49 protein-coding genes and 1 pseudogene (1 of these 50 running past the window's edge) are annotated in these 56,910 nt (G+C 73.3%); 20 read left to right on the top strand and 30 right to left on the bottom strand.

The features are described 5' to 3' along the window. The 5 genes from ACZ7HQ_RS13520 to ACZ7HQ_RS13500 form a co-directional block, all read right to left on the bottom strand. Positions 1-855: the 5' portion of a lactate 2-monooxygenase gene (locus ACZ7HQ_RS13520; protein WP_470988194.1), read on the bottom strand. It extends 315 nt beyond the left edge of the window; only the first 855 of its 1,170 coding nucleotides appear in the window; the start codon lies at positions 853-855; the stop codon falls past the left edge of the window. Between the two features lie 67 nt (positions 856-922). Next, positions 923-1,618, bottom strand: a complete 696-nt coding sequence (locus tag ACZ7HQ_RS13515) for an alpha/beta fold hydrolase (RefSeq protein ID WP_470988192.1) — start codon at positions 1,616-1,618, stop codon at positions 923-925. A gap of 64 nt (positions 1,619-1,682) precedes the next feature. Beyond that, positions 1,683-2,354 carry a cyclase family protein gene (locus ACZ7HQ_RS13510; protein ID WP_470988190.1) on the bottom strand — a complete coding sequence of 224 codons (672 nt, stop codon included), beginning with the start codon at positions 2,352-2,354 and terminating at the stop codon, positions 1,683-1,685. After that, entirely contained in the window at positions 2,351-3,946 is a 1,596-nt protein-coding gene (locus ACZ7HQ_RS13505) for a purine-cytosine permease family protein (RefSeq protein WP_470988187.1), read from the bottom strand. Before ACZ7HQ_RS13505 ends, ACZ7HQ_RS13510 begins: the two co-directional genes overlap by 4 nt. Positions 3,947-4,099: 153 nt before the next feature. Continuing rightward, positions 4,100-4,663 (bottom strand): hypothetical protein, encoded by a 564-nt coding sequence (locus ACZ7HQ_RS13500; protein WP_470988184.1) that lies wholly within the window; start codon positions 4,661-4,663, stop codon positions 4,100-4,102. A 324-nt stretch (positions 4,664-4,987) separates the two neighbouring features. Here ACZ7HQ_RS13500 and ACZ7HQ_RS13495 point away from each other — a divergent pair, with 324 nt between their 5' ends. After that, positions 4,988-5,422 carry a protease inhibitor gene (locus tag ACZ7HQ_RS13495; protein ID WP_470988181.1) on the top strand — a complete coding sequence of 145 codons (435 nt, stop codon included), beginning with the start codon at positions 4,988-4,990 and terminating at the stop codon, positions 5,420-5,422. A 198-nt stretch (positions 5,423-5,620) separates the two neighbouring features. Here the strand turns inward: ACZ7HQ_RS13495 and ACZ7HQ_RS13490 are convergent, their stop codons facing one another. The 5 genes from ACZ7HQ_RS13490 to ACZ7HQ_RS13470 form a co-directional block, all read right to left on the bottom strand. Continuing rightward, positions 5,621-5,830 (bottom strand): CDGSH iron-sulfur domain-containing protein, encoded by a 210-nt coding sequence (locus ACZ7HQ_RS13490; protein WP_470988178.1) that lies wholly within the window; start codon positions 5,828-5,830, stop codon positions 5,621-5,623. Continuing rightward, positions 5,811-6,485, bottom strand: coding sequence for a HemK2/MTQ2 family protein methyltransferase (locus ACZ7HQ_RS13485; RefSeq protein WP_470988174.1), 675 nt, complete (start codon positions 6,483-6,485; stop codon positions 5,811-5,813). The genes ACZ7HQ_RS13490 and ACZ7HQ_RS13485 overlap by 20 nt, the downstream gene beginning before the upstream one ends. Beyond that, positions 6,486-7,499 carry an iron-containing redox enzyme family protein gene (locus ACZ7HQ_RS13480; protein WP_470988168.1) on the bottom strand — a complete coding sequence of 338 codons (1,014 nt, stop codon included), beginning with the start codon at positions 7,497-7,499 and terminating at the stop codon, positions 6,486-6,488. It lies immediately after the preceding gene. Between the two features lie 57 nt (positions 7,500-7,556). Next, on the bottom strand, positions 7,557-7,733 hold the full coding sequence (locus ACZ7HQ_RS13475) for a hypothetical protein (RefSeq protein ID WP_470988165.1): 177 nt from the start codon (positions 7,731-7,733) through the stop codon (positions 7,557-7,559). Positions 7,734-7,949: 216 nt separating this feature from the next. Further along, entirely contained in the window at positions 7,950-9,455 is a 1,506-nt protein-coding gene (locus ACZ7HQ_RS13470; RefSeq protein ID WP_470988162.1) for an MFS transporter, read from the bottom strand. 193 nt (positions 9,456-9,648) lie between these two features. Here ACZ7HQ_RS13470 and ACZ7HQ_RS13465 point away from each other — a divergent pair, with 193 nt between their 5' ends. The 4 genes from ACZ7HQ_RS13465 (at position 9,649) to ACZ7HQ_RS13450 (ending at position 12,941) form a co-directional block, all read left to right on the top strand. Beyond that, entirely contained in the window at positions 9,649-10,176 is a 528-nt protein-coding gene (locus ACZ7HQ_RS13465) for an SRPBCC family protein (RefSeq protein WP_470988159.1), read from the top strand. A 165-nt stretch (positions 10,177-10,341) separates the two neighbouring features. Further along, positions 10,342-11,193, top strand: coding sequence for an SDR family NAD(P)-dependent oxidoreductase (locus ACZ7HQ_RS13460; protein WP_470988157.1), 852 nt, complete (start codon positions 10,342-10,344; stop codon positions 11,191-11,193). A gap of 6 nt (positions 11,194-11,199) precedes the next feature. Continuing rightward, entirely contained in the window at positions 11,200-12,120 is a 921-nt protein-coding gene (locus tag ACZ7HQ_RS13455; protein ID WP_470988154.1) for a DMT family transporter, read from the top strand. A gap of 50 nt (positions 12,121-12,170) precedes the next feature. Further along, positions 12,171-12,941 carry a polysaccharide deacetylase family protein gene (locus ACZ7HQ_RS13450; protein ID WP_470988152.1) on the top strand — a complete coding sequence of 257 codons (771 nt, stop codon included), beginning with the start codon at positions 12,171-12,173 and terminating at the stop codon, positions 12,939-12,941. 68 nt (positions 12,942-13,009) lie between these two features. Here the strand turns inward: ACZ7HQ_RS13450 and ACZ7HQ_RS13445 are convergent, their stop codons facing one another. After that, positions 13,010-14,098 carry an MGDG synthase family glycosyltransferase gene (locus ACZ7HQ_RS13445; RefSeq protein WP_470988977.1) on the bottom strand — a complete coding sequence of 363 codons (1,089 nt, stop codon included), beginning with the start codon at positions 14,096-14,098 and terminating at the stop codon, positions 13,010-13,012. 202 nt (positions 14,099-14,300) lie between these two features. Here ACZ7HQ_RS13445 and ACZ7HQ_RS13440 point away from each other — a divergent pair, with 202 nt between their 5' ends. Beyond that, a complete protein-coding gene (locus ACZ7HQ_RS13440) occupies positions 14,301-15,119 on the top strand; it encodes a ribonuclease BN (RefSeq protein WP_470988150.1) in 819 nt (272 codons plus the stop codon). Here ACZ7HQ_RS13440 and ACZ7HQ_RS13435 read toward each other — a convergent pair. From ACZ7HQ_RS13435 to ACZ7HQ_RS13415, 5 genes are all read right to left on the bottom strand, one after another. Continuing rightward, complete coding sequence (locus tag ACZ7HQ_RS13435; protein ID WP_470988148.1) at positions 15,116-17,941, bottom strand: NHLP bacteriocin export ABC transporter permease/ATPase subunit; 2,826 nt, start codon at positions 17,939-17,941, stop codon at positions 15,116-15,118. The genes ACZ7HQ_RS13440 and ACZ7HQ_RS13435 overlap by 4 nt on opposite strands. Position 17,942: 1 nt before the next feature. Continuing rightward, positions 17,943-20,165, bottom strand: coding sequence for an NHLP family bacteriocin export ABC transporter peptidase/permease/ATPase subunit (locus tag ACZ7HQ_RS13430; protein WP_470988146.1), 2,223 nt, complete (start codon positions 20,163-20,165; stop codon positions 17,943-17,945). Next, positions 20,162-20,968 (bottom strand): hypothetical protein, encoded by an 807-nt coding sequence (locus ACZ7HQ_RS13425; RefSeq protein ID WP_470988143.1) that lies wholly within the window; start codon positions 20,966-20,968, stop codon positions 20,162-20,164. The genes ACZ7HQ_RS13430 and ACZ7HQ_RS13425 overlap by 4 nt, the downstream gene beginning before the upstream one ends. 101 nt (positions 20,969-21,069) lie before the next feature. Further along, complete coding sequence (locus tag ACZ7HQ_RS13420; protein WP_470988140.1) at positions 21,070-21,285, bottom strand: type A2 lantipeptide; 216 nt, start codon at positions 21,283-21,285, stop codon at positions 21,070-21,072. 455 nt (positions 21,286-21,740) lie between these two features. After that, a complete protein-coding gene (locus ACZ7HQ_RS13415) occupies positions 21,741-22,154 on the bottom strand; it encodes a PaaI family thioesterase (RefSeq protein ID WP_470988138.1) in 414 nt (137 codons plus the stop codon). A gap of 199 nt (positions 22,155-22,353) precedes the next feature. Here ACZ7HQ_RS13415 and ACZ7HQ_RS13410 point away from each other — a divergent pair, with 199 nt between their 5' ends. Beyond that, the gene (locus tag ACZ7HQ_RS13410) at positions 22,354-23,787 is read left to right on the top strand and encodes a S1 family peptidase (RefSeq protein ID WP_470988974.1); all 1,434 of its coding nucleotides are present in this window, start codon (positions 22,354-22,356) and stop codon (positions 23,785-23,787) included. Positions 23,788-23,908: 121 nt separating this feature from the next. On the opposite strand, the gene ACZ7HQ_RS13405 is transcribed toward ACZ7HQ_RS13410, so the two are convergent. Beyond that, the gene (locus ACZ7HQ_RS13405; RefSeq protein WP_470988971.1) at positions 23,909-26,059 is read right to left on the bottom strand and encodes a SpoIIE family protein phosphatase; all 2,151 of its coding nucleotides are present in this window, start codon (positions 26,057-26,059) and stop codon (positions 23,909-23,911) included. Between the two features lie 420 nt (positions 26,060-26,479). On the opposite strand from ACZ7HQ_RS13405, the gene ACZ7HQ_RS13400 reads away from it, so the two are divergent. Further along, a complete protein-coding gene (locus ACZ7HQ_RS13400) occupies positions 26,480-27,088 on the top strand; it encodes a response regulator transcription factor (protein ID WP_470988135.1) in 609 nt (202 codons plus the stop codon). Here ACZ7HQ_RS13400 and ACZ7HQ_RS13395 read toward each other — a convergent pair. The 4 genes from ACZ7HQ_RS13395 to lanKC form a co-directional block, all read right to left on the bottom strand. Next, a complete protein-coding gene (locus tag ACZ7HQ_RS13395) occupies positions 27,018-28,937 on the bottom strand; it encodes an ATP-binding cassette domain-containing protein (RefSeq protein ID WP_470988133.1) in 1,920 nt (639 codons plus the stop codon). The genes ACZ7HQ_RS13400 and ACZ7HQ_RS13395 overlap by 71 nt on opposite strands. 5 nt (positions 28,938-28,942) lie before the next feature. After that, on the bottom strand, positions 28,943-30,787 hold the full coding sequence (locus tag ACZ7HQ_RS13390; protein ID WP_470988130.1) for an ABC transporter ATP-binding protein: 1,845 nt from the start codon (positions 30,785-30,787) through the stop codon (positions 28,943-28,945). Between the two features lie 100 nt (positions 30,788-30,887). Further along, complete coding sequence (locus ACZ7HQ_RS13385; protein ID WP_470988128.1) at positions 30,888-31,001, bottom strand: SapB/AmfS family lanthipeptide; 114 nt, start codon at positions 30,999-31,001, stop codon at positions 30,888-30,890. A 38-nt stretch (positions 31,002-31,039) separates the two neighbouring features. Next, positions 31,040-33,682 (bottom strand): class III lanthionine synthetase LanKC, encoded by a 2,643-nt coding sequence (lanKC, locus tag ACZ7HQ_RS13380; protein WP_470988125.1) that lies wholly within the window; start codon positions 33,680-33,682, stop codon positions 31,040-31,042. Between the two features lie 193 nt (positions 33,683-33,875). On the opposite strand from lanKC, the gene ACZ7HQ_RS13375 reads away from it, so the two are divergent. From ACZ7HQ_RS13375 to qcrB, 3 genes are all read left to right on the top strand, one after another. After that, positions 33,876-36,338, top strand: coding sequence for a SpoIIE family protein phosphatase (locus tag ACZ7HQ_RS13375; RefSeq protein WP_470988123.1), 2,463 nt, complete (start codon positions 33,876-33,878; stop codon positions 36,336-36,338). A gap of 69 nt (positions 36,339-36,407) precedes the next feature. Further along, the gene (locus ACZ7HQ_RS13370) at positions 36,408-36,683 is read left to right on the top strand and encodes a hypothetical protein (RefSeq protein WP_470988121.1); all 276 of its coding nucleotides are present in this window, start codon (positions 36,408-36,410) and stop codon (positions 36,681-36,683) included. Then, a complete protein-coding gene (gene qcrB / locus ACZ7HQ_RS13365) occupies positions 36,680-38,173 on the top strand; it encodes a cytochrome bc1 complex cytochrome b subunit (protein ID WP_470988120.1) in 1,494 nt (497 codons plus the stop codon). Before ACZ7HQ_RS13370 ends, qcrB begins: the two co-directional genes overlap by 4 nt. Here qcrB and ctaF read toward each other — a convergent pair. Both ctaF and ctaD read right to left on the bottom strand, forming a co-directional pair. Beyond that, positions 38,109-38,492 (bottom strand): aa3-type cytochrome oxidase subunit IV, encoded by a 384-nt coding sequence (gene ctaF, locus ACZ7HQ_RS13360; RefSeq protein ID WP_470988117.1) that lies wholly within the window; start codon positions 38,490-38,492, stop codon positions 38,109-38,111. The genes qcrB and ctaF overlap by 65 nt on opposite strands. After that, complete coding sequence (gene ctaD, locus ACZ7HQ_RS13355) at positions 38,489-40,153, bottom strand: aa3-type cytochrome oxidase subunit I (RefSeq protein ID WP_470988968.1); 1,665 nt, start codon at positions 40,151-40,153, stop codon at positions 38,489-38,491. Before ctaD ends, ctaF begins: the two co-directional genes overlap by 4 nt. A gap of 114 nt (positions 40,154-40,267) precedes the next feature. Between ctaD and ACZ7HQ_RS13350 the strand changes: the two genes are divergently transcribed. From ACZ7HQ_RS13350 to ACZ7HQ_RS13335, 4 genes are all read left to right on the top strand, one after another. Further along, on the top strand, positions 40,268-40,636 hold the full coding sequence (locus ACZ7HQ_RS13350) for a DUF6479 family protein (protein ID WP_470988115.1): 369 nt from the start codon (positions 40,268-40,270) through the stop codon (positions 40,634-40,636). 72 nt (positions 40,637-40,708) lie between these two features. Beyond that, positions 40,709-40,894: a hypothetical protein gene (locus ACZ7HQ_RS13345; protein WP_470988112.1), complete on the top strand. Its 186-nt coding sequence runs from the start codon at positions 40,709-40,711 to the stop codon at positions 40,892-40,894. Between the two features lie 127 nt (positions 40,895-41,021). Then, positions 41,022-41,885 carry a dTDP-4-dehydrorhamnose reductase gene (rfbD, locus tag ACZ7HQ_RS13340; RefSeq protein ID WP_470988965.1) on the top strand — a complete coding sequence of 288 codons (864 nt, stop codon included), beginning with the start codon at positions 41,022-41,024 and terminating at the stop codon, positions 41,883-41,885. Continuing rightward, positions 41,886-42,689, top strand: a complete 804-nt coding sequence (locus ACZ7HQ_RS13335; RefSeq protein ID WP_470988109.1) for a class I SAM-dependent methyltransferase — start codon at positions 41,886-41,888, stop codon at positions 42,687-42,689. It begins immediately after the preceding gene. Here the strand turns inward: ACZ7HQ_RS13335 and rfbC are convergent. From rfbC to ACZ7HQ_RS13310, 5 genes are all read right to left on the bottom strand, one after another. Next, positions 42,679-43,287, bottom strand: coding sequence for a dTDP-4-dehydrorhamnose 3,5-epimerase (gene rfbC / locus ACZ7HQ_RS13330; RefSeq protein WP_470988107.1), 609 nt, complete (start codon positions 43,285-43,287; stop codon positions 42,679-42,681). The genes ACZ7HQ_RS13335 and rfbC overlap by 11 nt on opposite strands. 4 nt (positions 43,288-43,291) lie before the next feature. Beyond that, complete coding sequence (locus ACZ7HQ_RS13325) at positions 43,292-45,256, bottom strand: glycosyltransferase family 2 protein (protein ID WP_470988105.1); 1,965 nt, start codon at positions 45,254-45,256, stop codon at positions 43,292-43,294. A gap of 123 nt (positions 45,257-45,379) precedes the next feature. Beyond that, positions 45,380-45,964: a hydrolase gene (locus tag ACZ7HQ_RS13320; protein ID WP_470988103.1), complete on the bottom strand. Its 585-nt coding sequence runs from the start codon at positions 45,962-45,964 to the stop codon at positions 45,380-45,382. Between the two features lie 7 nt (positions 45,965-45,971). Next, positions 45,972-46,718 carry a hypothetical protein gene (locus ACZ7HQ_RS13315; RefSeq protein WP_470988101.1) on the bottom strand — a complete coding sequence of 249 codons (747 nt, stop codon included), beginning with the start codon at positions 46,716-46,718 and terminating at the stop codon, positions 45,972-45,974. After that, the gene (locus tag ACZ7HQ_RS13310; protein ID WP_470988099.1) at positions 46,715-47,152 is read right to left on the bottom strand and encodes a MarR family winged helix-turn-helix transcriptional regulator; all 438 of its coding nucleotides are present in this window, start codon (positions 47,150-47,152) and stop codon (positions 46,715-46,717) included. The genes ACZ7HQ_RS13315 and ACZ7HQ_RS13310 overlap by 4 nt, the downstream gene beginning before the upstream one ends. Before the next feature lie 140 nt (positions 47,153-47,292). Between ACZ7HQ_RS13310 and ACZ7HQ_RS13305 the strand changes: the two genes are divergently transcribed. From ACZ7HQ_RS13305 to ACZ7HQ_RS13290, 4 genes are all read left to right on the top strand, one after another. Next, on the top strand, positions 47,293-50,337 hold the full coding sequence (locus ACZ7HQ_RS13305; protein WP_470988097.1) for an FAD-binding and (Fe-S)-binding domain-containing protein: 3,045 nt from the start codon (positions 47,293-47,295) through the stop codon (positions 50,335-50,337). A gap of 9 nt (positions 50,338-50,346) precedes the next feature. Continuing rightward, on the top strand, positions 50,347-51,456 hold the full coding sequence (locus ACZ7HQ_RS13300; protein ID WP_470988094.1) for an enolase C-terminal domain-like protein: 1,110 nt from the start codon (positions 50,347-50,349) through the stop codon (positions 51,454-51,456). A 14-nt stretch (positions 51,457-51,470) separates the two neighbouring features. Beyond that, a complete protein-coding gene (locus tag ACZ7HQ_RS13295; RefSeq protein ID WP_470988091.1) occupies positions 51,471-52,481 on the top strand; it encodes an SDR family oxidoreductase in 1,011 nt (336 codons plus the stop codon). Between the two features lie 84 nt (positions 52,482-52,565). Then, complete coding sequence (locus tag ACZ7HQ_RS13290; protein WP_470988088.1) at positions 52,566-53,066, top strand: metallophosphoesterase family protein; 501 nt, start codon at positions 52,566-52,568, stop codon at positions 53,064-53,066. A 24-nt stretch (positions 53,067-53,090) separates the two neighbouring features. Here ACZ7HQ_RS13290 and ACZ7HQ_RS13285 read toward each other — a convergent pair. Both ACZ7HQ_RS13285 and ACZ7HQ_RS13280 read right to left on the bottom strand, forming a co-directional pair. Then, positions 53,091-53,192: pseudogene (locus ACZ7HQ_RS13285) on the bottom strand (carbon monoxide dehydrogenase); the annotation flags it as partial. 21 nt (positions 53,193-53,213) lie between these two features. Beyond that, positions 53,214-54,317: an XdhC family protein gene (locus ACZ7HQ_RS13280; RefSeq protein WP_470988963.1), complete on the bottom strand. Its 1,104-nt coding sequence runs from the start codon at positions 54,315-54,317 to the stop codon at positions 53,214-53,216. Positions 54,318-54,648: 331 nt separating this feature from the next. Here ACZ7HQ_RS13280 and ACZ7HQ_RS13275 point away from each other — a divergent pair, with 331 nt between their 5' ends. After that, a complete protein-coding gene (locus ACZ7HQ_RS13275) occupies positions 54,649-56,673 on the top strand; it encodes a GTP-binding protein (RefSeq protein ID WP_470988086.1) in 2,025 nt (674 codons plus the stop codon). The last annotated feature ends 237 nt before the right edge of the window (positions 56,674-56,910 follow it).

Below are 56,910 nucleotides of genomic sequence, written 5' to 3'. Positions count from 1 at the left end.
GCCGTGGTTGGACACCACCACGCCGTCCACCCCGGCGTCGGCGGCGAGCCGGGCGTCGTCCGGGTGCAGGACGCCCTTGAGCACGATCGGACCGTCCCAGTGCTCCCGCAGGTACGCCAGGTCCGGCCAGGTGTGGCCCGGGTCCCCGAACAGGCCGAGGAAGTGCAGCACCGCCGCGTTCGGGTCCTCGTGCACGGGCCTCGCGAGTCCTGCCTGGAACGCCGGGTCGGTGAAGTAGTTGGCGGTGCCCACCCCGTGCAGGAACGGCAGGTACGCCTGGTCCAGGTCGCGGGGCCGCCACGCCAGCAGGGGGGTGTCCAGGGTGACCACGAGCACCGAGAACCCGGCGGCCCTCGCCCGGGCCAGGAAACTCCGGGTCACCTCACGGTCCTTGCCCCAGTACAGCTGGAACCACCGCTCGGCGTCCCCCATCGCCTCGGCCACCTGCTCCATCGGCGTGCTCGAGGCCGAGGACAGGACGTACGGCACACCCTGGGCCGCGGCGGCCCGGGCCGCGGCGGACTCGGCGTCCGGATGCATGATCGACAGCACGCCGACGGGGGCCAGTGCCAGCGGCGCCGGCAGCGGTCGGCCGAGCACCTCGACCGACAGGTCGCGCGCGGACACGTCCCGCAGCATGCGCGGCACGATCCGCCGCCGGGCGAGCGCGGCCCGGTTGGCGCGGGCCGTGCTGCCGTCGCCCGCGCTTCCCGCCACGTACCCCACCGGGCCCGGGCCGAGCCGGTGTTCGGCCAGCTCCTCGAGCCGGGTCAGGTCGGTGGGGAGCCGGGGCACGGCACCCGTCATCCCGTTCAGATAGATCTCGTACTGGAAGTCCGCCCAGTGCTTCGCCATCCGGCCGTCCGCCTCTCGTCGCTGAGTACGCGTGCGGCCCGACCATACTGGCGGGTAGGGCAGGGGCTCAGCCGCGGGTGGCCGCCTCGTCCAGGATCCGGGCCAGGTCCCGGGGCGTGGAGAACATCGGCCAGTGCCCGGTGTTCAGCTCCACCAGTTCCCAGCGGCCGCCCTTGAGCGCCTCGGCCACCGCGGGCAGCGGAGCGCGGCCGTCCAGCACACACTTGACGTACGTGGCCGGCAGCTCGTCCAACGGCCGACGCAGGACGGCCGGTTCGGTGAGGGTGGCCGCGGGGTGAGGGGTGCCCTCGGAGCGGAGCCGGTCGATCTGCTCGTTGGTGAGGTCCTGGTTCGCGTAGGCGGCGGCGGGCAGCAGCGGCCACACGTCGCCGTGCTCGGCGAGCTCCTTGCGGATGTGGTCGCTGGGAAAGCCGTCGAGGAACGACACCCCGTCCGCCGGCACGTTGGAGTCGACGAACACCACCCGGCGCAACCGGTCGCCGATCCGCTCGGCCGCCTGTCCGACGGGCACGCCCGAGTAGCTGTGCCCGACCAGGACGACGTCCCGCAGATCCAGCCGCTCCACCTCGTCGACGATGTCCTGGACGTGGGTCTGCTGTCCCGCGGGCACCTCCCGCTTCTCGGCCAGCCCGGACAGGGTCAGGGCGTGCACCGCATGGCCGGCGGCGCGCAGGTCGGCCGCCACCTCGTCCCACGCCCACGCGCCCAGCCAGGCGCCCGCCACCAGTACGAAATCGGTCATGGGCGTCAACGTACCGGATGAAGGTGACAACCACCCGTCATCGCCCCGGAGTTGAGCATTCCACTCAGCAGATCCGGGCCACCGCCCGCACGGGGGCGCCGTCCGCCCCGGGGAGCCTCAGCGGGAAGAGGAACACCTCGACCGGCTCCGCCCCGACCAGGCGGTCGAGGCCGGTGAGGTTCTCGGCGATCACGCCGCCCGCGCCGCACAGCACCCGGTGCGCCGGCAGGCCGTGCCCGGCGGGGGAACCGTCCGGCCGGCGCGTCGGGTCCACGCTGAGCGCGTCCACGGCCACCGTGCGGACGCCGGCCCCCACCACGGCCTCGGCGGCCTCGGGGGTCAGCCACGGGTGGTCGAGGTAGGCGTCGGTGCCCCAGTGCGCCGACCAGCCCGTGGCGAGCAGCAGCAGCGCGCCGGCTGCCTCGGCGAGGGCGTCGAGCGCGGGGGACAGCAGGGCCGGCGTGAGGGGTGACCGGGGCGGCAGCCCCCGGACGTCGGCCACGACCGCGGGCCCGGCGAACCGGCCCAGCGGCAGCTCGTCCAGCCGGGGCCAGGCGTCGTCGAGGTGGTACGGCGCGTCGACGTGCGTGCCGGACTGCGAACCCAGGTGCAGCGACAGGACGTTGACACCGTCGGCCGGGGCCCGCAGGGCGGGGGAGACCGTGACCTCCGGGTCACCGGGATACACGGGCATCCCGGTGACCACGGGCACCGACAGGTCGAGCCAGGCGCTCATCGGCCGCCCTCGGCCGCGAGCGCCTGCGACACGTCGTCCGCGGGGGCGCCGGGACCGGTGATCGGGGGTACCGGAGCCTCGACGGTACGGGCCAGCCGCGGTCCCTCGGGCCCGTACGCCACCCGGGGCTCGGGGAAGAGCCGCAGCAGCGCCAGGAACAGGACGGCGGCCACCGCGAGCGACAGGGGCAGGCTGATGTCGACCCCGTTCGCCAGGTTCCCGAGCGGGCCGACGAACTGGCCCGGGATGTCGGTGAAGAGCACCCCGATCACCGCGGAGACCCACCAGGCCGTCATGCCGCGCCAGTTCCAGCCGTGCGCGAACCAGTAACGGCCGCCGCGCTGACGGCGGTTGAAGACCTGCAACGCGTCGGGGTCGTACCAGCCGCGCCGGGTGTGGAAGCCGAGCATCATGACGACCATCCACGGCGTGGTGCAGGTGATGATCATCGTGGCGAACGTGGAGATCGACTGCACGAGGTCCAGACCGAACCGGCCGACGAAGATGAACGCGATCGACAGCACGCCGACCAGCAGCGTCGCCTGCACGCGCGAGAGCCTCAGGAAGACCGACGAGAAGTCCAGACCGGTGCCGTACAGCGAGGTGGTGCCCGTCGACATGCCGCCGATCAGGGCGAGCAGGCACACCGGCAGGAAGAACCAGCTCGGCGAGATCGCCAGCAGCCCGCCCACGAAGTCGGGCGCGGCCGGGTCGACGTACTTCGGTGCCTTCGTCGCGATGATGCTCGCGGTCGCCAGCCCGAAGACGAACGGCAGCAGGGTCGCGATCTGGGAGAGGAACGCGGCGCCGACCACCTTGCGGCGGGGCGTGTTCGCCGGGATGTAGCGCGACCAGTCGCCAAGGAAGGCGCCGAACGACACCGGGTTGGACAGCACGATCAGGGCCGCACCTGTGAACGACGGCCAGAAGAGGGACCGGGTCGAGGCGTCCGCCGAGGCCGTGAACACCCCCGCGTACGACGGGTCGAAGTCACCGGCGAAGGCGATGGCGCCCAGCAGGAACAGCACGGTGGCCGAGGCCACGGCGATCTTGTTGACGAAGAGCATGAACCGGAAGCCGTACACGCACACCGCGAGGACCAGCCCGGCGAACAGGGCGTACGCGACGACGTACGACGGCGTGCCGCGTTCCAGGCCGAACAGCCGGTGCGCGCCGCCGACCAGGGCGTCGCCGGAGCTCCACACCGAGATCGAGAAGAACGCGACGGCCGTCAGCAGCGACAGGAACGAGCCGACCACCCGGCCGTGCACACCCAGGTGGGCCGAGGACGAGACCGCGTTGTTCGTGCCGTTCACCGGCCCGAAGACGGCCATCGGGCAGAGGATCAACGCGCCCGCGACGACCCCGAGGAGGGTGGCCGCGAGCCCCTGCCAGAAGGAGAGCCCGAACAGGATCGGGAAGGCGCCCAGCACGCAGGTGGAGAAGGTGTTGGCGCCGCCGAAGGCGACCCGGAACAGGTCGAGCGGGGTCGCGGTGCGGTCGGCGTCGGGGATGCGCTCGACGCCGTAGGGCTCGACCTCGGTGAGGGACGGCGGCGGCGCGGTGGGCGAGTCGGGGGACTGACGGGTCACGGGGGCTCCAGCGGGGACGCGGCGATGGAGCGCTTGGTGGCGCGGCGGTGGCGAACGGCCGTCGGCGCCACGGGGTGTGCGGCGCGGGCGCGGGCCGTCCGAAGGGGTCTGCCGACGGTACGGCGCCGGCGAAGACCCCTGCCAGAGGACGAATCATCCATCTTCACCGTCCTCGGTGGAGGAATCGGCCACCTCCTCCGCGTCGGGCCCCTGCGCCCGCACCCGCTGGACGTGTTCCAGCGACTCACGCAGCTCGGTCAGCCAGTCGTCGGTGTGGCGCTGGACCAGGCGCACGCACCAGGCGAGGGCGTCACTGCGACTGCGCGCGACGCCGCCCGCGATGAGGGTGTCCAGGACCTGGCGCTCCGGCTGGCGCAGCCGGGTCATCACCGGCGCGGCCACATGCGTGAACAGGGCCCGCTCGGCGCCGCACACCACGCCCCAGGAGACCTTCCGGCGGAACAGGTGCTCGGCCTCACGGGCCACCTCCACCCGGTCCTCGCGCGTGCGCTCCCGGAACTCCTGGATCCGGGCGCGCAGGGCGGTCTCCCGCTCGGCGTCCGAGGCGCCCTCGGCGAGGCGCGGCTCGGGGATGCGCCCGATCACGGTGATCTCCTCGCGGTCGGCGGTCACCTCGACCAGTTCCTCGAAGAGCGCGTCGGGCAGCCGGCCGGCGAACCAGCCGCGCAGCTTCTCTCTCTGCTCTGTCGTAATCATGTAATGAGAATTACGCTGATCAATTCATGAACACAAGGGGTCACGAAGGGGTTCGCCGAGGGCGGAGCCGGAATGTTTCAGGACGATTAACGAAGCGCTGATTTTCGGCCATCCGGAAGGCCGGGGAGACCGGGACCCGCTCAGTTCCGGGGTCACGGTGTGCGGATTCCGTGACTTCACGCCACTGCTTCAACACGAAAGGTTACCGAAACCCATGTGTTCGATGTGAGTTTCGACGGCGGACTCGGCAGAGTGGCGCTCGCCGCCCCGGTCCGACCGGGTCCGGGCCGGCACCTCGTCTGTTCGAGCGGAAGGATGCACACAATGCGGAACACCGCGCGCTGGGCAGCGGCCTTCGGCCTCACGGCCGCCGCCGTTTGCGGACCCCTGACAGGGGCCGCCGTCGCTGCACCGGGCGCCGCCCCGTCGTCGCTCTACGCCCCCTCGGCGCTGGTCCTCACCACCGGCCACGGCAACGACGTGGCCACGGCCACCCCGGAGCGCGCCGTCACCCTGACGTGCGCCCCCACGGCCTCCGGCACCCACCCGGCCGCGTCCCAGGCCTGCGCAGAACTGCGCGGCACCGGCGGCGACTTCGACGCCCTGAAGCCGGCCAGTGATGTGTGGTGCAACAAGCTGTACGACCCGGTCGTCGTGACCGTCCAGGGCGTCTGGCAGGGCAAGCGCGTCTCCTACGAGCGCACCTTCGGCAACTCGTGCGTGCGGGACTCCGTCGGCGGCGGCGTCTTCGCCTTCTAGGACCGGGATCGCAAACATCCCCGTATACACCGGATCAGGTCCGCAACTGGGGAGTGCGGCCCCTGGAACGGGGAACCTGCGATCTCGTACCGGAACCGACGGGCGGAGTGGGGCCGCCCGCCGGGCTCCGGGCACACAGCCGCTCCCCGGGCGGGCCCGTGGGGGGCCTTCCCGGGGAGCGGCGAAAAACAAGCGGTTTCAGCCGGTGTCCTTGCTCTTGTGTCGGTGACTCGTGTCGCACCAGGGGTAACGGCGACTGCGCCGGCAGGTACACAGAGCGACACGGAACCGGTCCGAGGAGACGGTGGTGCCGTCCTCCAGCTCTATCTCGACCGGCCCCTCGACCAGCAGGGGTCCCTGCCGCCGCACGGTGATCCGGCGGACCCGGTCAGCGCGTTCGTTCGGCACGGACCACCACCAGTTCCTCCCTGTTCTCGTCCGGCGCGAGCAGCCCGCACCGGCGCAGCCAGTCCTCCCGGGAGCGCAGCACCGGTCCGAAGGCGATCCACCGGCGCCGCACCACCGCGGCCTTCAGTCCGGCGGCGCGCAGCAGGTGCAGCGTCCGGTAGGGGTCGCTCAGCGTGGAGTGCACGGTCAGCAGCACGCCTCCGGGGCGCAGCAGTGCGGGCACGTCCCGGCAGATGCGGTCCAGCAGCAGCCGCCCGTCCCGCCCGGCGTCCCAGGCCCGGGACCTGCCGCGCGGACCGCGGCCGGCCTCGGGTGCCGGAACGTAGGGCGGGTTCGCGAGGATCAGATCGTACGTGCGGCCCCGGACCGGTCCGAAGAGGTTGCCGCGCCGGATCCGTACCGGCAGCCGGGCCAGCCACGCGTTCACCCGTACCGTCCACACGGCCATCCGGGACACGTCCACCGCGGTCACCTCGGCGCCGTGCCGGGCCGCCTCCAGGGCCAGGGCTCCGCTGCCGGTGCCGACGTCGAGCACACGGGCACCGGGCGGCGGAGCCTCTGCCCGGAGGGCCTCGGCCAGCAGTTCCGTGTCGTCCTGAGGGGCGTACACGCCCGGGAGCACCACAGCGATCACATCGCGCGAGTACCCCGACATTCAGGATGTATGGGCTATTTCGGGCTCCAGGGGTGTCCGTAGCGAGGAGCGGCCGGCGCGCCAGTCTCGGAGCAGCCGCCGGGCCAGACGGTCCTCCAGATACTCGGTGGCGTCGATCCCGAAGGCCACGTCCGCCGCGAGTTCCGGTTCCTCGGCGAGCAGTCCGCCGATCACCTCATGGCGTACGACCTGTTCATGGACGGCGTCCGCCTCGACGTGCTCGTCGTAGAAGAACTCCGCGGCGGCTCCGGCTCCGGTGCGGCGCATGGCCTCGGCGAGCCGGCGGGAACCCGGCGAGGAGGTGATCTCCACGTCGGCGAAGTGGCCCACCAGCGCGGCGCGCAGCCCGCGGTGCAGGCCGAACAGGGACATCAGATTGACGACGGCCAGCATCTCCGCGCGGGCCGCGTCCAGATAGCGGCCGTAGGCGGTGTCCAGGCCCAGGTCCCTCATCAACGCGGCGAACAGGTGTGCGTGGACCCGGTCGGCGCGGCCGCCGCCGAACTCGTCGAACTCCACCGCCGCCATCGCCGCTTTGGCCCGCCCCCACAGCCGGGGCAGCACCCAGGCGTGCGGGTCGGCCTCCTTCAGGTGGTACAGGGAGCGTTGGGCGGCGTACTCGCGAAGGTGCCACAACTCGCCCTCGGCGCACAGGAAATGCGTGACACCGGTACCCTCGGCCGGTTCCACGAGCAGCGCGGCGAGCGCGTCGTCGAGGCTTTCGTGGCCCGGGGCGTCGGCGCGCAGCGCGGACAGGAAGCGCCGCTCCAGGGCGGCACGGACGCGCAGCAGGTCCGGGTCCCACTCGAACTGCGGGCCGACGCCGGCGAAGCCGCGGTAGTGCAGCTCGTAGCACAGGTACAGGGCGAGGTGCGGGTCGTCGCCGTAGGGGTCCGCCGCCTCGGCCTCGGCGGGGCGGGGAAGAGGGCCGGTGCCGGACAGGTACCCGATGACCGCCGCGGACAGGGGGCCTCGGGGCGGGGGCAGCCGGGGGCCGGGCTCATGGCTGTTCATGAGACTCGGGTACCCCCGCCCCGGGGAAGGCACGGACGGTCCCGCGTCCCGGCCACCTCAGTCCCCGTCCGCCTGCTCCTGGGCTCCGGTGTTCGGCGTGATCGCGTCCCCGGCCTTGCCGCCCGCGTCCTTTTCCTCGTCGCGCTTCTCGGCTTCCTCGACCTCTCGGAGCACCTCCTCCAGGGCCGTGTCGAACTGTTCCTTCGCGTCCTTCTCGTCTTCCTTGCCGGACATGACCTCTCCTTCCACCGTCATGCTCCTGATCAGCTGAGTTACCCGCCGACGGCGTCTCAAGCGTCCCGACGGGGGCGGCAGGGCGCCAGGGCGAGGGCGAGGAACGGGGTGCCGCCGTGTGCCGTCGGCGCCGTGCGTGTGCCTCCACCATGACAGGCCGAGGGGCCGCCGTCCCCCTGCGGACGGCGGCCCCTCGGGCTCGGACGGGCCCGGCGGTCACATGTGGACGACCTGCGCGGCGGTCGCGTCCTGCCGGGGCACCCCGCGCCGGTAGAGCAGGAAGGCGAGCAGCGCGCCGGCGGCGAAGAAGCCCGCGGACCACCAGAAGGCGGTGGTGTAGCTCTCGATCGTCGCCTGTGCCCGTACCAGCTTGCTGGTGGCGTCCCGGCCGGACAGGTAGTCGGTGGCGGCGCTCGCGGCGAGGGTGTTCAGCAGGGCCGTACCGATCGAACCGCCCACCTGCTGCATGGCGTTGACGGTCGCGGAGGCCACGCCCGCGTCCTCGGCGGCGACCCCGCCGGTGGCCAGCTGCATGGCCGGCGGCATGACCAGACCGAGGCCCACGCCGATCACGATCAGCTGCGGCAGCACCGCGCCCAGGTAGTGCGAGCCGAGGCCGATGCCGGTCAGCCAGGCCATGCCGGCCGTGGCGACGGCGAAGCCCAGCGGGATGACCGCCTTCGGGCCGATCCTGGGCAGCAGGAGCGTGGTGCCCACCTGCGCGGTCACCATCAGCGCGCCGACCATCGGCAGGAACGCCACACCGGTCTTCGTCGGGCTGAAGCTGAGGTTGAGCTGCAGGTAGTAGGTCAGGAAGAGGAACACGCCGAACATGCCCGCGCCGGTGATCAGCACCGCGAGGAAGGAGGCCGCGCGGTCGCGGTCGAGCAGGATGCGCAGCGGCAGCAGCGGGTGCGCGGCGCGGGTCTGCCACCACGCGAAGGCCGTCAGGAGCACACCGCCCGCTATCAGGAAGCCCCAGGTCAGCGGCGAGCCCCAGCGGTGGGTCTCGGCGTTGGAGAAGCCGTAGACGAGGGAGAACAGACCGGCGGCCACCAGCACCGTGCCCGGCACGTCCAGCTTGGCGTTCTCCGCGTCGCGGTGGTTGCCCAGCAGGATCCAGCCGCCCGCGAAGGCGACGACCGCGATGGCCACGTTCACGTACAGGGTCCAGCGCCAGTCCAGCGCGTCGGTCAGCACTCCGCCGAGCAGCAGGCCCACCGCGCCGCCGGCACCGGCGATCGCGCCGTACACGCTGAAGGCCCGGGCCCGTTCCCGGGCGTCGGTGAACGTGGTGTTGAGCAGCGACAGGGCCGCGGGCGCGAGCAGCGCGCCGAAGGCACCCTGCAGGGCGCGGGCGGCGACCAGCATGGTGAAGCAGTTCGCGGCGCCGCCGAGCGCGGAGGCCGCGGCGAAGCCGACGACGCCGGCGAGGAAGGCGGGCTTGCGGCCGAACAGGTCGGCGATCCTGCCGCCGAGCAGCAGAAGGGAGGCGAAGGCGAGGGCGTACGCCGTCACGATCCACTGCCGGTTGCCGTCGGAGAACCCGAGGTCGCTCTGGGCGGACGGCAGGGCGATGTTCACGATCGTGGCGTCGAGCACGACCATCAGCTGGGCGATGGCGATGACCGCGAGGATCCACCACCGCCTCGGCGAGGCCGCGCCGTGTTCGAGCGCGGCGGCTTTGGCTCGGGAGCCGTCGGCCAGGGTCTTCTGGGGCATGAGGAACCACTCCAGGGAAGGCGTCCACCGGGTCGTAGAACGAAACTGTTTCGTACACAACGAGCGTAGGGCACTCTCAGCGAAACGGCAACGTTTCGCTGGGTCCGGACGGTGGAACCGCAGCCTGGACACCCTCGTCCGGCGCCTCGGCGAGACGCCGGACACCACCGCACCCCCGAAGGACTGAAACACCATGCCCGTCGACGTCACCGGCACCTTCCTGACCCTGGACGACGGCCGTCCCGCCGTACGGTTCAGCCGCGCCTACGACCACCCCGTGGACCGCGTCTGGCGGTTCGTCACCGATCCCGGTGAACTGGCCCAGTGGTTCCCCTCACGCGCCGAGATGGAGCTGCGTCCCGGCGGCACCGTCCGTTTCAGCGGCGACCCCAACATGCCCGAGTCCACCGGCCAGGTGATCGCCGTGGACCCGCCCCGGCACCTGTCCTTCGAGTGGGGCGGCGACGAACTCCGCTTCGATCTGGAAGCCGTCGGCGCCCAGCGCACCCGGTTCACGCTGACCAACGTCCTCGGCGCCACGGACACCGCCGCCCGCAACGGCGCCGGCTGGGAGGTGTGCCTCGCGGCCCTCGACGCCAGGAACCGCGGCGAGCGCTTCGAGGGCCCGCACGCCGGGCCCAGCACCACCTGGAAGGAGTTCTACGACGCCTACGTCGGCGCCGGAGTGCCCTCCGGCGCCCCCGTGCCCGGCCTGGACTGACCCGCGCCGCGGCGCACGGCACGGCATCCGCGGCGAGAGCCCTGGGGCGTTCGGCGGGGTCCCGCCGTGCGCGTTGTTTCAGTGTGTGGCGCCCTGGATACACCGCGAGGGTTCGGCCCCGGAGCTCGCGAGCCCGTGCACACACGTCGCAGTGAGGTCGTCACCATGTCCCATGCCCCGCCCCCCGCAGGACCGTCGAACCGCACCGGGCCGGTCGCGACCTCCGTCCCCGAGGCGGGTCCCGCTCTCGGAACCGGCGGCCGGGCCGGCCGGGGCCGCACCGCCCTGGTGACCGGTGCGTCCTCGGGCATCGGCGCCGTCGTCACCCGCCGGCTGGCCGCCGAGGGAGGCTGGCGGCTGGTCCTGAACGGACGCGACGCCACACGTCTCAAGCAGGTGGCCGCCCAGGTCGACGGCCTGGCCCTGCCGGCGGACCTGACCCGGCCGGGCGCCGGCCGCCTGCTCACCGACCTCGTCCTGGACCATGCGGGCCACCTCGACCTGCTGGTGGCGAGCGCCGGCGTGGGCTGGGCCGGCGACTTCACCGGTATGCCCCACGCCCGCATCGACGACATCGTCGGCGTCGACCTGCTGGCCACGCTGCACCTCGTGCGCGCCCTGCTGCCCCACATGGTCGCGGCCGGCTCGGGCCGCATCGTGCTCATCGGGTCCGTCGCGGGCAGCCTCGGCGTACGCGGCGAGGCCGTGTACTCCGCCGCGAAGGCCGCGCTGGCCGCCTTCGCCGACGCGCTGCGCTACGAGCTGCGCCGTACCGGGGTGGGCGTGACCCATGTGATCCCCGGTGCGGTCGCGACACCCTTCTTCGAGCGGCGGGGCACCCCCTACACCAGGACGTGGCCCCGGCCGGTTTCACCCGAACGGGTGGCGGACGCCGTCTGGAGTGCCGTCCTGCACGGCACCGACGAGGTGTACGTCCCCGGCTGGCTGCGCTTCCCCGCCCGGGTGCGCGGCGTCACCCCCGGGCTCTACCGGCGGCTCGCCGCCCGCTTCGGATGAACGGTCATGACCGCCGTCACCGTGCTGCTCGCCCTGCTCGCGGCGCTCTCCAACGCGTCCGCCTCGGTGCTGCAGCGTCGGGCCGCGGTGCAGGAAGCCGACGAGGGCAGCGGAGCGCGGGCCGCCCTGCGCCGGCTCACCCATCTGCTGCGACGCCCGAACTGGCTGGCGGGCACCGGGCTGCTGGCGCTGTCCAGCGTGTTGCAGGGCGGGGCGCTGGCCACCGGCAGCCTGTCCCTCGTCCAGCCCCTGCTCGCCGCCGAGCTGCTGTTCACCCTGGTCGTGGGCAGTGTCGTCTTCCGGCGCCCACCGGACCCGCGGACCTGGCTGGCGTTCGCCGCCCTCGCCGTCGGGCTGGCCCTCTTCCTCGTGGCGGCGTCGCCGTCCGCGGGGCGGCCCACGGCGTCGCCCGGCTCCTGGCTGGTGGGCGGCTGCGGGGCGCTCGGTGCGGTGGTGCTGCTGGTCGCGGTCGCCCGTCCGACGAGGGGCGCCGCCCGGGCCGCGCTGCTCGGGCTCGCCTCTGCCGTGTCCTTCGCGACCACCGCCGCCCTGCTCAAGGAGGCCGTGGGGCGGCTCGGCCAGGGGCCGGGCGCGATGTTCGGCCACTGGGCGCTGTACGCCACCGGAGCCGTCGGGCTCATCGCGTTCCTGCTGCTGCAGAGCGCGCTGAGCGCCGGTTCCCTGACGGCGTCCCAGCCCGCCCTCACCCTCGGCGACGCGATCACCAGCGTCATCCTCGGCTGGGTGCTGTTCGACGAGGTGATCCATCTCGGGCTGCTCGTGATCCCGGAAGTGATCGGCATCGGACTGATCGGGGCGGGCAGCCTGGGTCTCGCCGGCTCGTCGGCCGAGGGCCAGGAGTGGGACACGCACGCGCGCGACGGCCGGGACGGCAGGGCAGGCCACTCGAACCGGGTACACCGTTAGAACGCCGTCGTCAGCAGACGGAGCTCCACCACGAGGAAGGCGGTTCGGCGATGACCCTGATGTCCGGCCGTCCGTGGCGGAAAGCGGCCCTCCTGCTGCCGGTCGGCGTCGCGGCCGCGCACATCGGACCGGCGGCCACCTGGCTTCCGGGCGTGCGGCTGCTGATGTTCCCCGGGCTGTCCGGCACCGGCCGCCGCGGGCACGTCGCGCTGACCTTCGACGACGGTCCGGACCCGCGGTCCACGCCGCACTTCCTCGACGCGCTGGACCACCTCGGCGTGCGGGCGACCTTCTTCGTGCTCGGCGAGAGCGTGGTGCGCCATCCCGCGCTGGCCCGCGCCACCGCCCGGCAGGGCCACGAACTCGCGGTGCACGGCTGGACGCACGACCGTCCCTGGTGGCCCGCCCCCGGCCGGGACGCCGAGCAGGTCGCGCGGACCGTCCGTGCGGTGCAGGACGTCTCCGGCCACCGGCCGCAGTGGTACCGGCCGCCCTACGGGATCCTCACCTCCGGACGCTGGCTGGCCGCACGGCGGGCCGGGCTGCGGCCGGTGCTGTGGTCGGCCTGGGGCAGGGACTGGACGGCCGACGCCACCCCGGCGTCCGTGCGGGCCCGGGTCGCGGCGGACCTGCGCGGCGGCGGCACCGTCCTGCTGCACGACTCCGACCGCCTCGCGGCGCCGGACTGCTGGCGCTCCGCCCTCGGCGCGCTGCCCGCCCTCGTCGAGGGCTGCCGAGAGGCAGGACTGACGGTCGGGCCACTCCGCGACCATCGCCCCGTCACGGCCGGTGTCACCTCCGCGCCGACGCCCTGCGGCTGACGGCTGGCAGGCGCCCGTGCCATGGGCGCGACACCAACCGTGACGAGGCGACCATGTCACCGCGCGCGTCACAGCCCCGTCACGTACGCCATCGGATCGCCCCGGAACAGGGCGTGCCCCCGGGCCACCCGTTCCGCTCGGGTCCGGTCGTTGTCGGTGAGTCTGCCGAGGGCCGTCAGCAACGTGGGGCCGTCCGGGGCCAGTTCCGAGACGCCGAGGGCGGCCATCTCGCGGACCCCGTCCAGCCCGTGGCCGGGCAGTGGCCGGTAGCCGATCACGGGCAGCCCGGCGGCGAGGGCCTGTACGGCGGTCTGGCCGGCCGCGTTGTCCACCAGGGCGTACGCGGCGGACAGCAGTCCGGGCATGTCGTCCACCCAGTCCAGGGCGAACACCCCCGGCACCCGGGCCACCCGCTCCCGCAGCCGTGCGTTGCGCCCGCACAGCACCACCGGCAGATACCCGGCCCCGCTCAGCAGCCGGACGGTGGCATCGGCTCGGGACGCCGCCCCCCAGGCGCCGGCGGACAGCAGGACCGGCGGCCGGCCGGGCGCCCGCCCCCGGAAGCGCTCGCGCCACCGGGCGGCACCGGGCGCCGGCGCACGGAACCGCGGCGCGACCACCGGGCCGGTCGTCACCGCGGGCCTGCCCACTGCCCGGCGCACCTCGGCCGCCGCCCTGTCGGTGAGGCACAGGTACTGGTCGTTGCCGGGATGCAGCCACTGCCGGTGCACCGCGAAGTCGACGAGGAAGACGGCGCTCGGGATCCGCAGCAGGCCCCGGCCCCTGAGATGACCGGTGAGCTGCGCGGCCAGGTGGAACACGGACACCACCACGTCGGCGTCCAGCCGCCGCACGAGGTCCGTCAGCCGGTCCCCGGCGAGCCGGGCCAGCGGCACCCCGCTCGGGCGCGGCCCTCCGCCGCCGCGCAGGAACACGCCGTAGACACCGGCGTACGCCCAGGGAAAGTGCCGTACGGACGCCTGGTACGAGCGGCGCAGCCCGTCCCCCAGGCCGTACGGCAGCAGCCGCAGGACGTCGGCCACGTGCGGCTCGTGTCCGTACGCCGCGGCCCGGCGCGCCAGCTCGGCGGCCACGGTGTCGTGACCGGCCCCCATGCTCGCGCTCAGGATCAGCGGACGCCGCCGGACGCTCGGCATGGCTTGTTCCGCGGAGGGCACCTCGGCAGGAGTACGCACGGGTCCCGATTCTCCGGTGCGCCGCGCCCGCAAACCGCACACTCCGCCGCCGTGTCACAAAGGCGCGGGAACGCGACACGGCACCGGTGTGAGTTGCCCCGGCCGCGCAGGGGTGGATGAATCGGCACAGGACAGCGTGTGGGCGGCGAGCACGGGAGGAGCCGTGAGGCGGTTGCGGCGCGGCCTGCACCGCGCTTGGGAGTGGCTCAGGGTCGGGGCCCTGTTCCAACACGGCGGTGAGCTGGAACTGATGCACCGGGCCATGGGGTTCGCCACCCTGGCGCTGGTGACGCTGGCGCCGCTGCTGATCGTCGTCGCTGCCGCCGACCCCCTGGTGCGGGGCGGTTTCGCCTCCTGGCTCACCGACGGGATGGGCCTGTCCGGCCGGTCCGCCCACGTGATCACCGACGTCGTCAGCCCCCCGCGCAACGTCATCGGCACGACCAGCGTCTGGGGCGGTGTCCTGCTGGCCGTCTTCGGCGTGTCCTTCGGCGGCAGCGTGCAGAACGCCTACGAACGGATCTGGGGCCTCGCCTCCGGGCCCTGGCACCGGGTCTGGCGGCAGGCGACCTGGCTGGTCGCGCTCACCGCCTACCTCTACCAGGAGGTGGCGACCAAGAACGCGCTGCACGGCGGCCAGCGGATCGCACTGTCCACGGCGAGCGGCATCCTCTTCTTCTGGTGGGGGCAGCGCTTCCTGCTGGGCGGGCAGATCCACTGGCGCTCGCTGCTGCCGGGCGCGCTCGCCACCGTCCTCGGCCTGGCCGGCCTGAGGGCCTTCTCCTACCTCGTCTTCACCCCGCTCATCGTCACCAACGCGCTCAGCTACGGCGCCGTCGGGACGGTGCTCGTGGTGGAGTCCTGGCTCATCGGCGTCGGCTTCGTCATCTACGGCGGTGCCCTGTTCGGCCGCTGGTTCTGTGAACACCACTGGATGCCGCACCACGAGGAGCACCCGGAGGACGGCGAGGAGTCCGGTTAGGCCAGCTGCCGGCGCACCAGCTCGTGCAGGCGGCCGCTGGTGTCGGCGAGCAGTTCGGCCGGCGTGCCGTGCTGGACGACCTTTCCGTCCTCCATCACGATCACCCGGTCGGCGTCCAGGACCGTCGACAGCCGGTGCGCGATGACGACCCGGGTGGCGTTCAGTTTGCGGGTGCTGTCGATGACGATGCGCTGCGTGTCGTTGTCCAGGGCACTGGTGGCCTCGTCGAAGAACAGGATGCGCGGGCGCCGGATCAGGGCCTGGGCGATCATCAGGCGCTGCCGCTGCCCGCCGGAGATCGCCCCGTTGCCCGCCACGATCGTGTGCAGGCCCATCGGCATCCGCTTGATGTCCTCCGCGAGCCCGGCCATCTCGGCCGCGGCCATCGCCTCCTCCGGCGTGTACGGCTCGGTGCCGCAGATGACGTCCAGGATGGAACCGGTGAACGGCTGCGCGTGCTGGAGCACCACCCCGCACTGGCGGCGCACCGCCGACTGGTCGAGCGCCGCGAGGTCCTGGCCGTCGTACAGGACGCTGCCGGAGACCGGCTTGTCGAAGCCGATCAGCAGCCGCAGCAGCGTGGACTTGCCGCAGCCGCTCGGGCCGACGACCGCGACGAACTCTCCGGGCCGGACGGCGAAGGACACGTCGTCCAGGACCAGCGGGCCGTCGTCGGCGTACCGGAAGGACAGCCGGCGGGCCTCGATCGCGCCGGACAGCGGACCCGGCCGGGTGCTCGACGTGCGCACCTCGGGGGTCGCCTCGAAGACCGGCTTGATCTCCTCGAAGAGCGGCAGCGCGGCGACCGCCGACACGAAGGATCCGGTCAGCTGGGTGACCGAGGTCAGCACCATGGTCACCGAGGTGTTGAAGGTGAGGAAGTCCGCCGCCGACATCGCGCCCCTGGCCGGGCCCGCCAGCAGCATGAACATCAGCAGCGTGCACACCGGCAGATAGATCCCGCCGAGCACGGTGGTGAGGTTCTTGATCCGGCCGACCTTCTGCTGCAGCTCCCGGCTGCGCGCGAACTCCCGCGCCCAGGCCGCGTAGGCGTAGTTCTCGGCCGCGGCCACCCGCAGCTTGGGCAGACCCCGCAGGGTCTGGAAGGCCTGGTTGTTCAGCTTGTTGCCGAGCACCGTCAGCTTGCGCTGCCAGCGCACCTGCCACAGCCCGAGCCCCAGGAACACGGCCGCGATGACGACGAGCATGCCGATCGCCGCCAGGGCCATCGACGGGCTGTACCAGAACAGCAGGCCCAGGTTCATCGCGCCGACGGTCACCGACTGCGCGACCACCGGGCCGACACCCGCCAGCAGCCGGCGCATCGCGCTGATGCCCATGGCGGCGCTGGCGAGTTCACCGGTGGAGCGCTGGGTGAAGAACCGGGTGGGCAGCCGGAGCAGCCGGTCCCAGACGGCCGGCTGCAGCGCCGCCTCGATCCGGCCCTCCAGGCGCAGGATGGACAGGTTCTCCAGCAGCGTGAACGCCGCCGCCACCACCCCGCTCACCATCACGGCCAGGCACACCTGGACGATCAGGCCCTGCTGCGCCCGCGGCACGTACTCGCCGAGCACCTTGCCCGTCGCGACCGGCACCAGCGCGCCGATCGCCACCGTCACCAGCCCTGCCAGCAGCAGGGCGAGCAGATCGCCCCGGGTGCCGCGCAGGCTGAACCGCAGCAGACCGAACGGCGTCAGCGCCTTGTCGGGCAGCGGCCGGTAGAACATCACCGCGCGCGGCTCGAACTCCTCCGCGTTCGCCTTCTCGATCGGGGTCTCGCGGCCTGTGCCGGGGTGGACGGCTACATACCCGCCGCGCCGCCACAGCAGCGCGACCGGCGCCCCGGACAGCGCCCGGTGACCGACCAGCGGGCCCACGTTCTCCCGCCACCAGTGCCCCTGCAGCCGTACGGCCCGGGTGCGCACCCGGGAGGCGAGCGCCACCCGTTCGACGGGGTCGAGGCGTTCGCTCTCGGTGCCGGTCTGCGCGGGCTCGGCGAGCGTGATCCCGGCCGCCTCGGCGACCAGCTTGCAGGCGGCGTAGCCGGCGTCGGCGTCGGCGGCCGTCGTGCGGCGGGCCGAGCGCTTGCCGATGGACGCCAGCAGCGTCTGGTCGGCCTGGGCGCGCACGGCCTCACCGGCCTTGATGCCGGCGGCCGTGCGGGTCTCGTGGGTGCGCTCCAGCTGCTCGATCCACCGGTCCAGCGCGGTCAGCAGCCGGTACTGCTGGTCGACCATGGACTGCCACAGCGCCGGGTCCATCAGCAGGTCGGCGGCGGCCTCCGCGCCGTACAGCGAGCCGTACTGGACGCTGCCCGGCGGCACCTGCATCCAGAACACGTCGTCGTCCGTGGGAGTGGCGGTCCGCTCCTCGGCCATCGGCGCCTGGAACAGGACGGACAGGCCACGGCCGACGCCGAGCGCGACCGCGTACTCCAGCGGGCTGGTGGCGGGCGGCACGTACTGCGGGTTGCCGTACTCGTCGTACGACCAGGTCTGGGTGTGGGCGGGCTGGTACAGCTCGCGCAGGTTGACGCGGTGGACGACGCAGTCGCGCACCGGGCGGGCCACCAGGGTGTGCTGGGGGCCGGCGACCGGGCCGAGCAGCAGCGCGCCCGCCTCCAGCCGGCCCAGGTGGTGCCAGTGGCCCTGCTGGACGGCGTCCACCGCGAACAGGTCCAGCGCTCCGGCCGCGACCAGCCACAGCACCTGCGGGCCCTCGAGGTCCAGGCGGTTGGAACCGGCGCAGTCGATGCGGCTGCCCATGGACCCCAGCGCACCGAGGACGAGGTCGCCTTCGTACCCCTCCTGAACGGCTGTCATCTCATCGCTCCCTGACCAGCGCGGCGTACGCGCCGCCGTGCGCCACCAGTTCCTCGTGCCGCCCGCGCTCGACGACCGTGCCGTGCTGGAGGACGACGATCTCGTCGCTGTCGCGGACCGTGCTGAGCCGGTGCGCGATCACCACACAGGCGCAGCCGCGCCGGCGCAGGTTGTCCATCACCACCAGTTCGGTCTCCGCGTCCAGCGCGCTGGTCACCTCGTCCAGGACGAGGATGCTCGGCCTGCGGACCAGGGCCCGGGCGATCTCGAGCCGCTGGCGCTGACCGCCGGAGAAGTTGTGGCCGTCCTGTTCGACCCTGCTGTGGATGCCGCCCGGGCGGCGCATCACCACGTCGTACAGCGCCGCGTCCTTCAGTGCCTCCACCACGGCCTCGTCCGGGATCGACGGGTCCCACAGGGCGATGTTGTCGCGCACCGAGCCCTCGAAGAGGAACACGTCCTGGTCGACGAAGGAGACGGAGGAGGCGAGCGCGCCGCGCGGGATGTCCTCCAGCCGGCGGCCGTCGATGCGGATCACCCCGTCCCACGGCGCGTACAGGCCCGAGATCAGCCGGGACACCGTGGACTTGCCGCTGCCGGAGCCGCCGACCAGCGCCACCTGCTGCCCGGGGCCCACGGTCAGGTCGAACCCGGTCAGCAGCGGCTGGTCCAGCGGGCTGTAGCCGAAGGTGACGTTCTCCAGCTCGACGTGCCCGTGCAGCCGGCGCGTCGAATCGGCGCCGCCCGGGCGGGCGTACAGCGGGTCGGCCTGGAAGTTCTCCACGTCCTTCAGCCGGGCCACGTCGGCCGCGAAGTCCTGGATGCGGCCCGCGACGCCGTTGAGCCGGGTCAGCGGGGCGGTGAACCGGGTGACCAGTGCCTGGAAGGCGACCAGCAGACCGACCGAGATGTGCCCCTCGACCGCGCGCAGACCGCCGATCCACAGGATCAGCGCGCTGTTGAAGGTGGCGAGGGTGGGGGCGACCACACCCAGCCAGGCGCTCGGCACCCCGAGCCGCTGCTGCTCCTCCAGGGTGGTGGCGTGCTGTCCGGCCCACTTGCGGAAGTAGCCGTCCTCGCCGCCGGTCGCCTTCATCGTCTCGATCAGCTGGAGACCCGTGTACGAGGTGTTGGTGAGCCGTGCCGTGTCCGCGCGCAGCTTCGCCGTACGGGTCGCGCGCAGCCGTACCACCAGCCGCATGGCGACCACGTTGAACAGGGCCACGCCGATGCCGACGAACGTCAGCTGCGGGTCGTAGGTGTAGAGGAGCGCCGCGTACAGGACCACGACGATCGCGTCCACGCCCGCCGCCGCGAGGTCGCGGGCCAGGGTCTCGGCGACCTGGTCGTTGGACTGCAGCCGCTGCACCAGGTCGGCGGGCGAGCGCTGGGCGAAGAACGTCACCGGCAGCCGCAGCAGATGGCGCAGGAAGCGGGCGCTGGAGAGGGTGGAGGAGATGATCCGGCCGTGCAGCAGGTTGGCCTGCTGCAGCCAGGTCAGCACCAGGGTGAGCAGGACACAGGCCGCCATCGAGGCGAACAGCACGCCCAGCAGGGAGGTCCGGCCGCCGATGAGGAACGTGTCGATGTAGGTGCGGCTGAGCGCGGGCACCGCGGCGCCTACCGCGACCAGCAGCAGGCTGGCCAGGACGGCGGCGGGCAGGGTGCCGGCGGTGCCGCGCAGCCGGGCCGGCATCGCGCCGAGCACCCCGGGCCTGCGGCCGCCCTTGGTGAAGGACTCGCCCGGCTCCAGGACCAGCACCACACCGGTGAAGCTGCCGTCGAACTCCTCCATCGGCACGAACCGGCGGCCCTTGGCGGGGTCGTTGATGTACACGCCCCGGCGGCCGAAGCGGCGGCCCATGCCGTCGAAGACGACGTAGTGGTTGAACTCCCAGAAGAGGATGGCCGGCGCCCGTACCTCGGCGAGGGCGGCCAGGTCCATCTGCATGCCCTTGGCGGTCAGGCCGTAACTGCGGGCCGCCTTCAGCAGGTTGGAGGCGCGGGAGCCGTCACGGGAGACGCCGCAGGCAATGCGCAGCTCCTCCAGCGGGATGTGCCGGCCGTAGTGTGCGAGGACCATCGCCAGGGAGGCGGCGCCGCACTCGACGGCCTCCATCTGGAGCACGGTGGGCGTACGGACGGTGCCGCCACGGGGCTTGGGGACCGGCCGCTTGGCCGGGGCGGCGCGTCTGCGGCCGCGGGTTTCCTGGGCGGCGGTCACGGGAGGAGCCAATCGACGGGATGCTGGTCGGCCAGCTTGATCGAACCGGAGGCGAGTGTCATGGAGTCGAGCCGGAACGGCGGCCCGTCGGTGGTCGACCAGCGGTAACCGCTCTTCGTGCGCCGCGACGTGTCGAGCGTGACCAGGACGGCCACCGGGCGGCCCTTCCGGGTGAACTGCTCGCCCAGCTGGCTGTCGCCGAGGAACGCGGCGATCGACTGGGCGGACTGCGCGGCGCGGTCCACCGACTTCACATGCCCGCGCAGCACGCCGTACGTCTGGGTCGGTACCGAGGAGACGGTGAGGTCGACGGAGGCGTGTGCCGGGATGGCGGCGGCGTTCTCGGCGGGCACGTACACGGTTGCGTACAGCGGGTCGGAGGCGTGGGCGACCTTCTCCACGGCGGCCACGTCGGTGCCCGTCTGGATGATCTGCCCGATGGTGGCGGCGAGCGTGGTGACGCGGCCCGCGGCGACCGTGCGGACCACGGAATCGCCCTGAGTGGTACGGACCTTGAGCACGGGAGCGCCCGCGGGGAGCCGTTCGCCCTGTTTGGCGAGGACGGCCGTCACCTGGCCGGACACCGGGCTCTGCAGCAGATAGCTGCCCTGCCCGTGGGTGAGGATGGCCGGTGCGCCGACGGTGGAGGCGACCGAACCGGTCACGGCCCAGACGGAGGCGGCGGCCATGACGACGACGGTGACCCCCAGGGCGAGCCAGCCCTGCGGGCGGGCCAGCCGCACCGGAAGGTCCAGCTCCTCCGGCGACTGGAGCTTGGCGAGGGCCTGTTGGCGGAACTGCACGGGACTTCCCTCACCTGTGGGAGAGACGCTGGTGTTTCAGGGCATCCGAGAGTCCCGGAGCCGAGGGACGGCTCCGGGACTTCCGATGCAGCGGGGTGCGATCAGAGACCGGCGACCAGGTCGGTGACCGGCTGGACGTTCAGGCCGGTGACACCCTCGACGGTGCCGATGGCGGTGTTGACCGTGCTGGAAACCGGGGCGATGCCGTTCACGGCGCCGGTCACGCTGTTGAGGGCGTTCACGGACAGACCGCCGGAGACGTTGTCCAGCTCGGCGTCCGAGATCTCGACGGTCTCAACCTGGGGGGTGGAGTTCATGGTGGAACTTCCCTTCCTGATGGATATTTCACAAGGGGGAGAGCGGCCCCCTCTGGGGACAGACGGACGGCCGCGACCGCGGGCGCCGGGCCCCCGTCTCCGGGAGCCCGCCGCGACCCCCGCGGTGCGATGGATCAAAGCACGCAGGCAGCGCGCGCTTCCAATCAACCAGTGCTCTCACCTGGGCACTTGACGCGCGGAAGGGTGCATCCGTGCAGGCGTGCGCACGCCACGTCGGCGACTCCTTCACATGTGGCACGGCATCGGCGCATCGGGCCTCTTGCCCACCGGACGGCGAATCCGGCACTCCGCGCCAAAGGAGTGCGAGGGGGCGCGCGATTGTGCAGATCCCTGGCCGTCAGTGACTTGGTTGAGTATTCAATGTGTAGATTCCCTGAAGCTGGGATTCCGCATCGCGTCCGGAACGGAACGTTACTGATCGGTAGCGGACCGTGTCAGCCCAGAATCGCGTACACGGTGCTGGCCCGGGCCGCGAGCGCCCCCGACTCGGCCTCGCTCAGCGCGATGTCCGCGAACGCCATCCGGCGGCCCAGCTTGGTCAGCACCGCTTCGATCCGGACATCCGAACCGTTCACCGCCCGCTGGAACGACGTCGACTGCTGAACCGTCGTCATCGGCACGAAGCCGCCGCGCGCGGCGGACACCGCGATCACTGTCGCAGTGTCGGCCGCCGCCATCAGCGCCTGCCCCGACAGGCCGCCGCCCTCCCGGGCCAGCCGCTCGGACCAGGGCAGTCGCAGCACCGCGCGGTCCTCGCCCACCGTCTCGACGGTCAGCCCGAGATCGAGCACCCACGGGGCGAAGTTGGCGGAGAGGATCTTGTCGGCTTCGGCGGGGGTCATCGTCATATGGGGGATTGTTCCCGGCCGCCTGCCCCGACACGCGGAGCATGGCCGATTCGCCGGTCCGCTACGGCCGTTGGGAAACGGAATTGAACACACCGCGCGGCCGGTGCGTACCTACGGCCATCCAGGCGCCCCGATACGAACTGCCCGTCAGCGGCAGACCCCCGTCCCCAGGAGGTCGAGAAGTTTGAGTCACAAGCGAATGCCCAAGCGCAAAGCCGCGATAGCGGTGGGCGGTGTCGCGGCGCTCGGAGCAGCGGCCCTTCTGCTGCCCCACGCCAACGCCTCGCAGAACACGGACCAGGCGTCGGGCGCCACCGGCAGCGCGAAGACCCTCAAGGCCACGCAGGCGTCCGGCCTCGCCGCCCAACTGCAGAAGATCCTCGGGGACGCCGTCGCCGGGTCGTACTTCGACAGCGGCAAGCAGCAACTCGTCGTCAACGTGGTCAACGGCGACAAGAACGTGATCGCGCAGGTGAAGAAGGCGGGCGCGGTCGCGCGCCAGGTGGACAACAGCACCCGCGCCCTCAAGGCCGCCGCCGCGACGCTGAAGACCAGGGCGACGATCCCCGGCACCTCCTGGGCCGTGGACCCGCGTACCAACAAGGTCCTGGTCACCGCCGACTCCACGGTGACCGGCGCCAAGTGGAACAGACTGCAGTCGACGGTGCAGAGCCTCGGTTCCGGCATGGCCACCCTGAAGAAGTCCGCCGGTACCTTCAAGACCTTCGTCTCCGGCGGCGACGCCATCTTCTCCCAGACCCAGCAGGGTGGCGTCCGCTGCTCCCTCGGCTTCAACGTCACCGCCTCCGACGGCAGCCCCGCCTTCCTGACGGCCGGTCACTGCGGGGTCGCCGCCAAGGACTGGTCCGACTCGCAGAACGGCCAGCCCATCGCCACCGTCGACCAGGCCAAGTTCCCCGGCAACGACTTCTCGCTGGTCAAGTACAACGACGCCAGCACCCAGGCGCCCAGCGAGGTCAACACCGGCAACGGGCAGACCGTGCAGATCACCCAGGCCGCCGACGCCACCGTCGGTGAGACCGTGTTCCGCATGGGCTCCACCACCGGTCTGCACGACGGCCAGGTCACCGGGCTCGACGCCACCGTGAACTTCGCGAGCGAGACCGTCCCGGGCGGCACCGACACCGTCAACGGCCTCATCCAGACCAACGTCTGCGCCGAGGCCGGTGACAGCGGCGGCTCCCTGTTCACCCAGGACGGCGGTGCCGTGGGCCTCACCTCCGGCGGCAGCGGCGACTGCACCAACGGCGGCGAGACCTTCTTCCAGCCGGTCACCGCCGCCCTGCAGGCCACCGGCGCGACCCTCGGCAACGGCGGCAACGCCGGGAACGGCGGCGCCGGCAACAACGGCAACGGCGCGGGTGACCAGTCGGGTGCCGGCGACCAGTCCGGTTCCGCCGACCCGTCGGCCTCGGCGGGTGACCAGTCCGGCGCCGGTGACCAGTCGGGCGCGGGTGACCAGTCCGGCGGTTCCGCCGACCCGTCCGCCTCGGCCGGCGACCAGTCCGGTGCCGGTTCGGGCTCCGGCTCCGCGGACCCGTCCGCCGGTGGTGGCGACCAGTCCGGGGCCGGCTCGGCGAACGACGGGTCCTCCCTCACCAGCACGCGCTGAGCAGCGCCCCGCAGGGGCCGCGAGGAACCGCACACGGGTGACTCCGACTCCCCGCCCGGCCTCACCCGCGGTTCCGGTCGGCGGGGGAACGGTCCGGCCCTCCGGCGGGAGGGCCGGACCGTCATCCGTCGTCGCATGCGCGCAGCAACAGCACCGCCACGTCGTCCACCCGCTCCCGGGCCGCCGCGCTGTGCCGGACGATCTCGTCCGCCAGCTGCTCCAGCGGCCGGCCGCCGGTCTCCGACAGCAGCGCGCCGAGACCGACCAGCGCGTCCTCGATGTCGACGCCGGGCGTCTCCACCAGACCGTCGGTGTACAGCACGAGCACCGAGCCGGGGGCGAGGGACACCTCGGTCGTCGGATACACCGCGGCCGCGTCGATGCCGAGCAGCGGGCCGCCGGCCAGGTCCAGCACCCGCACCCGCCCGTCCGGCCGTCTCAGCAGCGGCGGCGGATGCCCCGCCCGTGCCATCACCGCCTTCCCGCGCGCCGGATCCAGCCGCAGGTACAGACAGCTGGCGAACAGTTCGGTGCCGAGATCGATCAGCAGCCGGTTGGTGCTGCTCATCACCTCGTGCGGCGCCTGTCCGACCGTGGTGTACGCCCGCACCCCCGTGCGGATCTGCCCCATCAGGCCCGCCGCGGTCACGTTGTGCCCCTGGACGTCCCCGATCACCGCCGCCGTCAGCGGCAGCGTCGGCACCAGGTCGTAGAAGTCGCCGCCGATGTCCATGCCGTGGGTGGCGGGCACATAGCGGGCGGCGGCCTCAATACCGGGCGGCGGCGCCAGCGAGCGCGGCAGCAGGGCCTGCTGGAGCCCGTGCGCGAGCCGGTGCTTGGCGTCGTAGAGCAGGGCCCGCTCCAGCGCCTGCGCGATCAGCCCGCCCAGCGACGTCAGCACGGCCCGCTCGTCGGCCGGGAAGACATGCGGCTCGGCGTACGCCAGCACACAGGTGCCCACCGGCCGTCCGGACGCGATCAAAGGCAGATACGCCCAGGCCGCGAAGCCGTCCGGGGTCGAGTACCGATGGGGATACAGCCGCTCCAGCTGCTCCTGGGAGTCGAAGAACGAGGGCACCCCGCTGCTCAGCACGTGGGTGCCCGGGGTCCGCTCGGTGAGCGGCAGTCCGTGCAAGCGCTCCACGGCGTGCGCGTCCGGGTAGCCGCGATGCCCCAGTACGTGCAGCCGCCCGCCCTGCGAGCCGAGGATCACCATCGCCTGGCTGCCGACCGCCGGTGCCACCTCGTCCCAGACCAGCTGCACCACGTCCTGCACCCCGACCGCCTCGGTCAGCGCACCGGCGAGGCTCAGCACCTGGGAGATCGTCACCAGCCGGGACGGCGACGCGCCCGCCCGCGGCGCCCCGTGCGCCATGTCCGCCACCGCCCGGGCCCGGCTGATCCGCACGCTCAGCCCGGTCGTGCTCGGATACATCCGGAACGACAGCCACTCGCCCGGCGGACGCAGCGCCACGAACGACGTCACCTGCTGGCTGATCAGCGCCGCCCGGTAACGGTCCTCGTACATCGGGTCGTTCAGCCACGGCACCGACACCCACGGCAGGGTGCCGAGCAGGTCGGCGGCCGGTCTGCCGAGCAGTTCGCCGGCGGCCGCGTTCACGAACCGGATCCGGCCGTGCAGATCCAGCGACATCAGCCCGTACGGCAGCCGGGACACCATCCGCGCGGCCTCCACCGAGCCCAGCGTGTCGGCCACGCCCGCCACCGGCTCCGCCATCACGTCGGGCTCGTGGGCGAGCGGCCGGTTGTCCTCCTCGGCCCGCTCCAACCGCAGCGCGAGCCGGTCGCAGGCCGCCCACAGATGGTCCCGCTCGCGCTCGGACAGCTTCGGCGCACGCACCCCCGGCCAGGTCACGAACATCGCGCCGTACAGCCGGCGCTCGGTCGCCACGGGCAGCGCGGCCAGCGCGAACGGGTACGGCAGCACCACCGCGATCCGCGGATAGCAGCGGGCCATCTCCTCCTCGCCGCCCACCCACACCAGCCGCCGCTCGCGTGCCGCCTCGGCGACCGGGATCGGCGCGCTGAGCCCGACCCGCTGCCAGGGTGCCGCGAAGGCGCGGGGCATGCCCGCCATCACCGCCATCTCCAGGACCGGCTCGTCGCGCCTGAGCAGGTACACCGCGCCGGAGTGCGCGCAGACCTCCTGCATCAGGGAGACCAGCGCCAGCGACAGCACCGGCTGGGCGGCCGGCACCCCGTCGGCCGCCGGCGCCGGCTCCGGGCCCGGCCCGTCGGACACGCCGACCACCTCCTCGTACGGCCGCGTCGCGCATCCTGGGGACAAGATTCCCTCGCGGGGGCGTCCCGCGCACGGCGAGTACCCCGGGCCATGGGCGTCCCTCGCAGGGACGCCCCGCGCGCGGCGGACAGCGGCCCGAGCCGCGGGCCCGTCGCCGCGGACCTCTCCGGATACCCCGTCCGTCCATACCCATGCCCGTGCGGTTGAAGCGCGGACGGCGTACGGGCGCCCCGCGTGCGCCCCCGCGCACCCTGATGGCCGGATCTCCGCGCCCCTGAACGGTACCGGCGCCCAAGAATGGGCACGCGCTTCCCGTGCCGTGTCCATGGCACGGACGGGGCGGACCGCGAGGGGCACGAGGGCGCGGACCGTGCCGGCACGGGCGACGACGAGGAACGGGCGTAGGACGACCAGCCGAGGGGGCGGGCAGTGATCCGGGTGCTTCTGGTGCACGACGCGTGTCTGGTGCGATCGATCCTGGCGGAATGGCTGCGCCGGGAGCCGGGGCTGGACGTGGACGACACGCCGTGGCAGGGTGCCGCCGCCCGGGTGCGGTCCTTATGCCCGGACGTGTGCGCGGCCGACCTCGACTGTACCGACGGCCAGGGGGTGCCGCCGCTCGGCGACCTGTGCCCGCCGGGCACCGGCGGGCGGCCGCCTGCGCTCGTGGTGCTCGCCCAGGCGAACCGGCCGGGACTGCTGAAGCGGGCCGCCGAGGCGGGCGCGCTCGGCTTCGTCGACAAGGCGGGTTCTCCGGAGCAGCTGGTACGGGCCATCCGGTCCGGTGCCCAGAGGGAACGTTTCGTCGATGCCTCGCTGGGCTTCGGCTTTCTCAAGGCGGCCGAGATGCCACTGACCAGACGCGAGTTGAGTGTGCTGTCCCTGGCGGCTGCCGGCGCATCCATCGCGGAGATCGCCGGCAGCCTGCACCTGTCCCACGGCACGGTCCGCAACTACATGGCGTCGATCACCCGGAAGACCGGGGCGCGCAATCGGATCGACGCGATTCGCATATCGCAGGGGGAGGGGTGGGTGTGAGGGGGGAGGGCGGGTGCGGGGGGACGGGGTGGTCTGACGGGTCCGGCAGCGGCGCCGGACGAGTCGTCCAGCCGCCGGCCAGCTCCCGGTACGGCTCCGAGGTGCGCAGGAGTTCGCCGTGGGTTCCGAAGGCGGTGCGCGCGCCGTCCATGACGAGGATCCGGTCGGCGCGGCGGGCGGAACTGATCCGGTGGGCGACGACGATCAGCGTGCCGCCGGGGCGCGCCGCGAAGGCCTGCTCGGCGCGCGCCTCCGCCGCCGGGTCGAGGTGACAGGTCGCCTCGTCCAGCAGGGCCAGCGGGGCGGGGGAGAGGTAGGCGCGGGCCAGCGCGATCAGTTGCCGTTCCCCCGCGGACAGCTCCGCCGGGGCGACGGTGGCGCCGGGTCCGCCCAGTGCCTCCAGCAGCGGGGTGAGCCCGACCGCGTCGGCGGCCGTGAGGAGTTCCGCCTCCGGCACTGGACCGGTGCGGAAGAGGGCCAGGTTCTCCGCGAGGGTGCCGGTGTGGACGTAGGCCTCCTGCGGGATGAGCACGGTTGCCTGCGGCGCGGGGACGGGGCGGCCGTGGACCCGGATGGTGCCGTGCCGGGGGCGGAGCAGACCGGCTACGAGGCCGGCCAGCGTCGACTTTCCGATGCCGCTGGGGCCTACGACGGCCAGGTGGGCGCCTTCCGGCAGGGTGAGGTCGAGGTCCTCCAGGACCGGTTCGCTCGCGGGGCCGTAGGCGAAGGTGACGGAGGCGAGGGAGAGGGCGGGTGGGGGCTCCGGCCGTCGTGCCGGTTTCCGGTCGGTGTCCTGTGCGCCTCGGGAACCTGCGGTCGTGCGGCGGGTGCCGGCTGTGCGCGGTGGATCGCCCGGTTCCCCGCACCTCTGCGGCGATCGCGCCTCCCGCGGTTGGGAGCCCCGGGTCAGCCTGCGCAGGACGACCGTCAGGCGGGAGCCGCTGGTGCCGAGGGCGTGGACGAGGTTGTGCAGGGCGGGGAGAAGGGACTGGGTGACGTAGGCGAGCGCACCGACCAGGGCCCCCGCGGTGACACCGTGGCCCAGCAGCCAGGGCGCGGTGACCAGCAGCAGTACCGCCGGCAGTTCGCCGCCGACCGCCACGGCGGCCACGCGGACCACGCTCCAGCGGGCCAGAGCACGGGCGGCCCGGAGCTCCGCGTCGGTGCGTTCGCCGAGGGTGCCGGCGACCCGCGCCTCGGCGCCGGCCGCGGTGACGTCCCGCAACCCCGGCAGCGTGGTGCCCAACTCCTGGGCCAGCGCCTCGTCGGCGGTGAGGAACGCCTCCTGCCGGCGGGCCAGCGGCCGGAGTGTCGCGGCGAACAGGGCCACCCCGGCGAGCAGCGGCGGCACGACCACCGCGAGGAGCAGCGGGGCCAGCGAGAGCAGGCCGATCAGGGCGCCGACGGCGGTGAACAGGAACGAACGGGTCACCATCACCACACCGGCGAGCGTGTCCCGGGCGATCTCCACCTGCTGGGTGAGCCCGGACAGCGCACCCGCGTCCCCCTCCCGTACCCCCCGCGCGACCACCCCCGTCACCAGCCGGTCCCGGGCCGGCTCGACCAGCTGGGCCACCACGCCGTACACCCGCCCGGTCCCGTACGCCCCGGCACACACGGCGAGCCCCGCCGCCCCCAGCCACAGCAGACCGGTCCGGGCGTGCCCGGCGAGGAACCCGGCGTCCAGGGCCCGCGCGAGGGCGTATCCCACGACGAAGGTCTGCGCGGCCTCCAGCACGGACCAGGCGCCGAGCCGCACCAGCACCCGCCACCGCTCCCGCAGAAAGCGGTACGCCTGCCCGCGCACGAACACCGGAAGTCCTCCGCCCCGCCCCGGCACCCCGCTCATGCCCGTCACCTCCCGTTTCCGCTCGGTCCCGGCGCGTCCTTCCCCGTGCCGTGCCGGCATCGGCCGCGTGTCCCCGGTCCGGGGTCGCCCGCGGTGGCGGTGCCGCGGGCGTCACTCGGCACGGCGGCCCCGCGCCCCGGTTCCGGGTCGCCGTCGAACACCGCCCGGTACCCCGGGTCCTGCCACAGTTCCCGGTGGGTTCCGACCGCTCTGACCCGGCCGGCGTCGAGCCAGGCCACCCGGTCCGCGCGGGCCGCGGTCGTCGCGCGGTGGGCGATCAGGAGGCGGGTGTGGGACGGGTCGGGGGCCAGCAGGGTCTGGCTGATGCGGTGTTCCGTGACCGTGTCCAGACTGGACAGGGCGTCGTCGAGGATCAGCAGCCGGCCCCCGTGTGCGAAGGCGCGGGCCAGGCCGAGGCGTTGGGACTCGCCGCCGGAGCGGGGCGCGTCGGCGGTCCGGGTGGCGTAGCCGGCCGGGAGGCGTCGTACGAAGTCGTCGGCGTGGGCGCGTCGGGCCGCCGTGCGGACGGCGGACGGCGTGGCGGGCGTGAGGCCGAAGGCGATGGTGTCCTCGATGGTCGTACCCGGCAGAGCGGGGCGCTCGAAGGCGTAGGCGACGGCGCCGCGCAGCTCGGCGTGGGCCAGATCGTGCAGCGGGACGCCGTCGAGGAGGACCTCGCCCGCGTCGGGGTCGGTGAGCCGGCCGGCGATCTGCGCGAGCAGGGACTTGCCGACGCCGGAACGGCCGACGACCGCCAGGGTGGTGCCGCCCGGGACCGTCAGGTCGATGCCGTCCAGGACGGCTCGTCCGCCCCGGAGCGCGGTGACCGCCCGCAGCTCCAGCCGGCCGTTGCCCGGCGGCAGGCGGCGTGTGCCGTGGCCGGGCGCGGGCTCGGCGCGCACCTCGGCGAGCCGGCCGGTCGCCGCGCGGGCCCGGGCGAGCGCGGCCAGCTGCCCGACCAGCGCGCCGACCCCGGTGGCGAGCACCGCGTACCGGGAGGCGGCCAGCACCTCACCCACCGACAGCCGGTGCCGGGCCAGCAGCAGTCCCGCCACGGCCAGCACGCCCAGGTTCAGCAGCGGTGCCACGGTGACCGCCCGCGCGGCGGCCCGCCCCTGCACACGCCACATGCGGTGTCCGGCGCACGACAGTTCGGGCAACGGTGACAGGATCCGGGCGGTCTCACGGTCCTCGGCGCCCGCGGCCCGGATCGTGCGGACGCCGCCGACCGCCTCCGCCAGCGCACCGGCGATCCGGCCCTGCACCTGTTGGTATTCGGCCACGCAGGCCGATGTGTCCCGGGTGAAGGCGCGCAGCAGCAGGGCCAGGACCGGCGCTCCGGCGAGGAACACCGCCGCCAGCCAGGGGTCGATGAGGCCGAGCGCGACCACGGCCCCGACGGGCCCGGCGAGCGCAGCGGCCAGGGCGGCCAGCGCGCCCGGCGCCGTTCCGGCCTGTGCCGCGTTGCCGACCAGCCGCGCCACCAGGTCCCCGGCGCCGAACCGGGCCACCGCACGCGGGCCCAGCGCCAGTACGTGCCCGGTGAGGTGCTGGCGCAGCCATGCGGTGGCCTGCGCGTCGGCCGTGCCGGAGAACACGCCCGCGCAGCCGTCCAGCAGGGCGAGCAGTACAACCGCCCCGGCGCAGCCGGCGACCCAGCGTGCGGCCGGGGCGCGGTCCAGCAGCAGATCCAGGGTGTGGCCCAACAGGGCGGGCAGCAGCAGGCCGGCCGCCGTGGCCGCCGTACTCACCGCGCACAGTGCGGCACAGCGGGCGCCGCCCTGGCGCAGCACCGCGCGCGACAGGGCGCGGCCGGCCGCCGAAGTGGCGCTGTCGGGGCGGGAGTTCATCGGCTGCGGCCTCGCTCGGGTCGGGCGCGGACGGGGAAGGCCCCGGACGGCCCCTCCACGCGGGAGGGCGCCGTCCGGAGCCGTGGACTCACAGGCCCGGTCAGAGGCAGAGCAGAACGCTCGCCGCGGAGACACAGGAGAGCAGGCTCGCGGTGCTCGCGCCGTTGTGGATGAGCTCCTCGGACTCGAGGGTCTGCAGGTCGAGCAGTGCCATGATGTTGTCCTTTCCTGGTTGGGGACGGGGGTTGTGCGTCACGGCTCCGTCGGTGCGGAGCCGCGTGTGCGGGCCGCCGGTGGCGGCGGGAGGAAGGGCAGGTGCGCGCTGCGGGCGTCGTCGCGGGCCGCGGCGAGCGCGAGCAGGCAGCCTGCCGTGCCGGTGGCGAGGTCCATGGAGAGCCGCATCATCTGGTGCCCGGGGAAGGCCAGTTGGCCCTGGTAGTCCATCGCGAACCAGCCGAGCCCGGCGATCTGCTGCTCCAGCCGTTCTCGGGTGACGCCCGGCGCGGTGCTGCGGGCGAGGTGCAGGATCATACCCGCACGACCCTGGAAGAGACCGGGCTGGGCGTAGAAGCGGGAGGTGGCGGCGGTCAGGATGCCGGTCCGGGCGCGCTCGAACTCCGCGCTGTCCGCGTGCGCCAGGTAGTCGTCGAGGACCAGTCCGATGCCCGCGCTGCCGTCGCCGAGGTAGGGCAGCGTGCGCCAGCCCTCGTCCACCTCCAGGCCGCCGCCCGCCTCCTGGGTCACACAGCGGTCCAGGTCGCGGCGGAGTGCCTCGGCCGCCGCGGTCAGGCAGCGCTCGTCGCCCGTCTCCTCGTACCGGCTGAGGAGGAACAGCGCGGGCCCGGTCGCGCCGCGCAGCAGTCCGGCGCGTCGGCGGGGGGTGTCCGGCACCGGTTCGGCGAGTCGCCGTACGAGGATGTCGGCGGCCTCGGCGGCGTGTTGCCGCAGGGCGGACTCGCCGGTGATCTCCGCGAGCCGGCCGAGGACCAGGCCGAGTCCGGCGAGTCCGCCGTGCAGATCGGAGGCGAGGCTGCGCCAGTTCTCCCGCAGGATGCCGTCGATCAGCTCCAACGCCCGCTGCCGGTGGCCGAGTTGGCCGAGCACCAGGGCGACACCCGCGAGGCCGTCGTACAGGCCGAGCGGGGTGCCGGGTGGCGGCGGGGCGGTGCGGGTCAGCAGCCAGCGCTCGCCCTCGTCGTAGCGGCCGGCACCGGAGGCCTGCAGGGCGTACAGCACCCCGGCCGCGCCGTGCGCGAGGCCGAGGCCGCCGCCGTCCGAGAACTGGGCGATGTCACCGGGGAAGAGCCGGTCGTCGCGTTCCGGGGTGGCGGAGGCGAGGATCGCCTTCACCATCGAGTCCCGGCTGTAGGGCCAGTCGCCGGGCACCACCGGCACAGCGGGCCGGACGCGCCGGCCGCCCGCGGTGGCCCGGGTGATCTCGGCGACCGCCTCGTCCAGATAGGCGCGCGGCACGTCCGGGAACTGCTCGGCGATCACCTCGGCGAGATGCGCGGCCTTGCCCCGGTCCACCACGAACAGCGTGGTCACCGGCAGGAACAGGGCGAGCCGCAGGCACGCCAGCGCATAGCGGTCGACATCCGTGCCGCGGCGGTCCGGCGGGGCGAAGAAGCCGGGGTGGGCGACGGTCTGCCGGGCGTTCTCGGCGGCGGGCGCGGCGGCCTCGAAGTCGATGAGGTACACCGACGGTTCGTGCGCGGCCTCTTCGTCCCCGGTCCGCTCGTCCTCGGCCACCATGATGTTGAAGACGTGCAGGTCGTTGAAGACCAGCCCGCGCGCGTGCACGGCCGCCACCGCCCGCTCGACCGCCGCGTTGATCCGCAGCGCCCACGCCGTGTACGCGGCGACCTTCGCCGGGTCGGGGTCGGCGGTGAGCAGCGGATGCCGTTCGGCGAAGAAGGAGTTCAGCGGGCGGCCCGCCAGATGGTCCATGACCAGGAACCGGTGCTCGCCCAGCGTGAACCAGTCCCGTACCTCCGGCACCACACCGGTCCCGGCGACCCGTTCCAGCGCCGCCTTCTCCCGTTCGAGGCGGGCCACGGCGTCTGCACCGTCGGAGGCGAGACCCGCGTGCGGCCGGGCCTCCTTCAGCACCACCCGGCGCCCGTCGCGGGTGTCGGTGCCGGCGTACACCCCGCCGCCGTTGGAGAAGTGCAGCGCCTTCTCGATGCGGTAGGGCAGCTCGCCGACCGTCGTGGTGTTGCGCGCGTCGAGATGCGGCCGCAGGAACTCCGGCAGCGTCACCCACTCGGGCACCTGGAAGGACGGCGCCCGCCGGTCCGGTACCAGCCGGCCCGTGCCGTCGGCCACCGCCGGGACCAGCGAGCCCCGCTCGTCGACGACGTACCGGCGGGCGAAGGCGCCGTAGCGGACGTAGAGGGGGCCGTCGTGCCAGCGCAGGTCGGTCAGGATGTACGGGCCCTCGAAGCCCTTCAGCAGCGCGCCCAGGTCCCGCAGCACCTGCTGCAGCTGCTCCTCGTCCGCCGGGTAGACCGTGACGAACTTGCCGCTGGTGTCGCGGCCCGCGTACTTGGCGTTGCGCAGGTGCAGCAGGTGCGGGCCGGGCACGAACTTGAAGGGGATGCGGCGGGGCACGCAGTAGTCCCACACGATGCCGGCGATCCGTTCCGCGTTCCCGGCGGTCGCCGAGGAGTGGATCTTCCAGCCCTGCGCAGGTGACGGAACCGGGCCGCCGTCGGCGTCCAGCGGGGTCAGCGTCAGCCAGTCGCCGGAGCGCGCCGCGTGCCAGCCCTCCGGGACGGTGCGACGCGCCGTCGCGAACAGGGCCGCCGGCGCCCCGTCCGCTCCCGGGAGCCGGTCGGGCGTGTCGTAGAAGTGCCCGTCGGCGAGCGCGTACACCTCGTACCGCTTGTCCATGCCCCTCCCTCCTCGTCGTGTGACCGGAAAGACACTCGCAGGAGCCGGGCGGTCGCGGACAGTCACGTCTGTCACGAGGACACCATGCGGAACTCATGGGTCAAGATGCGTTCGGCGACTTTCGAACGAAGTGGGCGCGTCGGATCAGCCGGAGCGTTCGCAGGGGCTGCGCGCAGGGCCCGTACGCGCTGTAATGGCGAACGTGGTGAGTGAGGGCGCTGCGGTCAGCGGAACGAAGACGGCGCCGGAGCGTGCCGAAGCCGCCCTGGAGACGCTCACCGCGGCCCCCGACACGCCCGACCGGCTCCACCGGGTCCTGGAACAGGCGCTGGTGTTCGCCGGGGCGTCCTTCGCCGGGGTGTACATGCCCGGCGAGGACCCGTCCGAGCTGTTCCTCGCCGAGTCCGCGGGCCTGCCCCGCACCCTCTACGGACTGCGCGACGCCTACCCGGCCGGCGGCGGCTCCCCGGTCGCCGAGGCCCACCGCACCGGACGCCCGCTCTGGCTCGGGCCCGAGCAGCTGGCCGACTGCCCCGAGGCACGGCGCACCCCGTCCCCGGACTTCTCCCTGGCCGTCCTGCCGCTCCACCCGGCGGGCCGCGCCTGTCTGCTGGCCGTCAGCGAGCGCCCCGGCGGCTTCGGCACCGACGACCGCACCTGCCTGGAGCTGATCGCCCGCGCTGTCACCGTGCCCGTCGCGGGCGCCCCCGCCGGCGACCGCGGCGAGCTGCCGCCGGACGCCTTCAGCCTGGCCATGGACAGCGGTGAGGTCGAGGTCGGCGACGGGATCCTGCGGCTGTTCGGGCTCGCCCGGGACGCCTTCGACGGCCGGGTGGAGACCCTGCTCGGACTCACCGTGCCCGAGGACCTGCCCGCGCTGATGTCGGTGGTCGAGGCGGACCACATGTCCATCGGCGAGCGCGAGCTGGAGTTCCGCATCCTGCAGCCGTCCGGCGTGCCGAGGTGGGTGCGGCTGCGCGGCCGGCTGCTGCCCGCCGGCGAGGGCCGCTCCGCCCGGCTCGTCGGTACCGTCGCCGACGCCACCACCCTGCGCTCCGACGTCACCGACGTCGCCCGGGTACAGCGCCTGGCCGCCGCCCTCGCCACCGCCGGCACCGTCAAGGACGTCGGCAACGCGGTCGTCGCCGCCCTGCGCGGGCCGCTGCAGGCCGACCGGATCGCCCTCGCCGAACTGGAGAACGACCGGCTCGTCGTCACCGTGCTGGACCCGCCGGAACCGGAGGCCTGGCCCGAGCTGTGGCGCAGCGAGTGGCGCACCGAGTGGCCCGACGCGCCGGTGCGGGCCATGCCCACGCTGGCCGCCGCGCTGCGCGAGGGCCGCGCCCGGATCTGGCCGGCCGGAACCGAGCTGGAACCGGCCCTCGCCGAGGTCGGCCCCGGGGGCCTGGCGGTGCTGCCGCTGCCCGCCGGCGGCCGCATGGCCGGCGCCTGCCTGATCGGCTGGGACCGCCCCCGCGACTTCGGCCCCGACGAACGCGCCCTGCTCACCGCCTGCGCCGGCCTCACCGGACAGGCGCTGCTGCGCGCCCACGCCTTCGACGCCGAGCACGAACTCGTCGGCATGCTCCAGCGCACCCTGCTGCCGCGCCGCCTGCCCCGGCTGCCCGGCGCGGTCGCCGTCGCCCGGTACCTGCCCACCACGGCGGGGCTGGAGGTCGGCGGCGACTGGTACGACGTGATCCCGCTCGCCGACAACCACGTGGCCCTCGTCATCGGCGACGTGCAGGGGCACAATGCGGGTGCCGCGACCCTGATGGGCCAGATGCGCACCGCGCTGCGCGCCTACGCCGTCGAGGGCCACACGCCGGACGTGGTCGTCGCGCACGCCAACCGGCTGCTGCTGGACATGGAGACGGACCTGTTCGCCACCTGCGCCTACGTCGACGTCGACATGGAGCAGGGCACCGCCTGGTGCGTGCGCGCCGGCCACCTCCACCCCGTGTTGCGCCATCCGGACGGCACCACCGAGATCGTCCGGGCCGAGGGCGGCCCGCCGCTCGGCGTGCTCGACCGGGCCGAGTTCCCGATGATCCCGCTGCGGCTGCAGCCCGGCACGGTGCTCGCGCTGACCACCGACGGCCTGGTGGAGGCACCGGACGCCGACATCGACGTCGGCATGGAGCGGCTCGCCGCCGAGCTGGCCGCCGCCGATCCCGCGCACCTCGGGCTGGTCGCCGACGCGCTGCTCACCGGCGCGCACCGGGGCGACGACGTCGCCCTGCTGCTGATGCGCTACGACGGCATGGCCGTCCGCCCGCTGCGCGAGAGCTGGACGGTGTGGCGGGTGCCGGAGGCGGTGCGGCACGCCCGCCGCTTCACCCGGCGCACACTGCGTGCCTGGGGCGTCTCGCAGGACACCCTCGACGCGGCCCTGCTGGTGGTCTCCGAGCTCGTCACCAACGCCCTGGTGCACACCGGCGGGCAGGTCCGCCTCGACCTCAGCCTGGTCAACCACCGGTTGCGGCTCGCCGTCGCCGACTCCTCCCCGCGCAGCCCGGTCAAACCCGCCAGCATCGGCTGGGAGGCCACCGGCGGCCGGGGCATCCTCCTGGTGGAGGCCGTGTCGGCGGCCTGGGGGACGCTCCCGGTCAGCGGCGGCAAACAGGTCTGGGCCGACCTCGTACCCGACGGCTGACCCCCACACGGGTGTGTTCGGGCACGTTGGGGAGGCACATCCGGAAAGTGGTGCCTAGGGTCGATTGGTGTGGCACACACCTTCGAGGAACTCGTGCAGAAGCAGCGCGCGGCCGAGGCGGCCCACGCCACGGTCGAGGAGCTGCGGGACACCTACGGACCGCCGGCCGAGCGGCGGATGACCGGCGCCCAGTCCGGCACCTACGAGACCGCGCTGCGCGCCTGGCGGGACCTGGCCCGGGACGTGCAGAGCGCGGTGAGCGAGTACGCGAGGGAGACGGGCCGGCCGCGGCCCGACGTCGAGGCCGAGGTCGCCCGGGCGGCGGCGGAGCCGGAGACCGCATGAGCCGTGCGGGGCGCCGCGCCGAGCGGCTCGTGGACGCCGCGGACGCCCGGCTGCCCGTCTACGAGGGCGGCCCGCTGCTGCGCAAGGCGTTTCCGGACCACTGGTCCTTCCTGCTCGGCGAACTCGCCCTGTACAGCCTGCTGGTACTGGTCCTGACCGGGGTCTGGCTGACGCTGTTCTTCCAGCCGGAGATGCGTGAGGTCGTCTACGCGGGCTCCTACGTGCCCCTGCGCGGTGTGCGCATGTCGGCCGCCTTCGACTCCACCCTGCACATCAGCTTCGACGTGCGCGGCGGACTGCTGATGCGGCAGACCCACCACTGGGCCGCGCTGGTCTTCGTCGCCGCGATCGGCACGCACCTGCTGCGGATCTTCTTCACCGGCGCCTTCCGCAGGCCCCGTGAGCTGAACTGGACGATCGGGGTGACCCTGTTCGCGGTCTCGCTCGCCGAGGGCTTCGCCGGCTACTCGCTCCCCGACGACCTGCTCTCCGGCACCGGCCTGCGCATCGCCCAGGGCATCATGCTGTCGATCCCGGTCGTCGGCACGTACGTGGCCTTCCTCGCCTTCGGCGGCCAGTACCCGGCCCACGACATCATCACCCGCCTGTACCCGCTGCACGTCCTGCTGCTCCCGGGCCTCCTCCTCGCCCTGGTCGCCGTGCACCTGATCCTGGTGGTGCATCTCAAGCACACCCAGTGGCGCGGTCCCGGACGCACGCCGCGCAACGCCCTCGGCAAGCCCTTCTTCCCGCAGTTCACCGGCTCCTCGGGCGGCCTGTCCGTCATCGTCGCCGGCGTCCTGGTGCTGCTGGCCGGCATCGCCCAGGTCAACCCGGTGTGGAACTACGGCCCCTACCGCCCCGACCAGGTCTCCACCGCCTCCCAGCCGGACTGGTACGTCGGCTTTCTGGAGGGCGCGCTGCGGCTGGTCCCGCCGTGGGAGACGAACGTCGCGGGACACACCCTGATGTGGAACGTCCTGCTGCCCGCGGTCGTCCTGCCGGGACTGCTGTTCGCCGTGCTGTACGCCTACCCGTTCGTCGAACAGCGGCTGACGGGGGAGTGGTGGGCCGAGCGGCACCTGTGCGACCGGCCCCGCGAGCGGCCGGTGCGCACCGGCCTCGGCGTGGCGGGCACGGTGTTCTACGGTGTGCTGCTGCTGGCCGGCGGCAACGACGTCATCGCCCAGACCTTCCGGGTCTCCGTCAACGCCATCACCTGGGTGCTGCGCGTCAGTCTGATCGTGGCACCGGTGCTCGCCTTCCTGGTGGCCCGATGGCTGTGCCGGGCCCTGACGGCGGCCGAGAACGAGCGCCTCGCCGAGGGCGTGCCCACGGGTGAGATCCGGCAGAGCGTCGCCGGCGGCTACGAGACCGACCACGAGCCCGTGGACACGTTCCGCCCCGGGGCCCCGCACAGACCGCTCACCGGTGCGCGTACTGGAACACCATCCCGTACACCCCGCGTGCCAGAACGCCCAGACCGATGAGGAACAGCCACAGCCCGAACACCACGCCGGTCGCCGTCAGCGCGAAACCGAGCGCGGTGACGATCGGCCACACGCTCTCGTCGGGGAAGAACGCCACCGGCCCGGACGCGTCCGCCACCTCCGCGGCGGTGCGGTCCTGGGCCCGCGTCCCGCGGCGCCGGTACTGGATCAGGCAGAAGAACGCGACAAGGCCGGCCATCGCGCACGCGACGACCAGCGCCACCGTGCCCGTCTCGTCCTGCGACCACACGCCGTACAGCGCGGCGGACCCGCCGAAGAACAGCGCGACCCCGCCGAACAGCATCGCCTCCGCCTTCATCGCGCCAGTTCCTCCCCGGCCGGGCTCTCGACCTCCGGATGGTGCAGGTCGAAGGCGGGCGACTCCGAGCGGATCCGGGGCAGCGCCACGAAGTTGTGCCGGGGCGGCGGGCACGACGTCGCCCACTCCAGGCCGCGCCCCCACCCCCACGGGTCGTCCATGGTGACCTTCTCGCCCTGCTTCGCGGTGCGCCACACGTTGTACAGGAACGGCAGCGTGGAGACGCCCAGCAGGAACGCGCCCGCCGACGACAGGGTGTTGAGCAGCGCGAATCCGTCCTCGGGCAGGTAGTCCGCGTAACGCCGGGGCATACCGGCCTCACCGAGCCAGTGCTGCACCAGGAACGTCAGCTGGAACGCCGGGAACAGCAGCCAGAAGTGCAGCTTGCCGAGCCGCTCGTCGAGCATCTTCCCGGTGAACTTCGGCCACCAGAAGTAGAACCCGGCGAACATCGCGAACACCACCGTGCCGAACAGCACGTAGTGCAGGTGCGCCACGATGAAGTAGGTGTCGGTGAGATGGAAGTCCAGCGGCGGCGAGGCGATCAGCACCCCGCTCAGCCCGCCGAGGAGGAACGACACCAGGAAGCCCAGCGACCACAGCATCGGCGTCTCGAACGAGACCGAGCCGTGGGTCATCGTGCCGATCCACGCGAAGAACTTGATGCCCGTCGGCACCGCGATCAGGAAAGACATGACGGAGAAGAAGGGCAGCAGCACCGCGCCGGTGGCGAACATGTGGTGCGCCCACACCACCGCCGACAGCATGGTGATGGCGATCGTCGCCCCGATCATCGGCAGATAGCCGAACAGCGGCTTGCGGGAGAACACCGGCAGGATCTCGGAGACGATCCCGAAGAACGGCAGCGCCACGATGTAGACCTCCGGATGACCGAAGAACCAGAACAGGTGCTGCCACAGCAGGGCCCCGCCGTTCGCCGCGTCGAAGACGTGCGCCCCGAACTTCCGGTCCGCCTCCAGCACCAGCAGCGCCGCCGTGAGCACCGGGAACGCGGGCAGCACCAGGATCGAGGTGAACAGCACGTTCCAGGTGAAGATCGGCATCCGGAACATCGTCATGCCCGGCGCGCGCAGCGACAGGATCGTGGCGATGAAGTTCACCGCCGTCAGCGTCGTCGACACACCCGAGACCACCAGCCCCATCGCCCACAGGTCCCCTCCCGCGCCGGGGGAGTAGTAGGCACTGTTCAATGGCGCGTAGGCGAACCAGCCGAACGCCGCCGCCCCGCCGGGCACCAGGAAACCGGAGACCACCATCAGCCCGCCGAACAGGTACATCCAGTACGACAGCGCGTTCAGACGGGGAAAGGCCAGGTCGGGCGCGCCGATCTGCAGCGGCATCACGGCGTTGGCGAACCCGGCGAACATGGGGGTCGCGAACAGCAGCATCATGATCGTGCCGTGGATCGTGAAGAACTCGTCGTAGCCGTGCTCGCTCAGGAACTGCAGGCCCGGCCGGGCGAGTTCCGCGCGCATCCCGAGGGCGAGCAGCCCGGCGAGCAGGAAGAAGCAGAAGGCCGTGACCATGTAGAGCCGGCCGATCACCTTGTGGTCGGCGGTGGAGACCCAGCGCAGCAGGGCGCGGCCCGTACGCGGGGCGGGTGCCGTGTACCGGGCGACGATCTCGTTGGTGTCCGACATTTCGGGTAGTTCGGTCATCGCGGGTGACGCTACTCCCCGTGACCTGCGCCCTCCCACGCGCCACGCCTCGTACTCGGGGTCGTATCCGTCGCTCGGCTGGGTACCCGGCGGCACATGAACGTCGCCATGTACGCAGCAGCATCGGGTGCCCAGGTGTTCGGGTACGTCCTCATCCTGCTTGCCGGGGTCGCCTGCGTCGCCGGACTGATCTGGGCCTTCCGGCTCGGCTTCAAGGTGCGCGAGCGCGAACCCGCCCCGCCGCGACCCGACGAGCACCCCAAGATGCCACCGTCCGGCCCGGTCCGCGAAACCCTCGAGATGCGTGAACCCGACGAGCTGCCCCGAGCCGGGGACGACAGCGAGCGGCTCACCCCGTACCAGATCGGCAGCGTCCGCTCCCGGCGCGCCGCCGACCAGCGCCGCCCCCGCTGGTCCCCCGGTTCCAGCGGGTCCTTCGGCGGCGGGGGCGGCGGCCGGACCTGACCGGCCGCGCCCGTGCCGGGTTTGCGGCCCGGCGGTGCGGGCTACCCGGCCAGAACAGCTCTCAGAAAGAAGATGAACGACGTGACCGCGCATGCCAGTGAGAAACCCGCCCCGGCCGACACCGAGACCGGCTGGGCACAGACCCGCCGCCGGGGGGACCGGGGAGTGCGCACCTGCCTGCCCGCGGTGGTGGACCGCACCCGCCCCGAGCGGCGGGGCGACCTGTCCGAGGACCCCATCGTCCGGGGCGAGGACTGAGCGAGCGGGCACACCGTCCGGCAGACCCCCGTCGGCACCAGAGCGAGCCGAACTGTCGTAACGAGCCAGTCATACAAACGAAGGTCCACCCCGGCCGATCGCCGTTAGGGTGTGGCGAATGAACGCGATGAGGTGGCTGGTCACCGGCGCCGGCGGGATGCTCGGCCATGACACCGTGCACGAGCTGCGCGAGCGCGGCGAGGACGTCACGGGCCTCACCCGCACCGCCCTCGACATCACCGAACCGGCCGCCGTACGGCGGGCGTTGAGCGAGCACCGGCCGGACGTCGTCGTCAACTGCGCCGCCCACACGGCCGTCGACGCCGCCGAGACCGACGAGCAGCGCGCGCTGCTCGTCAACGGTGAGGGCCCCCGGCTGCTGGCCCGCGCCTGCGCCGCCGAGGGCGCCCGCCTGATCCACGTCTCCAGCGACTACGTCTTCTCCGGCGAGGCCCGCGCCGTCCCGTACGCGGAGGACGAGGAACCGGCCCCGCGCACCGCCTACGGCCGCACCAAGCTCGCCGGGGAGCGGGCCGTCCTCTCCGAACTCCCCGGCCGGTCGGCCGTGTTGCGCACCGCCTGGCTGTACGGCGCCCACGGCCGGAACTTCGTGCGCACCATGCTGGAGCTGGAGGCCTCCCGGGACACCGTGGACGTCGTGGACGACCAGCGCGGGCAGCCCACCTGGAGCGCCGACGTGGCCGCCCGGATCGCCGACCTGGGCAGCACGGGGGCACACGGCGTCTTCCACGCCACCAACGCGGGCGAAGCCACCTGGTACGAGCTGGCCCGCGAGGTGTTCCGGCTGGCCGGCGCCGACCCGGACCGGGTGCGGCGCACCGACAGCCGGGCCTTCGTCCGGCCCGCGCCGCGTCCCGCCTACAGCGTCCTCGGCCACGCCCGGTGGCGGGCCGCCGGTCTGGCACCGCTCAGGCACTGGCGGTCCGCCCTGCACGAAGCACTGCCCCACATCCGCAAGGAGAGGCCCTAAGTGAAACGGCACGAGTTCCTGCGGGAACTCCACAAGGTCAGCGCGAACCGCAACTACCTGGAGATCGGCGTCAACGACGGCCGCAGTCTGACGCTGTCCCGGGTGCCCAGTATCGCCGTCGACCCCGCGTTCAAGGTGGTCACGGAGATACGCTGCGACGTGCACCTGGCGAAGGCCACCAGCGACGACTTCTTCGCCCGCGAGAACCCCCTCGCGCATCTGCGCGGCGGCCGGCACCCGCTGCGCAACCTCGCCCGCAACCGCCGCCCGTTCGGCTACTGGCGGCGCACCACCCTGGACCTGTCGTTCATCGACGGCATGCACCTGTTCGAGTACGCGCTGCGGGACTTCATCAACATCGAGAAGCACTCGGACTGGGCCAGCGTGATCGTCTTCGACGACATGCTTCCGCGCAACGTGGACGAGGCCGCCCGCGACCGGCACACCAACGCCTGGACCGGCGACGTCTACAAGCTGATCGAGATCCTCGGCCGGCACCGCCCCGACCTGGTGACGGTCCTCGTCGACACCGCGCCCACCGGCCAGTTGGTGGTCTTCGGCGCCGACCCGGCGAACACCGTCCTCAAGGACACCTACGACGAGATCATCGCGGAGTTCGAGGTCCCCGACCCGCAGAAGGTCCCCGAGTCGGTGCTGGAGCGCACCACCGCCGTCAAGGCCGAGGAGTTCCTCACCGCGGGATTCTGGAAGCCGCTGGTCACGGCCCGCGACCGGGGCACGAAACGGGCTCGCGGCTGGGAACCGCTGCGCCGCGCGCTGGCCCCGTACGCCGTCAGCCGCTGAGCCTGCCCGAGCGCAGCCGCTCGTAGTGGGCGGAGCAGTCCGCGTACGTGGGCAGCAGCCCGGACCGCTCCGCCTCGGCCAGCGACGGCGCCTCGGCGTCCTTGTCCGACAGCACCGGCGCGATCCCCTCCGGCCAGATGATGCCCAGCGCCGGGTCCAGCGGGTGCACCCCGTGCTCCCGCTCGGGCGCGTACCCGGTCGAGCACAGGTACACCACCGTGGCGTCGTCGCTGAGCGCCATGAAGGCGTGCCCGAGACCCTCGGCGAGGAACAGCGCGCGCCGGGCCCCGTCGTCCAGGCGCACGGCCTCCCACTGCCCGTAGGTGGGGGAGCCGACACGGATGTCCACCACCACGTCGAGGACTGCTCCGCGCACACAGGTGACGTACTTGGCCTGGCCGGGCGGTACGTCGGCGAAGTGGATGCCGCGCAGCACACCCCGCCGGGACACCGAGCAGTTGGCCTGGGCGAGTTCGAGTTCGTAGCCGGTGGCCTCGCGGAACTCCGCGCCCCGGTACCACTCGTGGAAGCTGCCCCGTTCGTCCGGGAACACCCGGGGCTCCAGCACCCAGGCGCCACCTATCCCCAATTGCCGCACGCCGTCATGCCTTTCCACTCGTCGTGGTCGCCGTCGCCCGGATACCCGGTGCTCCGCCCAGCAGCCGCCGGGCCCGGCGCAGCACCCGGCGCAGCAGCCCCGGCGGCGCCTGGCGGACCACCTCCACGGCGCCGGGGGCGCGGCCCACCCGCAGCAGCAGCGGCAGCGGCAGGCTCCGCCCGCCGGGCAGGCGCAGTTCCGTGCGCCACCGGGCGTTCCTCAGTTCGCGCAGCGGCAGTCCGGTCTCCAGCAGCGCGTGGACGCCGTCGGCGGGCGTGAGCGAGGCCGGCCGGTCGAGCGTCCGGCCCGAGGCGCCGGTCAGCCGGACCGTGGCCGCCGTGCTGTCGGGCACGTAGAGCGGCAGCGCCACCGTCAGCGTCTCGGCGTCGGAGACCGCCGCGTCCGCCGGGGTGAGCCGGGCGATGCCGAGGGACTTCACGGCGCGGTCCACGTCCAGGGAGAGATTGCGGTACTGCTTCGTCCAGTACGGCAGGACGACCCGGCCGGCGACGACACCGGCCGGCGGCAGCACGGACCCCTGGCCGGGGGCGGCCGGGGCGGGGCCCAGCCGGCACTCCTTGGCCCAGCCGCCCATGCCGACCCGCACGTACAGGTCCCACAGCCCGCCGTACAGCGGGTCGCCGCCGGCCGCGGTGGCGGGGTCCACGCCTGCCGTGGCGCGCAGCACCAGCCGGGTGCCGCCGTCCTCGGCCGGGACCCGTTCGCGGGTGACCCGCACCGGCTGGAAGAAGGAGGCCCCGCTCTCCCGGTCGCGCACGATCAGGTCGACGGTGGCCGCCTCGAAGCGGTCCTGCGCGGCGGCACCCAGCCAGGACGCTGCCTCGGCGAGGCCGGCGGGCGCGCCGTCCGCCGGGGGCAGGGGGGCCTGTGCGGGGACGGTCAGCGGGCCCTCGGCGGTCGTGTACTCGGCGGTGAGATCGATGTGCAGGGTGCCGTCCCGCCAGGTGACACCGGCCGGGACGGCGCTCGGCCGCACCCCGGCCTCCCACTCGGCGAGGGCGACCAGGTCGTCGTAACGGTCCTCGCGGATCAGCGCGGCGACGATCCGCTGGGCGGGGCGCAGTCCGGGGGCGACCCCCGGCCCGAACCGCTCCAGGACGACCGCGTGCATCTCCCGCAGCAGCTCGCGCCGGTGGTCGTCGGGCATCGCCAGCAGCCGGCGCCCGCTCATCCGGTCGACGATCTCCACCCGCAGCCAGCGGCGCAGCAGCCTGTCGCGCAGCGGGCCCGGCTCGGTGTACCGCTCGACCACGTCGAGGGCCTCGCGCAGGTTCGCGAAGTAGCCGACCGGGTCGAAGCGCTGGAAGCCGGCGTTGGCGGCGTCGTCGCGTTTGAGGTGGTAGTAGCAGACGTAGTCGCTGAGGACGGAGACGTTGTCCGCGCGCAGATAGGCCTCGGTGACGAAGACGTGGTCCTCAAGTCGCCGCCGGCCCTCCGGAAACCGCAGTCCGGTGCGGTCCAGGAAGGAGCGCCGGAGCATCTTGTGCGGGGTGAGGCTGTCGATCAGCGGGGCGTTCTCGACGGTGGCGTGCGGGTGGTTGCGGCGGAACAGCTCCACCGGCACCGGGCGGCCCTTTCCGGCCATCTTGCCGACGATCACGTCGGCCTTGTGCGCGACGCCGTAGTCGTACATCCGCTCCAGGGCCTCGTCGCCGAGCCGGTCGTCGTTGTCGACGAACATCACGAACTCGCCGCGGGAGGAGTCGATGCCCACGTTGCGGGGCTTGCCGGACCAGCCGGAGTTCTCCTGGTGGATGACGCGGACGTGCGGGTGCTCGGCGGCGAGCGCGTCCAGGCGGGCCGGGGTGGCGTCGGTGGAGCCGTCGTCCACGAAGATCACTTCGTACGCGTCGTCGGGCAGCGACTGGCGCAGCAGCGAGGCCACGCAGTCCTCGATGTACGGCCCGGGGTTGTACACGGGGACGACGACGCTGACCTTGACCGGCATCCGGTTCCAAGCCCCCTTTGTCCGGCGGCCGTTGCCTTGCTGGCAGGCGCGCGTGGCCGAATGCTATCCCGGCCCCTTGCGCGGGTGGAGGGGCACCCCGCGGCAAGGGGCCGGGCCGGCCGGTCAGTTGTGGGTCTTGGTGAGCAGTTCCAGGATCTCGGCGGTGGTGCCGCTCTCACCGAGCCGCGGGAAGATCCGCTCGACGCTGTTCGCGTGCGCCTCGGGGACCGCGTCGGCCATCGCGTCGGTGGCGAGGGTGACGTGGTAGCCGTGCGCGTAGGCGTCCCGGGCGGTGGACTCCACGCCGATGCTGGTGGCGATGCCGGTCAGCACGATCTGGGTGATGCCGCGGCGGCGCAGCTGGACGTCGAGGTCGGTGCCGTGGAAGGCGCTCCAGTTGTGCTTGGTGACGCGGATGTCCCCCGGGTGGCCGGACAGCTCGTCGACGAGGGTGTCCCAGCCGTCGGGGAAGGCGAGGCCGCGCGCCTGGTGCTCGGTGCGGCCGGGGACGGCGTCCGCCCAGTCGGGCGCGAAGGAGACCCGGACCAGGACCACGGGCAGGTTCCGCGAGCGGAAGGCGGCGGCGAGCTCGGCCGTGCGGGAGACGACGTCCGAGGCCGCGTGCGGCTGCACGGGCATGCCCACGATGCCGTTCTGCAGGTCGATCGCGACGAGGGCGGTACGGGGGTCGAGCGTGGTCAGCGACATGAGTCGGTCAGGCCTTTCCAGGGTTTTCGGGGGTGGCGGAGGCGAGCCGGCCGAGGGAGCGGTCCGGCAGGGTCGTCGCCGGGAGCAACGCGGAGCCGGCGAGCATGAACATGGCCAGGCCGTGCAGCCCGGCCGTGTCGGCGCGGTGCGGGAAGAACGCCGCGGTGGCGGCGGACGCGCCCGGCGCGCCGAGGCAGGAGAAGGTCCGCGGCAGCCCGGCCGCGGAGGCGATCCGATCGGCCTGCCGGTACAGGGCGCTCTGCGTGACCGGGCCGATCAGGCCCTGCGGGACGCCGGGCAGCGTGGCAACCGCGAGCAGCGGCCACAGCGCGCTGCCGGCGCGCACGAGGAGCAGCAGGGCGCGGCCCGCGATCCGCAGTGCGGAGCCGATGGGCAGCTTGCCGCGCACCGCCGCCCGGCGCCCGGTCGGAGCGGACACGACCAGCGCGGACACCGACAGCGGCAGCAGTACCACGCCGGCCAGGGCCGTAGCGGCGAGGTGGAGCCGGCGCGGGCCGTACATGTGCACCGGCCGGCCGACGGCCGTGGCCAGGTAGAGCGAGACCGGCCAGGCGGTTTCGGCGGGTGGGGCCCCGAAGGCGCCGCCGATCGGCACCGCGGCGACGGCGGTCATCGAGGAGCTGACCGGGTTGAGAACCGAGCCGACGGCCATCGGCGGGATCAGGCGCCGGCCGAATCCGGCGGGGGAGGGGCGGGCGGTGGTCCCGGCGCGGCCGGTGAGCCCCGGTGTCACGGGTGCGAGAGCCGTTCCACCAGCTCCAGGGCGGCAAGGACCGTCTGCCGTTCCTCCTCGGTGTAGCGGTCCTGGAAGGCGCGGGCCAGCCACTCCTCGCGGACCTGCCGGTTGCCCTCGATGCGGGCCCGGCCCGCGTCGGTCAGGGTGACCAGCTGGCGGCGGCCGTCGTCCGGGTCGGGGGCGCGCCGGATCAGACCGTGCTGGTCCAGCGCGGCCAGCGTGGTCGCCATCGACTGCGGGCGTACCCCCTCGGCGGCGGCGAGCGCGCTGGCCGTGGCGGCTCCGTGCTTGCCGACGAGGGTGAGCGCCGACTCCTGCGAGGGGCTGAGGTCGGTGTCCTGCGCGACCTCACGGATGCGGCGCCGCAACCGGCTGAACACCACGCGCAGGTCGCGCGCGGCGCGGGCGGCGGAGTCGGAGATGTCAGCCATGACGCCCACCCTAGGACTCGGCAGCCATAACTGTCCAGCCCAGGCTGTTCAGTTTTTCTGTTCAGTTTTACCTGAGGACTTGCCGGGTACTCGCCCGTCCTCCAACAGGGCAGCACGTCGGTGAACTCAAGGGAGCGCAGATGACCCCTCCGGACATGTCCGGCCTGGAGGCGGCGCTGCGCGCCGAGGTGGACGGCGAGGTCCGCTTCGACGCCGGCAGCCGCGGCGCCTACGCCACGGACGGTTCCAACTACCGGCAGGTCCCCCTGGGCGTCGTCGTCCCCCGCACGGTGGAGGCGGGGGCCCGGGCGCTGTCGGTGTGCGCACGCTTCGACGCCCCCGTCCTCTCCCGGGGCGGCGGCACCAGCCTGGCCGGACAGTCGACCAACACCGCCGTGGTGATCGACTGGAGCAAGTACTGCAACCGGCTGATCTCCGTCGACCCCGAGCGGCGCACCTGCGTGGTCGAGCCCGGGATCGTCCTCGACGAACTCAACCGCCAACTCGCCGGGCACAAGCTGCAGTTCGGGCCGAAGCCGTCCACCCACAGCCACTGCGCACTCGGCGGCATGATCGGCAACAACTCGTGCGGAGCCTCCGCGCAGGCCTACGGCAAGACCGTCGACAACGTCCGCGGCCTGGAGATCCTCACCTACGACGGACAGCGCGCCTGGACCGGACCCACCCCGCCCGACGAGCGCGCCCGGATCGTCGCCGGCGGCGGCCGGCTCGCCGAGCTCTACACCGGCCTCGACCGCATCGCCACCGAGTACCTCGCCGACATCCGCCGCGGCTACCCCAAGATCCCCCGCCGCGTCTCCGGATACAACCTCGACTCCCTGCTGCCCGAGAACGGCTTCGACGTGGCCAAGGCCCTCGTCGGCAGCGAGGGCACCCTGGTCACCGTCCTGCGCGCCGAACTCGACCTCGTCCCAGTGCCCCCGTACCAGTCGCTGCTGGTCCTCGGCTACGACGACATCTGCGCCGCCGCCGACGACGTACCGCGGCTGCTGGAGCACTGCTCGCCCAGCCAACTGGAGGCCCTGGACGGCCGGATGGCCCAGCTGATGCGCGAGGAGGGCGCCTACCTCGACTCCCTCAACGTCCTGCCCGAAGGCGACAGCTGGCTGATGGTGCAGTACAGCGGCGACAGCCAGGAGGACGTCGACGAGCAGGCGCACGCCCTGCTCCGCGCCATCGGCCGCGACGAGAAGCAGAGCACCGTCGCCTTCTCCGACGACCCCGAACGCGAGCAGAAGATGCTCAGGGCCCGCGAGGCCGGACTCGGCGTCACCGCGCGCCCGCCGGACGACCGGGAGACCTGGGAGGGCTGGGAGGACTCCGCCGTACCGCCCGAACGGCTCGGCGACTACCTGCGCGACCTCAAGGGCCTCTTCGGCGAGTTCGGTTACGACCACCCGTCCCTGTACGGCCACTTCGGCCAGGGCTGCGTGCACACCCGGATCCCGTTCGGGCTGCGCACCGCCGACGGCGTGGCCCACTTCCGCCGCTTCCTGGAACGCGCCGCCGACCTCGTCGCCTCCTACGGCGGCTCCCTGTCCGGCGAGCACGGCGACGGCCAGTCCCGCGGCGAACTGCTCACGCGCATGTTCGGCGAACGGCTGGTGACCGCCTTCGGCGAGCTGAAGGCCCTCTTCGACCCCACGAACCGGATGAACCCCGGCAAGGTCGTCCACCCCAACCCCGTCGACGGCCAGCTGCGGCTCGGCCCCTCCTGGCGCCCGGCCACCCCCTCGACCCACTTCGACTTCCCCGAGGACGAGCACTCCTTCAACCGCGCGGTGATGCGCTGCGTCGGCATCGGCAACTGCCGCAGCCACTCCGGCGGTGTCATGTGCCCCTCCTACCGGGCCACCATGGAGGAGGAGCACTCCACCCGCGGCCGGGCCCGGCTGCTGTTCGAGATGCTCGACGGACACGCCGACTCCGCGATCAAGGACGGCTGGCGCTCCACCGCCGTGCGCGACGCGCTCGACCTGTGCCTGGCCTGCAAGGGCTGCAAGTCCGACTGCCCGACCGGCGTCGACATGGCCACCCTCAAGGCGGAGTTCATGTCCCACCACTACGAGGGCCGGCTGCGCCCCGCCGCGCACTACTCCATGGGCTACCTCCCGGTGTGGGCACGGCTCTCCCGGATCGCCCCCGCCCTGGTCAACTCCGCGCTGCACGCGCCCGGACTGGCCCGCCTCGGCAAGCGGATCGCCGGCATCGACGAGGCCCGCTCGGCACCCGTGTTCGCCGAGGAGTCCTTCGTCCAGTGGTGGCGGGCCCGCGACCACGAGGAGCCGGACCCGGCCGACCCGCGCACCGTCGTGCTGTGGCCGGACACCTTCAGCACCTACTTCCACCCCTCGATCGCCAAGTCCGCCGTACGGGTCCTGGAGGACGCGGGCTTCGCCGTCGCCGTCCCCACCGAACCGGTGTGCTGCGGCCTGACCTGGATCTCCACCGGGCAACTCCCCGTCGCCAAGAAGGTGCTGACCCGCACCCTGGGCGTGCTGCGCCCCTACCTGGAGGCGGGCACCCCGATCATCGGGCTCGAACCCTCCTGCACGGCCGTCTTCCGGTCCGACGCCCCGGAGCTGATGCCCGCCGACCAGGACGTGCAGCGGCTGGCCGGACAGGTCCGCACCTTCGCCGAACAGCTCGTCCACCACGCCCCCGACGACTGGCGGCCACCCCGGCTCGCGCGGCAGGCGACCGTGCAGACACACTGCCACCAGCACGCCGTCATGAAGTTCGACGCCGACCGTGAACTGATGCGCCGCGCCCACCTGGACGCCGAGGTCCTCGACGAGGGCTGCTGCGGGCTCGCCGGCAACTTCGGCTTCGAACGCGGCCACCACGACGTCTCCATGGCCGTCGCCGAACAGGGCGTCCTGCCCGCCGTGCGCGGAGCGGCGCCCGACAGCCTGGTCCTCGCCGACGGCTTCAGCTGCCGCACCCAGATCGAGGAGGGCGGCACCGGCCGCCGCGCCCTGCACCTCGCCGAGGTACTCGCGCTCGGCCTGGCCGGCAACCTGCCCAGCGACCACCCGGAACGGCTGGCCGACCGCCCGCCCGAGCCCTCGCGCACCGCCCGCTGGGCGGCCACGGCCGCCACGGCGGCGGCCCTGCCCGCGGGCGTCGCACTGGGGCTGCGACTGGTCCGGCGCCGGAGCTGAGGAGGCGTCATGAGCGACCAGCCGACCGTCGACACGGTCGAGACCGCCGTCTACACCGTCCCCACCGACACACCCGAGGCGGACGGCACCCTCGCCTGGGACAGCACCACCCTGGTCCTGGTCACCGTCCGCTCCGGCACCACCACCGGCCTCGGCTACACCTACGCCCCGGCCGCCACCGCCCACGTCGTCCGCGAACTCCTCGCGGACACGGTCACCGGCCTGACCGCGCTCGACGTGCCGCGCGCCAACGAGCGGATGTGCCGGGCCGTACGCAACGCCGGACTGCCCGGCGTCGCCGCCCAGGCCATCGCCGCCGTCGACATCGCCCTGTGGGACCTCAAGGCCCGCCTGCTCGGCCTGCCCCTGGTCAGCCTGCTCGGCGCCGCCCACGACGACGTGCCCGTCTACGGCAGCGGCGGCTTCACCACGTACGACGCCGAACGGCAGGACCGCCAGCTGCGCGGCTGGGCCGAGGACGAGGGCATCCCCCGCGTCAAGATCAAGATCGCCGAGTCGTGGGGCAGCCGAGAGGACCGCGACCTCGAACGGGTCACCCGGGCCCGGGCGAGCGTCGGCGACGCGGTCGAGCTGTACGTGGACGCCAACGGCGGCTACACCGGCGGGCAGGCCCTGCGGATCGGCGACGCGCTCGCCGACCACGGCGTGACCTGGTACGAGGAACCGGTCTCCTCCGACCACCTCACCCTGCTCGCCGACCTCCGCGGCCGCCTCCCGATGGACGTCACCGCCGGTGAGTACGGCTACACCCTGCCCTACTTCGAGCACATGCTGGCCGCCCGGGCCGTCGACTGCCTCCAGGCAGACGTCACCCGCTGCGGCGGCATCACCGTCTGGCTGCGCACCGCCGCCCTCGCCCACGCGCGCGGGATCGACGTCTCCGGGCACTGCGCGCCGCACGCCCACGCGCACGCCGCCGCGGCCGTACCCAATCTGCGCCACCTGGAGTGGTTCCACGACCACGTCCGCATCGAGCGGATCCTTTTCGACGGCGTCCTCGACCCCGGCGGCGGCAGCATCACCCCCGGCGCCGACGGGGCACCCGGACTGGGCCTGACCCTGGTCGAGGAGCGGGCGGAGAAGTACCGAACGGACTAGGAGGAGACAGGGACATGCCCCCCACCGTCGTCATCACCGGCGCCAGTGCCGGTATCGGCCGTGCCACGGCCCGCCTGTACGCCCGGCGCGGCGCGAACGTCGTGCTCGTCGCCCGCGGCGAGGGCGGCCTGGCGGCGGCGGCCGACGAGGTCGCGGTCCTCGGCGGTCGCCCCCTCGTGCAGGCGGCCGACGTGGCCGACCCGGCCCGGGTGGAGGCCGTCGCCGAGGCCGCCGAGAAGGAGTTCGGCCCGATCGACGTCTGGATCAACTGCGCCTTCTCCTCGGTGTTCGCGCCGTTCGACGAGATCACCCCCGAGGAGTTCCGGCGGATCACGGACGTGACCTACCTCGGTTACGTCAACGGCACCCGCTCGGCCCTCAGGCGCATGCTGCCCCGCGACCGCGGCACGATCGTGCAGGTCGGCTCGGCGCTCGGAGAACGGTCGATCCCGCTGCAGTCGGCGTACTGCGGGGCCAAGCACGCCATCAACGGCTTCACCTCCTCGCTGCGCACCGAACTGCTGCACCGCGGCAGCAACGTCCACGTCACCGTCGCGCAGCTGCCCGCGGTCAACACCCCCCAGTTCGAATGGGTGCGCTCCCGGCTGCCCGGGCACCCCATGCCGGTACCGCCGATCTACCAGCCGGAGGTCGCCGCGCGCGGTGTGCTGTACGCGGCCGACCACCCGCGCCGCAAGCAGTACTACGTCGGTGCCACCACCGTGGCCACCATCTGGGCGAACCGCCTGGCCCCGGCCTCGCTCGACCGCTACCTCGCCCGCACCGGCTTCGGCTCCCAGCAGACCGACCGCATCCCACCGGCCGGCCTCGACAACCTCTTCGAACCGGCGGACCAGGAACCCGCCGAGGACCAGGGCGCCCACGGCTCCTTCGACGACAGCGCCCACGCCCGCTCCTGGCAGGAGACCCTGGTCCGGCACCCGGCCGCCACGGCCCTCGGCACCGGCGTCGCCGTACTCGGCGCGGTCACGGCCATCCGCCGGCTGGCCTCCCGGACGACCTAGGGGCTGTCCGGCGGATCAGGCCGGCTCCAGGCAACGGCCCCGCGACTCCGGCATGATCCGCCGGACAGGCCCTAGGCTGCTCGGGTGCGCCTCGTGCTGATGTCCGACACCCACCTGCCCAAGCGTGCCAAGCGGCTCCCCGAGCCGCTGCTGGCCGAACTCCCGCAGGCGGACGTCGTGTTCCACGCCGGGGACTGGGTCGACACCGCCACCCTGGACCTGCTGGAGAGCCGCAGCCGCCGGCTCGTCGCGGTCCACGGCAACAACGACGGCCCCGAGCTGCGGGCCCGGCTCCCCGAGGTGGCGTACGCCGAACTGGACGGGGTGCGCTTCGGCGTGGTGCACGAGACCGGCCCGGCCCAGGGCCGCGAGGCCCGCTGCGCCGCCCGCTTCCCCGACCTGGATGTCCTGGTCTTCGGCCACAGCCACATCCCGTGGGACACCACCGCCCCGACCGGCCTGCGCCTGCTCAACCCCGGCTCACCGACCGACCGGCGCCGCCAGCCCCACTGCACCTACCTCACCGCGACGCTCGCCGACGGCACGCTCACCGACGTGACGCTGCACCGGCTGCCGCAGCGATAGCAGCGCGGCCCGCCCGGTGCTCCTCGACGCACCCGGCAGACAGGGCGCGACCCGTTCGATGTCGAGGAGCGGGTGCCAGGCGTCGTCGGCCGGGACGGGGACGGTGAACTCGTGGGGCAGCTCCATGGCGTGCTCCCTTCGAGCGCGTCAGACGGCGGGCGGGTGGATGGCCCCAGCGGTGAGGGTCAGGGGTGCGCCGCTGCCTCCCCAGCGCAGGGCGACGATCTCGGCGGCGACGGAGACGGCGACCTCCTCGGGCGTACGGGCCCCGAGGTCGAGGCCGAGCGGCGAGCGCAGCCGGGACAGCTCGGCGTCGGCCAGACCGGCCTCGGTGAGCCGTTCCTGACGCTCCTCGTGGGTGCGGCGGCTGCCCATGGCCCCGATGTACGCGGCCGGCCGGCGCAGGGCCTCCTCCAGCAGCGGCACGTCGAACTTCGGGTCGTGGGTGAGGACACAGATCACCGTGCGGTCGTCGGTCTGGGTGCCGGCGAGATAGCGGTGCGGCCAGTCGGCGACGACCTCGACGGCGGCCGGGAACCGCTTCGGCGTGGCGAAGACCGGGCGGGCGTCGCACACGGTGACCCGGTAGCCGAGGAAGTCGCCGATACGGGCCACGGCGGCGGCGTAGTCGATCGCGCCGAAGACCAGCATGCGGGGCGGCGGCGCGAACGACTGGAGGAAGACGGTCACGGTGTCCTCGCGGCGCTCGCCGTGCGGACCGTAGTGCCGCAGGACCGAGGCGCCGAGCGCGAGTTCGCCGCGTGCGTCGGCGGTGACGGCGACGTCGAGACCGCTCGCGCCGAGCGTGCCCGCCGCCCGGTCCGGCCATACGGCGAGCGTCGCGCCGCGCGGCGCGGGTCCCTCCACCACCGTGGCCATGGTCACCGGTTCGCCCTCGGCGACCGACGTGGCGACCGCGCCGAACGCCGGGTCCGACTCGGCCGTCACCGGGCGGACCAGCAGGGTGATCTCACCGCCGCAGGTGAGCCCGACCGCGAACGCGTCCTCGTCGCTGTACCCGAAGGTCTGGAGGCGGGCCGCGCCGCTCGCCACCACCTCCTGGGCGAGTTCGAACACCGCGCCCTCCACGCAGCCCCCGGACACGCTTCCCACGACCTCGTCGTCCGGGCCCACCGCCATCGCGGCCCCCGGCCCGCGCGGCGCGCTGCGGCTGACCGCGACGACCGTGGCCAGCCCGAACGGGACACCGGCCGCATGCCAGCGTGCCAGCGCCGGCAGGATCTCACGCACCATCCGCTCCTCTCACCGGGACCACCGGGACCACCGGGTTCCCCGGGGCCACCGGTTCCACCGGGTCCGCGCCGGCCTGCGCGCCGCGCACCACCACCAACCGCTCCACCACCGCCAGCTGCTCCAGCGCCGCCAGGCTGTGCCCCTCGCTGCTCCGGTCGCGGCGAGTGCCGCGAAGGCGCTTTGGTTGAACGTTAATCCATTGCTGCCGGGTGCCGGTGTCTGCTGCACTGCGCGGCAGAAGTCGTCACACAGAGAGGACCAGCGATGCGCGCTGCGTGCATGTCCGCCCAGGAAGGAACCCACCCCGTGCCGAAGGACATCACGCTCAGTGCATCTGCTCAATCTCGGAATTCTCGCGCATGTCGACGCCGGTAAGACCAGCCTGACCGAACGGCTGCTGCACACCGCCGGAGTGATCGACGAGGCCGGCAGTGTCGACGCCGGCAGCACCGCCACCGACACGCTCGCGCTGGAGCGGCAGCGCGGCATCACCATCAAGTCCGCCGTCGTGTCGTTCCCGCTCGACGGCGTCACCGTCAACCTCATCGACACCCCCGGTCACCCGGACTTCATCGCCGAGGTGGAGCGGGTTCTCGGCGTGCTCGACGGCGCCGTCCTGGTCGTGTCGGCCGTCGAGGGCGTCCAGGCGCAGACGCGGGTGCTGATGCGCACCCTGCGCCGGCTGCGCATCCCCACCCTGGTCTTCGTCAACAAGATCGACCGACGGGGTGCCGGCGACGACGCGGTGCTCCACCAGATGGCCCACCGCCTGGCCGTACCGCTCGTACCGATGGGCAGGGCCACCGCCCTCGGCACCCGCGCCGCCCGCTTCCTGCCCGGCCTCGGCCCGGCGGCGCTGGACGCGCTCGCCGACCACGACGACGACCTGCTCGCCGCGTACCTCGACGGCGATGTGCCCCCGGCCCGCCTGCACGCCGCCCTGACGAGCCAGACCCGGCGCGCACTGGTCCATCCGGTGTACTTCGGTTCCGCCATCACCGGCGCGGGCGTGCCCGAGCTGGTCGCCGGCATCGAGCGCCTGCTGCCCACCGCCGACGGCGACCCGGACGACCCCCTGTCGGCCACGGTCTTCAAGGTGGAGCGCGGTCCGGCCGGCGAGAAGGTGGCCTATGCCCGGATCTTCTCGGGCACCCTGCGGGTCCGCGACCGGATCCCGTTCGGGGACGGCAGGCCGCTCGACGGCCGGCGCCTCGACGGCAGGCCCCTCGGCGGCCGGCCGGAAGGCCGCGTCACCGCTCTCGGCGTCTTCGACGGGACCACCGACTCCCGGCGGGACAGCGCCGGCGCCGGGCGGATCGTCAAGGTGTGGGGGCTCGGCGGGGTCCGGATCGGCGATGCGCTCGGCCGGCCCGGAACGGCGTACGGGCGTCACTTCGCGCCGCCCAGCCTGGAGACCGTCGTCGTGCCCGGCCCCGGCACCGACCGGCGCTCGCTGCACCTCGCGCTCACCCAGCTCGCCGAACAGGACCCGCTCATCGCGGTCCGCCACGACGAGCTGCGCGGGGAGACCTCCGTGTCCCTGTACGGCGAGGTGCAGAAGGAGGTCATCCAGGCGACCCTCGCCGAGGAGTACGGCCTTGACGTCACCTTCCGCGAGACGACCACCCTGTGCGTCGAACGGCCGGCCGGCACCGGGCACGCCGTGGAGTTCAACAAGAAGGACGTCAACCCGTTCCTGGCCACCGTCGGCCTGCGCGTCGAGCCCGCACCACCCGGCTCCGGCGTGGAGTTCCGGCTGGAGGTGGAGCTGGGCTCGATGCCGTACGCCTTCTTCAAGGCCGTCGAGGACACCGTCCGCGAGACGCTCGGCCAGGGACTGCACGGCTGGCAGGTCCCCGACTGCACGGTCACCATGACCCACTCCGGCTACTCGCCCCGGCAGAGCCACGCCCACCAGGGCTTCGACAAGAGCATGTCGAGCACCGGCTACGACTTCCGGAGCCTGACCCCGCTCGTCCTGGCCGAGGCGCTGCGCCGGGCCGGCACCCTGGTGCACGAGCCCCTGCACCGCTTCCGGCTCGAGGCCCCGGCGGACACGCTCGGCGCGCTGCTCCCGGTGCTCGCCCGGCTGGGCGCCGTACCGGAGACCACCGCCGCACTCGGCGCCGCCGTCGAACTGGAGGGCACGGTGCCGGCCGCCCGGGTGCACGAGCTGGAACAGCGGCTGCCCGGTCTCACCCGGGGCGAGGGTGAGCTGGAGACGGCCTTCGACCACTACGCGCCGGTCACCCGCGGCACCGTCCCCGAGCGGCCGCGCACCGACCACAATCCGCTGAACCGGAAGGAGTACCTGCTGAACGTGACCCGCAGGATGGGCGACTGGACGCGCTGAGCTGACTGATGGTCAACTTACCTGCGGGTCAGATGGTATTGACGGCGACCTGGCCTCGCCGGACTGTGGTGGACATGCCGATAATCCGGGTGCGTCTCCTGGTCGTCCTGGTCGTCCTCTGCGGATTCCCGGCGGTGGGGGGGCTCTCGCCCCCCCCCCCCCCCCCCCCCCCCCCCCCCCACTCCCGCTCGTTTTGCGGCGTCCCACTCCCCATCTCAGAGGAAATATCTCTCCCCC

It is taken from the genome of Streptomyces sp. NPDC037290 (assembly GCF_055603245.1).
This window is presented reverse-complemented; position numbering and strand designations above follow the sequence as displayed.

Bases quoted from the DNA above. Each gene is read 5' to 3' on its own strand.
- ACZ7HQ_RS13515 (WP_470988192.1), bottom strand. From the start codon at position 1,618: ATGACCGATTTCGTACTGGTGGCGGGCGCCTGGCTGGGCGCGTGGGCG.
- ACZ7HQ_RS13510 (WP_470988190.1), bottom strand. From the start codon at position 2,354: ATGAGCGCCTGGCTCGACCTGTCGGTGCCCGTGGTCACCGGGATGCCC.
- ACZ7HQ_RS13500 (WP_470988184.1), bottom strand. From the start codon at position 4,663: ATGATTACGACAGAGCAGAGAGAGAAGCTGCGCGGCTGGTTCGCCGGC.
- ACZ7HQ_RS13495 (WP_470988181.1), top strand. From the start codon at position 4,988: ATGCGGAACACCGCGCGCTGGGCAGCGGCCTTCGGCCTCACGGCCGCC.
- ACZ7HQ_RS13485 (WP_470988174.1), bottom strand. From the start codon at position 6,485: ATGTCGGGGTACTCGCGCGATGTGATCGCTGTGGTGCTCCCGGGCGTG.
- ACZ7HQ_RS13480 (WP_470988168.1), bottom strand. From the start codon at position 7,499: ATGAACAGCCATGAGCCCGGCCCCCGGCTGCCCCCGCCCCGAGGCCCC.
- ACZ7HQ_RS13475 (WP_470988165.1), bottom strand. From the start codon at position 7,733: ATGTCCGGCAAGGAAGACGAGAAGGACGCGAAGGAACAGTTCGACACG.
- ACZ7HQ_RS13470 (WP_470988162.1), bottom strand. From the start codon at position 9,455: ATGCCCCAGAAGACCCTGGCCGACGGCTCCCGAGCCAAAGCCGCCGCG.
- ACZ7HQ_RS13465 (WP_470988159.1), top strand. From the start codon at position 9,649: ATGCCCGTCGACGTCACCGGCACCTTCCTGACCCTGGACGACGGCCGT.
- ACZ7HQ_RS13460 (WP_470988157.1), top strand. From the start codon at position 10,342: ATGTCCCATGCCCCGCCCCCCGCAGGACCGTCGAACCGCACCGGGCCG.
- ACZ7HQ_RS13455 (WP_470988154.1), top strand. From the start codon at position 11,200: ATGACCGCCGTCACCGTGCTGCTCGCCCTGCTCGCGGCGCTCTCCAAC.
- ACZ7HQ_RS13450 (WP_470988152.1), top strand. From the start codon at position 12,171: ATGACCCTGATGTCCGGCCGTCCGTGGCGGAAAGCGGCCCTCCTGCTG.
- ACZ7HQ_RS13445 (WP_470988977.1), bottom strand. From the start codon at position 14,098: ATGCCGAGCGTCCGGCGGCGTCCGCTGATCCTGAGCGCGAGCATGGGG.
- ACZ7HQ_RS13435 (WP_470988148.1), bottom strand. From the start codon at position 17,941: ATGACAGCCGTTCAGGAGGGGTACGAAGGCGACCTCGTCCTCGGTGCG.
- ACZ7HQ_RS13420 (WP_470988140.1), bottom strand. From the start codon at position 21,285: ATGAACTCCACCCCCCAGGTTGAGACCGTCGAGATCTCGGACGCCGAG.
- ACZ7HQ_RS13415 (WP_470988138.1), bottom strand. From the start codon at position 22,154: ATGACGATGACCCCCGCCGAAGCCGACAAGATCCTCTCCGCCAACTTC.
- ACZ7HQ_RS13410 (WP_470988974.1), top strand. From the start codon at position 22,354: ATGCCCAAGCGCAAAGCCGCGATAGCGGTGGGCGGTGTCGCGGCGCTC.
- ACZ7HQ_RS13395 (WP_470988133.1), bottom strand. From the start codon at position 28,937: ATGAGCGGGGTGCCGGGGCGGGGCGGAGGACTTCCGGTGTTCGTGCGC.
- ACZ7HQ_RS13390 (WP_470988130.1), bottom strand. From the start codon at position 30,787: ATGAACTCCCGCCCCGACAGCGCCACTTCGGCGGCCGGCCGCGCCCTG.
- ACZ7HQ_RS13385 (WP_470988128.1), bottom strand. From the start codon at position 31,001: ATGGCACTGCTCGACCTGCAGACCCTCGAGTCCGAGGAGCTCATCCAC.
- lanKC (WP_470988125.1), bottom strand. From the start codon at position 33,682: ATGGACAAGCGGTACGAGGTGTACGCGCTCGCCGACGGGCACTTCTAC.
- ACZ7HQ_RS13375 (WP_470988123.1), top strand. From the start codon at position 33,876: ATGGCGAACGTGGTGAGTGAGGGCGCTGCGGTCAGCGGAACGAAGACG.
- qcrB (WP_470988120.1), top strand. From the start codon at position 36,680: ATGAGCCGTGCGGGGCGCCGCGCCGAGCGGCTCGTGGACGCCGCGGAC.
- ctaF (WP_470988117.1), bottom strand. From the start codon at position 38,492: ATGAAGGCGGAGGCGATGCTGTTCGGCGGGGTCGCGCTGTTCTTCGGC.
- ctaD (WP_470988968.1), bottom strand. From the start codon at position 40,153: ATGTCGGACACCAACGAGATCGTCGCCCGGTACACGGCACCCGCCCCG.
- ACZ7HQ_RS13350 (WP_470988115.1), top strand. From the start codon at position 40,268: ATGAACGTCGCCATGTACGCAGCAGCATCGGGTGCCCAGGTGTTCGGG.
- ACZ7HQ_RS13345 (WP_470988112.1), top strand. From the start codon at position 40,709: ATGAACGACGTGACCGCGCATGCCAGTGAGAAACCCGCCCCGGCCGAC.
- rfbD (WP_470988965.1), top strand. From the start codon at position 41,022: ATGAGGTGGCTGGTCACCGGCGCCGGCGGGATGCTCGGCCATGACACC.
- ACZ7HQ_RS13325 (WP_470988105.1), bottom strand. From the start codon at position 45,256: ATGCCGGTCAAGGTCAGCGTCGTCGTCCCCGTGTACAACCCCGGGCCG.
- ACZ7HQ_RS13320 (WP_470988103.1), bottom strand. From the start codon at position 45,964: ATGTCGCTGACCACGCTCGACCCCCGTACCGCCCTCGTCGCGATCGAC.
- ACZ7HQ_RS13310 (WP_470988099.1), bottom strand. From the start codon at position 47,152: ATGGCTGACATCTCCGACTCCGCCGCCCGCGCCGCGCGCGACCTGCGC.
- ACZ7HQ_RS13305 (WP_470988097.1), top strand. From the start codon at position 47,293: ATGACCCCTCCGGACATGTCCGGCCTGGAGGCGGCGCTGCGCGCCGAG.
- ACZ7HQ_RS13300 (WP_470988094.1), top strand. From the start codon at position 50,347: ATGAGCGACCAGCCGACCGTCGACACGGTCGAGACCGCCGTCTACACC.
- ACZ7HQ_RS13295 (WP_470988091.1), top strand. From the start codon at position 51,471: ATGCCCCCCACCGTCGTCATCACCGGCGCCAGTGCCGGTATCGGCCGT.